The sequence below is a fragment of the Paracoccus acridae genome, from assembly GCF_014642735.1.
Lineage (GTDB): Bacteria > Pseudomonadota > Alphaproteobacteria > Rhodobacterales > Rhodobacteraceae > Paracoccus > Paracoccus acridae.
In genome coordinates, this window is sequence record NZ_BMIV01000008.1 from 1 (window position 1) to 55,879 (window position 55,879).

Annotated in this window: 55 protein-coding genes and 1 tRNA gene (1 of these 56 cut by a window edge); 24 read left to right on the plus strand and 32 right to left on the minus strand. The window is 63.8% G+C overall.

The window, feature by feature from the left end; genetic code table 11:
• Positions 1–132: 132 nt before the first annotated feature.
• From IEX25_RS12440 to IEX25_RS12455, 4 genes are read left to right on the plus strand one after another with little or no spacing between them, the layout of a single operon-like run.
• Positions 133–627 (plus strand): hypothetical protein, encoded by a 495-nt coding sequence (locus tag IEX25_RS12440; protein ID WP_188715319.1) that lies wholly within the window; start codon positions 133–135, stop codon positions 625–627.
• Positions 624–2,765, plus strand: a complete 2,142-nt coding sequence (locus IEX25_RS12445; RefSeq protein ID WP_103171144.1) for a TnsB C-terminal domain-containing protein — start codon at positions 624–626, stop codon at positions 2,763–2,765. The genes IEX25_RS12440 and IEX25_RS12445 overlap by 4 nt, the downstream gene beginning before the upstream one ends.
• 2 nt (positions 2,766–2,767) lie before the next feature.
• Positions 2,768–3,727 (plus strand): TniB family NTP-binding protein, encoded by a 960-nt coding sequence (locus IEX25_RS12450; protein ID WP_103171143.1) that lies wholly within the window; start codon positions 2,768–2,770, stop codon positions 3,725–3,727.
• Between the two features lie 2 nt (positions 3,728–3,729).
• Positions 3,730–5,241, plus strand: a complete 1,512-nt coding sequence (locus tag IEX25_RS12455; RefSeq protein WP_103171142.1) for a TniQ family protein — start codon at positions 3,730–3,732, stop codon at positions 5,239–5,241.
• A gap of 199 nt (positions 5,242–5,440) precedes the next feature.
• On the opposite strand, the gene IEX25_RS12460 is transcribed toward IEX25_RS12455, so the two are convergent.
• The 4 genes from IEX25_RS12460 to surE form a co-directional block, all read right to left on the minus strand.
• Positions 5,441–5,737: a PRC-barrel domain-containing protein gene (locus IEX25_RS12460; protein ID WP_103171141.1), complete on the minus strand. Its 297-nt coding sequence runs from the start codon at positions 5,735–5,737 to the stop codon at positions 5,441–5,443.
• Between the two features lie 64 nt (positions 5,738–5,801).
• Positions 5,802–6,938, minus strand: coding sequence for a LysM peptidoglycan-binding domain-containing protein (locus tag IEX25_RS12465; protein ID WP_188715321.1), 1,137 nt, complete (start codon positions 6,936–6,938; stop codon positions 5,802–5,804).
• 37 nt (positions 6,939–6,975) lie between these two features.
• Complete coding sequence (locus IEX25_RS12470) at positions 6,976–7,638, minus strand: protein-L-isoaspartate(D-aspartate) O-methyltransferase (protein ID WP_103171139.1); 663 nt, start codon at positions 7,636–7,638, stop codon at positions 6,976–6,978.
• Positions 7,635–8,447 carry a 5'/3'-nucleotidase SurE gene (surE, locus tag IEX25_RS12475; protein WP_103171138.1) on the minus strand — a complete coding sequence of 271 codons (813 nt, stop codon included), beginning with the start codon at positions 8,445–8,447 and terminating at the stop codon, positions 7,635–7,637. Before surE ends, IEX25_RS12470 begins: the two co-directional genes overlap by 4 nt.
• Positions 8,448–8,600: 153 nt before the next feature.
• Between surE and IEX25_RS12480 the strand changes: the two genes are divergently transcribed.
• On the plus strand, positions 8,601–9,515 hold the full coding sequence (locus IEX25_RS12480; protein ID WP_103171137.1) for a sulfite exporter TauE/SafE family protein: 915 nt from the start codon (positions 8,601–8,603) through the stop codon (positions 9,513–9,515).
• Positions 9,515–10,351: a TIGR02186 family protein gene (locus tag IEX25_RS12485; RefSeq protein WP_103171136.1), complete on the plus strand. Its 837-nt coding sequence runs from the start codon at positions 9,515–9,517 to the stop codon at positions 10,349–10,351. Before IEX25_RS12480 ends, IEX25_RS12485 begins: the two co-directional genes overlap by 1 nt.
• 18 nt (positions 10,352–10,369) lie before the next feature.
• Here the strand turns inward: IEX25_RS12485 and IEX25_RS12490 are convergent, their stop codons facing one another.
• Positions 10,370–11,326, minus strand: a complete 957-nt coding sequence (locus IEX25_RS12490; protein ID WP_103171315.1) for an L-malyl-CoA/beta-methylmalyl-CoA lyase — start codon at positions 11,324–11,326, stop codon at positions 10,370–10,372.
• A 143-nt stretch (positions 11,327–11,469) separates the two neighbouring features.
• On the opposite strand from IEX25_RS12490, the gene IEX25_RS12495 reads away from it, so the two are divergent.
• Positions 11,470–12,330: a D-amino-acid transaminase gene (locus IEX25_RS12495; RefSeq protein ID WP_103171314.1), complete on the plus strand. Its 861-nt coding sequence runs from the start codon at positions 11,470–11,472 to the stop codon at positions 12,328–12,330.
• Between the two features lie 105 nt (positions 12,331–12,435).
• On the opposite strand, the gene IEX25_RS12500 is transcribed toward IEX25_RS12495, so the two are convergent.
• Together IEX25_RS12500 and pepN are read right to left on the minus strand one after the other, a co-directional pair.
• Positions 12,436–13,344, minus strand: a complete 909-nt coding sequence (locus IEX25_RS12500) for a 1-acyl-sn-glycerol-3-phosphate acyltransferase (RefSeq protein WP_229665159.1) — start codon at positions 13,342–13,344, stop codon at positions 12,436–12,438.
• 42 nt (positions 13,345–13,386) lie between these two features.
• Positions 13,387–15,978 (minus strand): aminopeptidase N, encoded by a 2,592-nt coding sequence (gene pepN, locus IEX25_RS12505; protein ID WP_103171312.1) that lies wholly within the window; start codon positions 15,976–15,978, stop codon positions 13,387–13,389.
• 200 nt (positions 15,979–16,178) lie between these two features.
• Between pepN and IEX25_RS12510 the strand changes: the two genes are divergently transcribed.
• From IEX25_RS12510 to IEX25_RS12535, 6 genes are all read left to right on the plus strand, one after another.
• Positions 16,179–16,787 (plus strand): hypothetical protein, encoded by a 609-nt coding sequence (locus IEX25_RS12510; protein ID WP_103171135.1) that lies wholly within the window; start codon positions 16,179–16,181, stop codon positions 16,785–16,787.
• Positions 16,788–16,960: 173 nt separating this feature from the next.
• Entirely contained in the window at positions 16,961–18,532 is a 1,572-nt protein-coding gene (locus IEX25_RS12515) for a Re/Si-specific NAD(P)(+) transhydrogenase subunit alpha (protein WP_103171134.1), read from the plus strand.
• A 10-nt stretch (positions 18,533–18,542) separates the two neighbouring features.
• Positions 18,543–19,985, plus strand: a complete 1,443-nt coding sequence (locus IEX25_RS12520; RefSeq protein ID WP_103171133.1) for an NAD(P)(+) transhydrogenase (Re/Si-specific) subunit beta — start codon at positions 18,543–18,545, stop codon at positions 19,983–19,985.
• 201 nt (positions 19,986–20,186) lie between these two features.
• Complete coding sequence (locus tag IEX25_RS12525; protein ID WP_103171132.1) at positions 20,187–21,620, plus strand: NCS1 family nucleobase:cation symporter-1; 1,434 nt, start codon at positions 20,187–20,189, stop codon at positions 21,618–21,620.
• 13 nt (positions 21,621–21,633) lie between these two features.
• Positions 21,634–22,941 (plus strand): DUF3422 family protein, encoded by a 1,308-nt coding sequence (locus tag IEX25_RS12530; RefSeq protein ID WP_103171131.1) that lies wholly within the window; start codon positions 21,634–21,636, stop codon positions 22,939–22,941.
• Positions 22,942–23,089: 148 nt separating this feature from the next.
• Positions 23,090–23,431, plus strand: coding sequence for an arsenate reductase family protein (locus IEX25_RS12535; protein WP_103171130.1), 342 nt, complete (start codon positions 23,090–23,092; stop codon positions 23,429–23,431).
• A 3-nt stretch (positions 23,432–23,434) separates the two neighbouring features.
• On the opposite strand, the gene IEX25_RS12540 is transcribed toward IEX25_RS12535, so the two are convergent.
• The 3 genes from IEX25_RS12540 to IEX25_RS12550 form a co-directional block, all read right to left on the minus strand.
• Positions 23,435–23,860: a protein tyrosine phosphatase family protein gene (locus tag IEX25_RS12540; RefSeq protein ID WP_103171129.1), complete on the minus strand. Its 426-nt coding sequence runs from the start codon at positions 23,858–23,860 to the stop codon at positions 23,435–23,437.
• Between the two features lie 85 nt (positions 23,861–23,945).
• Positions 23,946–24,638, minus strand: a complete 693-nt coding sequence (gene gph, locus IEX25_RS12545; protein ID WP_188715323.1) for a phosphoglycolate phosphatase — start codon at positions 24,636–24,638, stop codon at positions 23,946–23,948.
• On the minus strand, positions 24,635–25,189 hold the full coding sequence (locus IEX25_RS12550; RefSeq protein WP_103171127.1) for a thioredoxin family protein: 555 nt from the start codon (positions 25,187–25,189) through the stop codon (positions 24,635–24,637). Before IEX25_RS12550 ends, gph begins: the two co-directional genes overlap by 4 nt.
• A 193-nt stretch (positions 25,190–25,382) precedes the next feature.
• On the opposite strand from IEX25_RS12550, the gene IEX25_RS12555 reads away from it, so the two are divergent.
• Positions 25,383–26,426, plus strand: a complete 1,044-nt coding sequence (locus tag IEX25_RS12555; protein WP_188715324.1) for an IS30 family transposase — start codon at positions 25,383–25,385, stop codon at positions 26,424–26,426.
• A 383-nt stretch (positions 26,427–26,809) separates the two neighbouring features.
• Here IEX25_RS12555 and IEX25_RS12560 read toward each other — a convergent pair whose 3' ends face one another.
• Positions 26,810–28,264 (minus strand): PAS domain-containing protein, encoded by a 1,455-nt coding sequence (locus IEX25_RS12560; RefSeq protein WP_188715326.1) that lies wholly within the window; start codon positions 28,262–28,264, stop codon positions 26,810–26,812.
• A 530-nt stretch (positions 28,265–28,794) separates the two neighbouring features.
• On the opposite strand from IEX25_RS12560, the gene IEX25_RS12565 reads away from it, so the two are divergent.
• The 3 genes from IEX25_RS12565 (at position 28,795) to IEX25_RS12575 (ending at position 32,184) form a co-directional block, all read left to right on the plus strand.
• Entirely contained in the window at positions 28,795–30,309 is a 1,515-nt protein-coding gene (locus tag IEX25_RS12565; RefSeq protein ID WP_188715328.1) for an ATPase domain-containing protein, read from the plus strand.
• On the plus strand, positions 30,297–31,787 hold the full coding sequence (locus tag IEX25_RS12570) for a sensor histidine kinase (protein ID WP_229665161.1): 1,491 nt from the start codon (positions 30,297–30,299) through the stop codon (positions 31,785–31,787). The genes IEX25_RS12565 and IEX25_RS12570 overlap by 13 nt, the downstream gene beginning before the upstream one ends.
• A gap of 61 nt (positions 31,788–31,848) precedes the next feature.
• Complete coding sequence (locus IEX25_RS12575; protein WP_229665163.1) at positions 31,849–32,184, plus strand: response regulator; 336 nt, start codon at positions 31,849–31,851, stop codon at positions 32,182–32,184.
• Positions 32,185–32,485: 301 nt separating this feature from the next.
• Here the strand turns inward: IEX25_RS12575 and IEX25_RS12580 are convergent, their stop codons facing one another.
• Positions 32,486–32,980 carry a hypothetical protein gene (locus tag IEX25_RS12580; RefSeq protein WP_188715330.1) on the minus strand — a complete coding sequence of 165 codons (495 nt, stop codon included), beginning with the start codon at positions 32,978–32,980 and terminating at the stop codon, positions 32,486–32,488.
• 403 nt (positions 32,981–33,383) lie between these two features.
• Between IEX25_RS12580 and IEX25_RS12585 the strand changes: the two genes are divergently transcribed.
• Positions 33,384–34,451, plus strand: coding sequence for a hypothetical protein (locus IEX25_RS12585; protein WP_188715332.1), 1,068 nt, complete (start codon positions 33,384–33,386; stop codon positions 34,449–34,451).
• 149 nt (positions 34,452–34,600) lie between these two features.
• Here IEX25_RS12585 and IEX25_RS12590 read toward each other — a convergent pair whose 3' ends face one another.
• The 9 genes from IEX25_RS12590 to IEX25_RS12625 all read right to left on the minus strand — a co-directional run bounded on the left by IEX25_RS12590 (position 34,601) and on the right by IEX25_RS12625 (position 42,964).
• The gene (locus tag IEX25_RS12590) at positions 34,601–35,320 is read right to left on the minus strand and encodes a cell wall hydrolase (protein WP_188715334.1); all 720 of its coding nucleotides are present in this window, start codon (positions 35,318–35,320) and stop codon (positions 34,601–34,603) included.
• 85 nt (positions 35,321–35,405) lie between these two features.
• On the minus strand, positions 35,406–36,365 hold the full coding sequence (locus IEX25_RS12595) for an aldo/keto reductase (RefSeq protein ID WP_229665164.1): 960 nt from the start codon (positions 36,363–36,365) through the stop codon (positions 35,406–35,408).
• A 338-nt stretch (positions 36,366–36,703) separates the two neighbouring features.
• Positions 36,704–36,832: a hypothetical protein gene (locus IEX25_RS20315; RefSeq protein ID WP_256388057.1), complete on the minus strand. Its 129-nt coding sequence runs from the start codon at positions 36,830–36,832 to the stop codon at positions 36,704–36,706.
• Positions 36,833–36,964: 132 nt separating this feature from the next.
• Positions 36,965–38,068: a zinc-binding dehydrogenase gene (locus IEX25_RS12600; protein WP_188715336.1), complete on the minus strand. Its 1,104-nt coding sequence runs from the start codon at positions 38,066–38,068 to the stop codon at positions 36,965–36,967.
• 87 nt (positions 38,069–38,155) lie between these two features.
• Entirely contained in the window at positions 38,156–39,199 is a 1,044-nt protein-coding gene (locus IEX25_RS12605) for an HlyD family secretion protein (RefSeq protein WP_188715338.1), read from the minus strand.
• Positions 39,196–40,830 (minus strand): efflux MFS transporter permease, encoded by a 1,635-nt coding sequence (locus IEX25_RS12610; RefSeq protein WP_188715341.1) that lies wholly within the window; start codon positions 40,828–40,830, stop codon positions 39,196–39,198. The genes IEX25_RS12605 and IEX25_RS12610 overlap by 4 nt, the downstream gene beginning before the upstream one ends.
• Positions 40,827–41,261, minus strand: coding sequence for a MarR family winged helix-turn-helix transcriptional regulator (locus IEX25_RS12615; protein WP_229665166.1), 435 nt, complete (start codon positions 41,259–41,261; stop codon positions 40,827–40,829). The genes IEX25_RS12610 and IEX25_RS12615 overlap by 4 nt, the downstream gene beginning before the upstream one ends.
• A 241-nt stretch (positions 41,262–41,502) precedes the next feature.
• Positions 41,503–42,288: a pyrroline-5-carboxylate reductase family protein gene (locus IEX25_RS12620; RefSeq protein WP_188715343.1), complete on the minus strand. Its 786-nt coding sequence runs from the start codon at positions 42,286–42,288 to the stop codon at positions 41,503–41,505.
• A gap of 43 nt (positions 42,289–42,331) precedes the next feature.
• Positions 42,332–42,964, minus strand: a complete 633-nt coding sequence (locus IEX25_RS12625; protein ID WP_188715345.1) for a TetR/AcrR family transcriptional regulator — start codon at positions 42,962–42,964, stop codon at positions 42,332–42,334.
• Between the two features lie 143 nt (positions 42,965–43,107).
• Between IEX25_RS12625 and hpbA the strand changes: the two genes are divergently transcribed.
• On the plus strand, positions 43,108–45,144 hold the full coding sequence (gene hpbA / locus IEX25_RS12630; RefSeq protein WP_188715346.1) for an N-methyl-L-proline N-demethylase HpbA: 2,037 nt from the start codon (positions 43,108–43,110) through the stop codon (positions 45,142–45,144).
• Positions 45,145–45,371: 227 nt separating this feature from the next.
• Complete coding sequence (locus IEX25_RS12635) at positions 45,372–46,214, plus strand: DUF1206 domain-containing protein (protein ID WP_188715349.1); 843 nt, start codon at positions 45,372–45,374, stop codon at positions 46,212–46,214.
• Between the two features lie 677 nt (positions 46,215–46,891).
• Here the strand turns inward: IEX25_RS12635 and IEX25_RS20095 are convergent.
• The gene (locus IEX25_RS20095; protein ID WP_229665168.1) at positions 46,892–47,134 is read right to left on the minus strand and encodes a hypothetical protein; all 243 of its coding nucleotides are present in this window, start codon (positions 47,132–47,134) and stop codon (positions 46,892–46,894) included.
• 12 nt (positions 47,135–47,146) lie between these two features.
• Between IEX25_RS20095 and IEX25_RS20100 the strand changes: the two genes are divergently transcribed.
• The gene (locus tag IEX25_RS20100; RefSeq protein ID WP_229665169.1) at positions 47,147–48,325 is read left to right on the plus strand and encodes an OmpA family protein; all 1,179 of its coding nucleotides are present in this window, start codon (positions 47,147–47,149) and stop codon (positions 48,323–48,325) included.
• A 108-nt stretch (positions 48,326–48,433) separates the two neighbouring features.
• On the opposite strand, the gene IEX25_RS12645 is transcribed toward IEX25_RS20100, so the two are convergent.
• From IEX25_RS12645 to IEX25_RS12655, 3 genes are read right to left on the minus strand one after another with little or no spacing between them, the layout of a single operon-like run.
• Positions 48,434–49,051, minus strand: a complete 618-nt coding sequence (locus IEX25_RS12645; protein WP_188715353.1) for a class I SAM-dependent methyltransferase — start codon at positions 49,049–49,051, stop codon at positions 48,434–48,436.
• Positions 49,052–49,804 (minus strand): CDP-alcohol phosphatidyltransferase family protein, encoded by a 753-nt coding sequence (locus IEX25_RS12650; RefSeq protein WP_188715355.1) that lies wholly within the window; start codon positions 49,802–49,804, stop codon positions 49,052–49,054.
• A 2-nt stretch (positions 49,805–49,806) separates the two neighbouring features.
• Positions 49,807–50,544, minus strand: coding sequence for a phosphatidylserine decarboxylase (locus IEX25_RS12655; protein WP_268236151.1), 738 nt, complete (start codon positions 50,542–50,544; stop codon positions 49,807–49,809).
• Between the two features lie 469 nt (positions 50,545–51,013).
• Between IEX25_RS12655 and IEX25_RS12660 the strand changes: the two genes are divergently transcribed.
• A complete protein-coding gene (locus IEX25_RS12660) occupies positions 51,014–51,256 on the plus strand; it encodes a BolA/IbaG family iron-sulfur metabolism protein (protein ID WP_103171110.1) in 243 nt (80 codons plus the stop codon).
• Between the two features lie 43 nt (positions 51,257–51,299).
• Complete coding sequence (gene grxD, locus IEX25_RS12665) at positions 51,300–51,662, plus strand: Grx4 family monothiol glutaredoxin (RefSeq protein WP_188715358.1); 363 nt, start codon at positions 51,300–51,302, stop codon at positions 51,660–51,662.
• A 45-nt stretch (positions 51,663–51,707) separates the two neighbouring features.
• Here grxD and IEX25_RS12670 read toward each other — a convergent pair whose 3' ends face one another.
• The 3 genes from IEX25_RS12670 to IEX25_RS12680 form a co-directional block, all read right to left on the minus strand.
• Positions 51,708–52,361, minus strand: a complete 654-nt coding sequence (locus IEX25_RS12670; protein WP_188715360.1) for a phage holin family protein — start codon at positions 52,359–52,361, stop codon at positions 51,708–51,710.
• A 10-nt stretch (positions 52,362–52,371) separates the two neighbouring features.
• The gene (locus IEX25_RS12675) at positions 52,372–52,776 is read right to left on the minus strand and encodes an ElaB/YgaM/YqjD family protein (protein ID WP_229665171.1); all 405 of its coding nucleotides are present in this window, start codon (positions 52,774–52,776) and stop codon (positions 52,372–52,374) included.
• A 134-nt stretch (positions 52,777–52,910) separates the two neighbouring features.
• Positions 52,911–52,987 (minus strand) — tRNA-His (locus IEX25_RS12680).
• Positions 52,988–53,087: 100 nt separating this feature from the next.
• Between IEX25_RS12680 and IEX25_RS12685 the strand changes: the two genes are divergently transcribed.
• Positions 53,088–53,306, plus strand: a complete 219-nt coding sequence (locus tag IEX25_RS12685; RefSeq protein ID WP_103171308.1) for a DUF6324 family protein — start codon at positions 53,088–53,090, stop codon at positions 53,304–53,306.
• On the opposite strand, the gene IEX25_RS12690 is transcribed toward IEX25_RS12685, so the two are convergent.
• The 4 genes from IEX25_RS12690 to nusB all read right to left on the minus strand — a co-directional run.
• On the minus strand, positions 53,287–53,742 hold the full coding sequence (locus IEX25_RS12690; RefSeq protein ID WP_158247935.1) for an MmcB family DNA repair protein: 456 nt from the start codon (positions 53,740–53,742) through the stop codon (positions 53,287–53,289). The two genes, IEX25_RS12685 and IEX25_RS12690, sit on opposite strands and share 20 nt — an antisense overlap.
• 344 nt (positions 53,743–54,086) lie before the next feature.
• Positions 54,087–55,058, minus strand: a complete 972-nt coding sequence (locus IEX25_RS12695) for a DUF481 domain-containing protein (protein WP_188715363.1) — start codon at positions 55,056–55,058, stop codon at positions 54,087–54,089.
• Positions 55,059–55,467: 409 nt separating this feature from the next.
• Positions 55,468–55,773: a hypothetical protein gene (locus tag IEX25_RS12700; RefSeq protein WP_229665173.1), complete on the minus strand. Its 306-nt coding sequence runs from the start codon at positions 55,771–55,773 to the stop codon at positions 55,468–55,470.
• A gap of 76 nt (positions 55,774–55,849) precedes the next feature.
• On the minus strand, positions 55,850–55,879 hold the 3' end of the coding sequence (gene nusB / locus IEX25_RS12705; protein WP_188715367.1) for a transcription antitermination factor NusB. It continues 459 nt past the right edge of the window; 30 of the gene's 489 nt are visible here — the last part of the coding sequence; its start codon lies beyond the right edge, outside the window; the stop codon is at positions 55,850–55,852.

Below are 55,879 nucleotides of genomic sequence, written 5' to 3' on the forward strand. Positions count from 1 at the left end.
ACGCCGAACGAAGCAGAGGAGGCCTTCTACGCAAGCTTGAACGCAGCCGAAAAAGCAGCCTAATCATTGAACCACAAACTCTCCGGTAAACCCGGGGCGGTTCACTGGGCCCACTGCCTTGATGTCCATCCCATGACGAAGGTCCTCCGCGAACAGGTCGCTTTCGAGTGGCAGGCAGCACCGCGCAAGTCCCGGACGCACTATTTCGACCTTCTGGTGGAGCAGGTCGATGGCCGACGGATCGCCTATCCCGTCAAGCCTGAGGTGCGCCTTACGCCGAAGTTCATGGCTGAAATCGCCCAGGTTGCCCAACAGGCCAAGATGTCCGGGTTTGTCGATGATGTGCGGCTGCTGACGGATGTCGATCTGGACCCGATTGAGCTGTCAAATGCCCGGCTGACTTACGGCATGCGCAAGCCGGACGCGGAAGCCGACGCGGCAGCCGCCGATGTTCTCGCTGGAAGCGCAGGTGTCGCTTCGCTCGGCGAACTGACGGCCCGCATTGGCCTCGGGGCAAGGGGGTATCGAGCCTTGATCCGGTTGGTTCGGAAAGGCCGCCTTCGTTCCGTTCGTCATGAACGACTGACCCACGACACCGAAGTCTTCCATGTAGGAGAACCGGCATGAACATCCAGTTCGACCCGAAGCGTCACCACTATGCGTTTGGCTTCTATGACCGTGTCATGATCGACAATCAGGCCTGGCGCCCCGTCAGCAGCAACGAGGTCGGCTGGGTCATGAGGCGTCCGGAGGAGGGTGGCATCGCTGTTCAGTTCACCCACGCCGAGCTGAGCCAGCTAGGCGCATCCGGTCGGATCCAGACCGAGCGCAACTACTTCACAGCCAAGTCAGCGCAGCGTCGCTCAGACGAGACGGACACGTTGATCTCTCTGCTGACCGACAAGCAGCAAGATGACGTCTTTGCTCGCGAGATCTGGGTGAAGTCATTTTTTGAATTGGAACGGAAGAGAAAAATCTGTCGAACGGATCTTTCGATCGAAACCAACATGGGTGAACTCAGAGGTATTGCTCTTGATCATGCAGAACATCTGAAAGGACCGAGTGCCTCCCATGCATCTGCCGGGTTCCAGTTCAGAAAGCGCCCGAGCTCAAGAACGCTGCGGAAATGGCTGAAGGCCTATGAGGCCGACGGCTTGGCAGGGCTTGTTGATCGCGCGCGATTTCGTGGAAACCGCAGTTCCTCATTATGTCCCAGCGCTATCGGGCTTATGATGTCCGAAGCGCGAGGATACATGCACCCCGATAGGCCTACAATCCAAGTGATCGTCGAGCGTGTTCAGGGCGCTTTCGAGAAGAAGAATGCCGAACTTGCTGCCCAAGGCTTACCTGTTCTCGTCACTCCAAGTCGCGAAACCGTGCGCCGAGCCATTCGTGGGCTCGATCCGTATCATGTCGAACTCCGCCGGATGGGGGCAGCCGCCGCCCGCAAGAAGTTTGCGCCGGTTGGCAAGGGGCTGTCGCTGAGCCGGCCCTTGCAACGTGTCGAGATGGACGAATGGAACATCGATATCATCGTAAAGCTGGCCGAAGCCGGGTTGCTTGACTGGTTCACGTCAGATGAGCGTATGGCACTTGGGTTGGATCGTGAGTCTTTCCGGTGGACGGTGACTGGGGCGATGTGTGCAACAACCAGGTGTATTCTCGCCTTGGTCATGACACCCTCTGCGAAGGCCAGCGCAGCCATCCAGGCGGTCAAGATGGTGCTGTCTGACAAGGGGGCACTGTCCACCGCAGTCAAGGCTCATGGCCAGTGGTATATGCATGGGTTGCCGGAAGAGGTCGTCACCGATTGCGGGCCGGCGTTTCGGTCTCAGGAGTTTCAGACAGTCTGTGCGGATCTGGGTGTCTCCGCTACGCGGGCCGTCGCCGGGGTGCCGGAACTGCGCGGCCGGGTCGAGCGCCTGTTCCGGACGATGTCCATCAATCTCCTTCCTGAACTCGCTGGCCGCACCTTCTCCGGCATCGCCGAGAAAGGCGACAGCAACCCGTCGGATCGGGCTTGTCTGACAGTGAACGATCTGGCCTTCGTGCTGGTCCGCTGGGTTGTCGATATCTATCACAACACCGAACATGAGGGGCTTGGCGGCGAAACGCCTGCGCAATGCTGGGAGCGCCTGACGGCTCAGTTCGGCGTGACGCCACCACCCGACACCCGCACCAGCCGCCTCATCTTTGGCCAGAAAATCCGCCGGACCTTGGACAAGAGCGGCATCAGGGTTCTCGGTGCCCAGTATCACTCTCCCGGGTTGGCGGCCCACTTCATGAGCCGGCGCAATCGCGAACTCGAGATCCGCTGGCTGCCCAGCGACATCGGCGCCATCGAGGTTCGTATCGATCACGACTGGATCACCGTGCCTGCTGTCCTGGAGGACCTGCACGGTCTCAGTGCGCAGCTCTGGATGTCGGCCGTGCGCGAGGTCAGGGCTACAAACCCCGACCGGAAACGCCATGACGACGCGGTCATCCGTGCAGCGTTGCGCGACATTCGGGGCCGCTCCGAAGACGCGCAAGCGGCCATCGGTCTGATTGTGGATGACTGGTCTGATGATCGTCTGCGCCGCGAAGAGCAGAAGCTGATGATCGGCTTCGATGTCGGCCCAAATAAGCCTTCCGCACCCCGTAATGGCGGCATCGGCCGGTCCATCGACACCGCTGCCGTTTCCGATGAAAGCATCCCGGTGCAGAAACCTAGTGCGCCGACGGCCAAGCCCGCGCGCAGCGGCAAGTTCAAGCTGGAGGACTGAGCATGATCGATCACGCCAAGAACGCGCGCATCATGCTGTCGCTGCGCACCCGCCATGTCACGGGGCCTCGGGACGCCGAATTCCGATCCCACCTCGAACGCCTTCTGCGTCGCGATGACGCCGGAAACCTGGCCGCTGAGGCGGTCAGGTATTCGGCCACCGGTGAAACCCGTGGTATTCTCGTGGTGGACGGCCCGGGCGGCGGGAAGTCCACAACTGTCGCCCATCAGCTTGCGACCCTTCCGGCTTTGCAGGTCGGGTCTCAAGGGACTCCAGCCTGGCTGGGGGTAAGCGTGCCCAGCCCGGCAACGCTCAAGAGCATGGGCTGCGAGATCCTTCGGCACAGTGGCTATCCGAACCTTTCGGACAGGCGCGAGGTATGGAGCATCTGGGATCAGATCAGGTCGCGCCTGAAGATGCTCGGGGTATGCGTGCTCTGGATCGACGAGGCCCACGACCTGTTCTGCAAAGACAGGGCCATGATCCTGCGGGCCCTCAAGTCGCTGATGCAAGGCGATGAGGCGGTGATCGTGATCTTGTCCGGCACTGAGCAGCTGCACGAGATCATCCGAAGCGATCCGCAGGTCCAACGGCGGTTTTCCACCATGCAGTTGCGGCCGGTCTGCGCCGCAACCGACGGGGAAGACTTTCACGATCTAATCGAGGCCTATTGTGCACAGGCGGACCTGAGGTCGCACCTGTCTGCTGATCTCGTCGCGAGGCTGTTCCATGCGTCGCGCTATCGGTTTGGGCGCAGCATCGAAACTGCCCTGAACGCCATCGAGGCGGCGCTCGGCAGCGGCGACGATGGTCTGACCAACGACCATTTCGCCCAAGCTTGGGCCATGCTGGAAGGCTGCGCCCCGGGACGAAATGTCTTCCTGGTCGATGATTGGAGCAGCATCGACCCCGACCGTGATGACAGTGAGCCCATGGTTCGGCAGCGCGGACGGAGGCACTGATCATGCTGCAGTTGTTTCCGCACCTGCGGTTCGAGACTGATGAGACTCCGGCATCCTGGGCCGCTCGTCTGTCGGTGCTTCATGGCTGTTCCACCCTCAGGACGTTCCTGTCTGATCAGGGCATCGCTTCTTCGGATTTTCTGCACGGGCGCCGCAGCGTCATCGATCGCCTCTGCGAGGCTGCAGGGCAGGACGCTGCGCCAGTCTGGCACAACACTGCTGCATCCGTGGGCAATCAGAACTTCACCCTTCGCGCCGAACCTCTTCCGGCCTCCATGATGGTGAGGGAGGAAACGCGGTTCTGCCCCCTCTGCCTGCATCAAGACGACCTTCTTGGTGGCGACCCGGGGATCTGCCGACGTGACCGGTGGGCTTGGAGCCTTCGTGTCGTGACGACTTGCCCGGAGCACGGCATCGCCCTGATCTATCGGGGTCGGGATCACCGGGACAAGATGCAGCGCAAGCTGATTGAACATATTCCGGAGCGGGGCGGCGCCCTTGTTGCCTTGGCGGAAAAAGCGACGCGCCGGGAGCCATCACCCCTGCAGACCTACGTGCTGGGCCGCCTCGAAGGCCAGTCAGGCCCTCAGTGGCTGGATGGACAAACCCTCGAACAGTCGGTCAGGACAACACAGATGCTCGGTGTCGTCATGGCCTTTGGCACCACGATCAACCTGGGGTCTGTCGACCGAGACGGCTGGGACCTGGCGGGCCGTATGGGGTGGAGATGGGTGGCAGCAGGTGAACCCGGCCTGCACTCCGCCTTTGCAGAGCTCCAGGCCGCGGCCTTCGAGCGAGGGCAGGGAGGGCAGAACTATTTCACCGTGTTCGGCCATCTTTATCGCTGGCTGCTCGAGCCAGGAAATCGCCCGGATCATGGCCCCATCAAGCAGTTGTTGCGCGACTACATTCTGCAGAACATGGATGTCTGCGTCGGGCGCGACCTGCTGGGTGAACGCATCGAACGCCGAAGGAAATACTCGGTGCAATCGCTTGCCCTGCAGTCCGGTCTGCATCCGCAGACCCTCGGCAAAGTCTTGGTCGAGCGCGGATTGATCGGGGCGGAGAATGCGGACAAGCCTGCCTCCATCCTGCTGGTTGATGCAGAAGAAGGTCGCCAAGCGGCGGCTTCGCTGAGCCGTTCGGTTCCGTTCGTGCAGCTGCCTGCGCTGTTGGGAGCAACTCGACCGATCGCCAGCTGCCTGATCGACCTCGGCGTCCTCACGCCGCTGACCCGCAGCCAGGGAGAGAACACCCGAGACAAGTGCGGTTTCGACGCCCTGGAAGTAGAGCAAGCTTTGGAGCAGATCCATGTCATGGTGCCGGAGATGTCGGATGTGCCAGCGGAATGGGTATCGCTGAACCAGTGTTCGAAGCGTGCGCGCATCCCGATGCGCGATCTGCTGCAGATGATCCTTTCGGGTAAACTTCGGCAGATCGGACGCGCGCAGGGAGAACTCGGGTTCAACTCGTTGCGAATCAGCATCGAGAACATTCGCCTCGTGGCCTCATAATTGGCCAAGGATCCAAATAAATTCGGGAATGGCCGCCTCAGGCGGCCATTTTTCTTGAACTTTCGATGGCAGTTTTATGCGTGTCGAATGGCAACTTCGTCCGCCGTCTGAAGAGAGGCAGCCGCGTATACGCTGAACACGATGGTAGTTTTACGTGTGTCTGCACATGAGGGCGGCTGGAACGCCGCCCCCGCTCAACCTAGTCCCGGTGTTCGGGCAGGGCTTTCAGATCTTCCTTGCTCCAACGCGACACGGCATGGACGACGCCATCGCCGTCGCGCATCACGTCCAGGTCCGATACCGGCACCAGGACGGGCTTGGATCCGATGCCCAGAAACCCGCCAACGTCGATCACCACCTGCGCATTGCTGCCAGAGCCATGCACATGCGACACGCTGCCGATCGTCTGGTCTCCGGGGCCATAGACGGATGCGCCCGTCAGCACCGCATCGGTCAGTTCATCCGGCAGAAGCCGGGGATGTTGGGAATGGTCCATGCCTTTCCTCCATTGGCTTGTCGATAACGGGCCAACGCGGCTGGCAGGCGGTCGTTCCTTGTCTTCAGTTGAGGTACTTTTCCGGATCGACGCTGTCGAAGCCCTGGCGGACCTCGAAATGGACGAAGCCTCCCCGGCCCGCCTTGCCAAGGGACTGGCCGGCGGAAACGGTGTCCCCCTTGGCCACGTCCAGACCGTCGAGGCCCGTATAGACGGTCATCAGGTTGCCATCGTGGCGGACCACCACGATGGGCGTGCCGGTCGTGTCCTGGGTGACAGCAGCCACCGTGCCGCGACCGGCAGCCTTGACCGCCGTCCCTGCAGTGGCGGAAATGTCGATGCCGTCGTTCTTGCCCTTTTCATAGACACGGATGATCGACCCCGACACCGGCATCTGGAACCGGCCCCCGGCGGAAGCGGCGGTCCGCGTGGCACCCAGATCGGTCGTCGGCGCGGCGGGGCCGGGATCGGCAGCGGGTATGGTGGTTTCGGAAGGCAGCGGACGTTCGGCGGACGGCGGACGCGGGGTCGGGCTGCCGCTGCCCGGTGCGGTTGTGACGATGGCCGGATCTGGCGCCTTCTGCCCGGCCACGGGGACGATCAACCGCTGCCCGACGCGCAGCGTCATGGACGAGGGCAGGCCGTTCCAGGCCGCCAGATCCTGCACGCTGACATTGTATTTGCGGGCGACCGACCAAGCGGTCTCGCCTGCGACGACCACATGCTGCGTGGGATTGGCAGGACCGGACGCGGGTTGCGGGGTCGTCGCGGCCGGCGATGGTGTGCTTCGCGCCGACTGTCGCGCAAAGGGATCGGACACGACAGCCCGCCCACCCGGGGCGGCTGCCGCCCCGCTTGCGCCGACGCGCTGAGGCAGGACCAGAACCTGTCCCGCGCCCAAGGGGGCATTCGCGGGCAAGGCATTGTGCTGGGCCAGCCGCGCGGCATCGACGCCCAGCCGAGCCGCGACGGACCCGATCGTATCCCCGCTGCGTGCCACCGCCACCTGATAGGTCGGAAAGGTGATGACGCCGCGATCATCCGGTTGCGGACGCGGCGCGGCACTGGCGGCGGCATCGGCCGTGCTCAGGGCACCGGGCATCCAGCCGCGCAGGTCGGCATCAAAGCCCGTGGCGCCGCATGAAGCCAAAAGAAAGGCAGCCGCCCCGACGCTGGCGGCCCGTCGAAAAGTCCTGCTCATGTCCGTCGTCCTCAACCTGCCGTGCCGCAGATCCGGGTCATGTCGGTCCCAACCCTTCGACCAGCGGCACAAATCGCACCTGCCGCAATTCGTCATAGTCATAGCCGGTTTCCGTCCGGGTGACGCGGATCAACGTCTGGACCGCATCGGACTGCCCCACCGGCACGACCATGATACCGCCGATCTTCAACTGTGCCAACAGCGGGCCCGGCGGATCCTCGGCCGCGGCGGTGACAAGGATGCGATCAAAGGGCGCCTGATCGTGCAGGCCGCGCGAACCATCGGCCACCTGGGCGGTGATGTTGTGCAGGCCCAGGTGACGGAAGATCGCCTCGGCCTCGGTCACCAGGCGGCGATGACGGTCAACGGTATAGACGCGACGGCACAGACCCGACAGCACCGCCGCCTGGTATCCAGACCCCGTCCCGATCTCCAGCACGGTGTCGCGCGGGCCGGGGTTCAGCGATTGCGTCATCAGGCCCACGACGGATGGCTGGCTGATCGTCTGCCCGCAGGGGATGGGCAGGGGCGTGTCCTCGTATGCGCGGTCGGCGAACTGGCCGCGAACGAACAGGCCGCGGTCGATCCGTTCCATGGCCGCCAGCACCCGCGGATCGGTGACGCCCCGCGACCGCAACTGGAACAGAAAGCGCATCTTGCGCTCGGCGGGGTCGTCTTCGTCGTCGTGACCTTCGTTCATCGGCTCTCCGCCCTGGGGCTGTCGTCGAACAGGTTTTCCATCTCGCGCAGCGACACATGGCAGGTCAGGTCGGCCCGCATGGGCGTGACCGAGATGAAGCCGTCCATGTTGACCGCCACATCGGTGCCGGGTCGGGCGGGGGCGTTCTGCGCGCCGCCCGCGGCCCACATGAAGCGGCGGCCATTGGGCGCGGTATGGGGCACGACGCGGAAATTCGTGCCCTGCCGGCGCCCCTGCGGCACCACCCGCGTCCCACGCACCGCCGATGCCGGGACCGGGGGGAAGTTGATGTTGTAGAACAGCCGGAAATCGGCATCCGAGGTCCAGTCGCCATGATCCAGCAGCCGCCGGATCACCGCCGCGCCATGCTCGCGCGCGCATTCGAACGGATCGGCCAGGCTGGCCGTCTTCGGCCCCAGGTATTGCGACAGGGCGATGGCGGGAAGGCCCTGCAACGCGGCCTCCATGGCCCCGCCGATGGTGCCGGAATACATCGCGTTCTCGCCGGAATTGTTGCCCCGGTTCACGCCCGACAGCACCAGGTCGGGCGGCGCGTCCGCCATGATGTCGCACAGGGCGGCCAGAACGCAGTCGGCCGGGCTTCCCTCGGTCGCATAGCGGCGTTCGTCCAGCCGCGCCACCATGGTCGGGTGGGAATAGCTGATGCAGTGGGCCACGCCCGATTGTTCAAAGGCGGGGGCAACGGTCCAGACCTGGCCCGAAGGGCCGGCAAGCGTGGCGGCGATCTCGGCCAGAACCTCGAGCCCCGGTGCGTTGATGCCGTCGTCGTTGGTGATCAAGATGCGCATTGTCCGGCCGGTCCTGGGGCGCGGAAAAGCGCCAGTTCACGTCTTCGTTCCTGCTTAGCGGTGCGGTCCACGCGCTTCAAGCGCCCGAAAGCGGTTTGACGGCATTGCCGGGCCGTTGCATCCTTTTCCACAACGCAAACGGCGCGCGGGTTCATGCAGATCTACCTTCCCATCGCAGAAGTGTCCGTCAATGCCTTCACGCTGATCGGACTTGGCGGGCTTGTCGGCGTGATGAGCGGGCTGTTCGGCGTGGGCGGCGGCTTTCTGATCACGCCGCTGTTGTTCTTTATCGGCATCCCGCCCCCCATCGCGGTGGCGACGGGCGCGAACCAGGTCGTCGCCTCGTCGGTTTCCGGCGTGCTGGCCCATGTCAAACGCAAGAGCGTGGATTTCCGCATGGGGGGCGTTCTGCTGGCGGGGGGCCTTGTCGGATCCTGGATGGGGGTCTGGGTCTTCACGCTGCTGCAGGAACTGGGCCAGGTCGATCTGGTCGTGCAGCTTTGCTATGTCGTGTTCCTGGGCCTGATCGGCGCGATGATGCTGCAGGAAAGCATCCGCGCGCTGCGCCGGTCGTCCAAACCCGGCCATCGCAAGCGGCTGCACCAGCACAACTGGGTCCATCGCTGGCCGGTGAAGGTCAAGTTCCGCGCCTCGGGCCTGTATATCAGCGTCTTCCCCCCGCTTCTGGTGGGGCTTGCGGTCGGCGTCCTGGCCGCGATCATGGGGGTGGGCGGCGGCTTCATCATGGTGCCCGCGATGATCTATCTGCTGGGGATGCCGACCAAGGTCGTCGTCGGCACCTCGCTGTTCCAGATCACCTTCGTCACCGCCTTCACGACGCTGATGCACGCCGTCAGCTATAACACCGTGGACATCATGCTGGCGGTGCTGCTGATCCTAGGCGGGGTGGTGGGCGCGCAGTTCGGCACCACGCTTGGCGCCAAGCTGCGGGCCGAACAGCTGCGGATCCTGCTGGCGCTGCTGGTGCTGGCGGTCTGCGGCAAGCTGGCGCTGGATCTGTTCCTGACGCCGGACAACCTGTATGTCGTCCAGCCGGGTATCGGCTGATGCGGGGACGGATCGCCGCCTTGATGCTGCTGGTCTTGTCCTGCACGGCAAGCGCGCAATCGACCGTCCCGCCGGGCGGCGCCGACGCCCTGCCGATCGAGGCCGGGCCGCCCGATGCGCCCCCTGCGGAAACCGTGGTGGCGGGGCTGTCCAGCGACAGCGTGGCGATCACCGCCAGCTTCGACGGATCGGACATCCTGATCTATGGCGCGATCAAGCGCGAAAGCCCCATCCCCGAAGGTCCGCCCCTGCAGGTGATCGTCACGGTCGAGGCGCCGTCCAGCGGCGTCACGGTCTGGCGCAAGGAACGCAAGGCAGGGATCTGGGTCAATTCGCAATCCGTGCGGATCGGCGCGGCGCCGGGCTTCTATGCCGTTGCCACCTCGGCCGCGCTTGATGACATCCTGCTGCCCGAGGCCGACAATCGCTATCGAATTTCGCTTCCCTTGGCGATGCGGGCCTTTGCGGGCCAGGTCGCCGTCGAAAGCGCCGTTCCCTTCACCGAGGCCCTGATCCGCATCCGCGAGGACGAGGGCCTGTATCGCCTGGACGAAGGCAGCGTGTCGCTGATCGACCAGACCCTGTTCCGCGCCGATGTCAGCCTGCCCGCGAACCTGGTCGAAGGGGCCTACAAGACACGGATCTTCCTGCTGCGTGACGGGCATGTGATCGACGTTTTCGTGGCGCCGATCAACGTGCGCAAGGTCGGCCTGGAACGCTGGCTGTACCGGCTGGCCTTCGACCAGCCGTTTCTTTACGGCTTGATGTCGCTGCTTGTGGCGGTGGCCGCAGGCTGGGGGGCATCGGCGGCCTTCCAGAAGCTGCGGCGGCCCTAGACCGCCGCAGCGGGAAGGTCATCCCGCGATCAGTTCCGCCTGCCGCACGATCACCTCGGCCTGCTTGATCGAGGCGATATCGACCAGCCGCCCCTTGTAGACCGTCGCGCCCGCGCCCTCGGCCTTGGCCTTTTCCATCGCGGCCAGGATCTCTCGCGCCTCGGTGACGGCGGCTTCGCTGGGGGAAAAGACTTCGTTCGCAAGGGCGACCTGGCTGGGATGGATCGCCCATTTGCCGACCATGCCCAGGGTGGCGGACCGGCGGGCTTGGGCGATGAAGCCGTCCTGGTCGCTGAAATCGCCGAAAGGCCCGTCCACCGGCAGCAGCCCATGGGTGCGGCAGGCGGCGACGATGGCCGTCTGCGCCCAGTGCCAAGGGTCGGGCCAGTATTTCTGCCCTTCGCGGATCATGTAATAGTTTTCCTGCGTCCCGCCGATGCCCGTGGTCGCCATGCCCATCGAGGCCGCGAAATCCGCGGCCCCAAGGCTAATCGCCTGCATCCGGGGGGATGAGGCGGCGATCTCCTCGACATGGCAGATGCCTGCCGCGCTTTCGATGATCACCTCGAAATTGATGCGCTTGGTGCGACCCTTGGCGCGTTCGATGGCGGTCACCAGGGCGTCCACCGCATAGATGTCGCTGGCGTTCCCGGCCTTGGGGATCATGATCTGGTCCAGCCTGTCGCCCGCCTGTTCCAGCAGATCCACCACGTCGCGATACCAGAAGGGCGTATCCAAGCCGTTGATCCTGACCGAAAGCGTCTTGTCGCCCCAGTCGATGTCGCCGATGGCCTGGATGATGTTGGCCCGTGCCCGATCCTTGTCGGCGGGGGCAACCGAATCCTCCAGATCCAGGTTGATCACGTCGGCGGCGGACTTTGCCATCTTCTCGAACAGGCTCTCGCGCGAGCCGGGGCCGAACAGCTGGCAGCGGTTGAGACGGGCAGGGGGCAGAGGCTGGGTGCGAAAGCTCATGGACATGTTCCGAAAAGATTTGCGTCGATGCCAGCAATATTCTTTCGCACCTGCAGCATCAAGCCCGGACCTTGGTTTGTCTTGACGACGCGGCGCTTTGGGCGCAGGACCGCTGCCACAACCGCGGAACCGAAGGGGACACCATGACGCGCACGGTCTATGTAAACGGCGAGTACCTGCCCGAGGATCAGGCCACGATCTCGATCTTCGACCGGGGGTTCCTGATGGCCGACGGCGTCTATGAGGTTGTCAGCGTTCTGGATGGCAAGCTGCTGGATTTCGAAGGTCATATGGTCCGGCTGAAGCGGTCGCTGGGCGAACTGGCGATGGACAACCCGCTGTCGGACGACGAATACCTTCGGGCCTTCCGCGCCCTGGTGGAAAAGAACGCGATCACCGACGGGCTTGTCTATCTGCAGGTCACGCGGGGCAATCCGGGCGACCGCGACTTTGCCTATCCCCCGGCGGGCACCGGGCCCACGGTGGTGATGTTCACGCAATCCAAGCCCGGCCTTGCGGATGCACCTGCGGCAAAAACGGGCTGGAAGGTCATCAGCATCGAGGATGCGCGTTGGGCGCGCCGCGACATCAAGACGGTGCAGTTGCTTTATCCGTCCATGGCCAAGATGGAGGCCAAGGCCCGCGGTGTGGACGACGCCTGGATGGTCGAGGACGGCCTGGTCACCGAGGGCACCAGCAACAACGCCTATATCGTCAAGAACGGCACCATCGTCACCCGCGCGCTGTCGAACGACATCCTGCACGGCATCACCCGCGCCGCTGTGCTTCGCTTTGCCGCCGAGGCGCAGATGCAGGTCGAGGAACGCAGCTTCACGATCGCGGAAGCGCAAGACGCAGACGAGGCCTTCATCACCTCGGCTTCGGCTTTCGTGATGCCGGTGGTGGAAATCGACGGGGCGGCCGTGGGGACGGGGCAGGTGGGCCCGGTGGCGACCCGCCTGCGCGAGATCTATCTGGAGGAAAGCCGCAAGGCCGCGGTCTGAGCCGGATTTCCTGCCCTTGCGGGCAGGCGAAGGCCGGGGGCTGACTGCCCCCGGACCCCCGTGGATATTTCCACACAGAAGATGAAGCGGGGGTGGGACTGCCGCCTAGGCCAGGCCTTCGGACCCGCGCACCAGCCGAGCCCCGCCGCGATCCTGCATCAGGCGCGCGGCATCGGGGCCGGGCGAGGGCAGGGCCAGCACCGCGTCGCGCAGCACGTTGATCGCATCCTCGCCCCTGGGCAGGGTCGCGGGGTCGATGGGGGCACCCACGGTGATGCGGTAAGGCTGGCTGCGCTTGTTCAGGACCTCGTTGAACAGGGTCACGTCCCGTAGTGTGGGATGGACCGCGTCCAGCAGGTAGAACAGCGCCGAGTTGCGCGCCCGGATGTTCATCGGGATGACCGGCACGCCGAACTTGCGCGCGATCATCGCGGCGCTTGCCATCCAGGGCCGTTCGTGCAGCGTCAGCCCCTGCCGCTTGGCCAGACGGCCTGACGGAAAGATCAGCCCGATCCGGCCCGCCGCCAAGGCCTCGCGCGTGTAATCCATCGTGGCCTTGGTCTTGGCATGGCTGCGCTTTTCCATGCGCCATTCCACGCCTGCGATCAAATCCGCCGTCTGCGGCAGCACGCGGATCATGTCGTGGTTGGCATAGATGAACAGGTCGTCGCGCAGATGCGACATCAACGCATGGACGACGATCCCGTCCGCGATGCCCGTGGGGTGGTTCGACACGATCAACGCGGGGCCGGTCGCGGGGATATGCTCCATCCCCTCGACCCGGACATCGCGGACGATCAGGTCGGTCATGCGGCGCATGATCTCGGGGGTGGGCAGATCCCGGAACTCGGCACCCAGCCGGATCGTGGTCGGATAGCGCAGCAGGCCCATCATCGCCCATTTGGCGATGCGGTGATGCGGCTTGCCGGAATAAAGCCAAGGCGCCCGTTCTGCGATCAGCGGGTCCAGGCGGGCCTGCATCTCGGCCCTGGCATCGGCGTAACGGTCAGTCATCCCGGCCTTTCTGCCCCGCTGCCGGGGCGCCCGCAACCGCGATCATCGACCGGCGGCGATCATCCGCGACACCATCTCGCGGGTGTTCTTGCTCAAACCCTGGACTGCGGCGATTCGTTCCAATGCCGCCAAGGCCTTGGCGCGACGACCCGCGTCGTATCGGGTCCAGGTTTCGAAGGCAGTGGACATGCGGGCGGCAATCTGCGGGTTCACGGGATCCATGCGCATCAGCCAATCGGCCACGAAGTCGTAACCCGATCCGTCGGCGGCGTGGAAACCGGCATGGTTGGCCGAAAGCCCGCCGATCAGCGCGCGGAACCGATTGGGGTTCTTCCAGTCGAAATCCTTCCGCTGCGACAGGCTGCGGGCGACCTGTGCGGCCTGCGCGGGCGGCGCTGCCATCGGCTGGACGGAAAACCACTTGTCCATCACCAAACGGTTGTCCGCAAACAGGTCATGCAGCGCAGTCAGTTCCGCCTGCCCGCGTCCGCGCCGCAGCAGAGCCGTCAAGGCGGCGATGCGTTCGGTCATGTTGCCTGTGACACCGAACAGGACCTCGGCCCGTTCGCCGCCGTCGATGCGGGTCAGCAGTGCCAACACCGCGTTGCGCAACGACCGGCGCGCAGCGTCGGCAGCATCGGGACGATAGGGGCCTTCGACCGTCATGGCGGTATAAAGGCGCGACAGCAGGTCCAGATGCGTCTCGGCTAGGTCGCGGGCCAGGGATTCGCGTGCCGCATGGATCGCGTCGGGATCGGGGGTGATGCCCTGGTTGAACAAGCGGGTGGCGATCTCCTCCTCTCCGGGCAGGCTCAGGCACAAGGCGCGGAAGGCGGGGTCTGCGCTGTCATCGGCGATCAGGCGGCCGATCGCCTCGACATAGTCGCGGGTCACCGGCTGCCCCTGCGAGGCCGCAATCAGGGCCGACAGCGCCAGGTCGCGGCCAGCCTCCCACCGGGCAAAGGGATCGGTGTCATGGGCCAGCAGGAAGGCGCGTGTGGCGTCGTCCAACCGGCGGGACAAGATGACAGGCGCGGAAAAGCCGCGCAGGACCGATACGACCGGGCGCGCACCCAAGCCATCGAAGGTGAAGGACTGCTTCGCCTCGGTCATTTCCAGCACCTGGGTGGGCGCGACTTCATCCCCGTTGGGACCTATCAGGCCCAGGGCGATGGGGATCACGCGCGGCAGTTTTTCGGTCTGTCTGGGCGTGGCGGGTGTTTCCTGGGTGAAGGTCAGCGCCAGGGTGCCGCCTGCTTCGGCGGGTTGCCAATCCTCGGCCATCGTCAGGCGGGGCGTTCCGGCATCGGTATACCACCGCTTGAACTGGGTCAGGTCGCGTCCGGTCGCGTCCTCGAAGACCTTCAACCAGTCCTCGATGGTGGCCGCGTCTCCGTCATGGCGGTTGAAGTAAAGATCGAGCGCCCGGCGATAACCATCGTCCCCGACAAGGCGCTTCAGCATCCCGATCACCTCGGCGCCCTTTTCATAGACGGTCGCGGTGTAGAAATTGTTGATCTCCTCGTATCGGTCGGGACGCGGGGGATGGGCAAGCGGTCCCTGATCCTCGCGGAACTGGCGGGCGCGCAGGGCCTGGACATCCTCGATGCGCTTGACTGCCGCCGACCGCATGTCGGACGTGAACTGCTGGTCGCGGAAGACCGTCAACCCTTCCTTGAGGCAAAGCTGGAACCAGTCGCGGCAGGTGATGCGGTTGCCGGTCCAGTTGTGGAAATATTCATGGGCGATCACAGCCTCGATCCGTTCGTAATCGCCGTCCGTCGCGGTTTCCGGGCTGGCCAGCACCAGTTTCGAGTTGAAGATGTTCAACCCCTTGTTTTCCATGGCCCCCATGTTGAAGTCATCGACCGCAACGATGTTGAACACGTCCAGGTCGTATTCGCGGCCATAGACATCCTCGTCCCATTTCATCGACTTGATGAGGGATTCCATCGCAAAGCCGGCGCGATCCTGATCGCCGGGCCGCACCCAGACGTTCAGCGCGACCTTGCGGCCCGACCGGGTGGTGAAGCTGTCGCTGACCGCGACCAGATCGCCCGCGACAAGCGCGAACAGATAGGACGGTTTGGGCCAGGGGTCGTGCCATTCGGCGCGGCCCTGCGACTGGCCGACCGGGTTGCCGTTCGACAGCAGCACCGGCAGGTCGCTGTCGATGGTGACGTGGAATGTCGCCATCACATCGGGACGGTCGGGATAGAAGGTGATGTGGCGGAACCCCTCGGCCTCGCATTGGGTGCAGAACATCTCGTTCGAGATATACAGCCCCTCGAAGGCCGTGTTCGCGGACGGATCGATGCCCACCTCGGTTTCCAGAAGGAAGGAATGGCGGGGCAGGGCGGCTGCGGTGATCGTCAAGGTTTCACCCTCGCGCCGGACATGCGCGGGGTCGGGCACCGCGCCGTCGATCGTCAGGGACAGCAGCCGGACCCCCTTGCCGCCATCCAGAACAAGGTCCTCGGGCCGGTCTGGATGGCGCGGCGCCAGCGACAAGGCGGTCAGCACGCGGGTATCCGTGGCCGAAAGGCGGAACGTCATGCGGGTTGACGACAAAACAAAGGGATAAGGGCGATAGTCGGCAAGAAATTGCACATTCTGCCCGGTTGTCGTGGTCATGGCATCCCCGCCTTGAAAAAGCTGCCCCGCCGCGCGGAACTTCATCTTGTCCAACGTGTTAGTCGCCTGAAGGCCGGGTCGCAAGTCGGCTGGTTCAACCTCTGGGTCCGTTCGGTATGATTGACACGGGACCACCGGCAGAACACATCTGCGGCGACGCTTAAACCGGTGTCTCATCATAGAACTTTTGGAGGCCAGCAATGACCTATGACCCGAACGATCCGAACCGCACTCGCCCGGCGGATCCCGCGCGTCCTGCCGACCCGCTTGTCCGAAACGAAACCTATGTCGAGCCGGTCGAGCGTCGCTCCTCGCCGCTGCCGTTGATCATCGGCGTTCTTCTGGCGCTTGCGCTGGCCTACTTCGTGCTGCAGCGCTTCACCGGCGACGATACCGTCGCGGTTGACGGAGACACGACCACGGTGACGACCACCGACGCGCCCGCAACCGGCGCCGGCAGCGATGCGGCCGCCGATGCCGAAGCCGCCGCGGAGGACGCCGAGGCTGCCGCGGACAATGCGGCCGCCGCGACGGAAGAGGCTGCGGATGATGCAGCGGCAGCCGCCGAGAATGCCGCCGAAAACGCCGCGTCTGCCGCCGACAGCGCCGCCGATGCGGCCGGCACCGCCGCCGAGAATGCAGCCGACGCCGCCAGCGATGCGGCCGACGATGCAGCCGCCGCCGCTGCGGATACGGCCAGCGATGTGGGTGAGGCCGTGGACGACGCGGTTTCGGTCGAGGAACCGGCCACCACCACGCCTCCTGCCACGACGACTCCCGCGCCGGCAACCACGGCGCCGGCGAACTGATCGTTCGGCATAAGCAGGACATGCGCCCGAGGCCGGCCGGCCTCGGGCGTTTTCTTTGTGCGTCACGGCGGCATTCGACATTTGTCCTGCATGGGCCACGCACGGACTTGTGAAAGAATATTTCGCGATGCTATCTGTCACCCGGAACAAAGCGAGCGGGGGGCAACACAGCCATGAAGATTGGCGCGTTGAAGGAAGGTTTCGAGGGTGAGGCGCGGGTTGCCGTCACGCCATCCTCTGCCGGACATCTGATGAAGCTGGGCCACGAGGTCTTTGTCGAAAGCGGGGCAGGGGCGCGGGCCGGCTTTTCGGACGACAGCTATCGCGCGGCGGGGGTTACGGTTCTGCCTTCCGCAGCCGAACTGATCCGGTCGGTCGATGTGGTGGCCAAGGTGCGCCAGCCGTCCGAGGCCGAGATCGGGCAGATGCAGCCGGGACAGACGCTGATCAGCTTCTTCTATCCCGCCCAGAACAGCGAATTGCTGGCCCAGGCCAAGGAACAGGGCATCACCGCCATCGCCATGGACATGGTGCCACGCATCAGCCGGGCGCAGAAGATGGACGCGCTGTCGTCCATGGCCAATATCGCCGGCTATCGCGCGGTGATCGAGGCCGCGAACAATTTTGGCCGCTTCTTCACGGGCCAGGTGACGGCGGCTGGCAAGGTGCCTCCGGCCAAGGTTCTGGTCGTCGGGGCAGGGGTCGCGGGCCTGGCATCGATCGGCACGGCCGTTTCGCTGGGCGCGCAGGTCTATGCCTTCGACGTCCGCCCCGAAGTGGCCGAGCAGATCGAGTCGATGGGCGCCGAGTTCGTCTACCTCGATTTCGAGGAAGCGCAGGACGGTGCCGCCACAGGCGGATATGCCGCGCCCTCGTCGCCCGAATTCCGCGAAAAGCAGCTTGCGAAGTTCCGAGAGCTTGCGCCGCAGATGGACGTGGTGATCACCACCGCGCTGATCCCCGGCCGCGATGCGCCGAAGCTGTGGACCCGCGACATGGTCGAGGCGATGAAGCCCGGCAGCGTGATCGTGGACCTTGCGGCCGAGCGTGGCGGTAACTGCGAACTGACCATCCCCGACGAACGCCATGTGACGGAAAACGGCGTGACGATCATCGGCTATACCGATTTTCCGTCGCGCATGGGCGCGCAGGCGTCCGAGCTGTATGGCAACAACGTGCGTCACTTCATGGCCGACCTGACGCCCAAGAAGGACGGCGTGATCCAGCACAACATGGAGGATGACGTGATCCGGGGGGCGACCGTCACCCGCGACCATGACGTGACCTGGCCGCCGCCGCCGCCCAAGATCGCGGCCATCGCGGCACAGAAGCCCAAGGAGAAGAAGCGCGAACTGACGGTCGAGGAACGCCGCGCCGCCGAGGTTGCCGCCTTCAAGGCGGAAACCAGGTCGCAGGTCACGCTGCTGGTGGCAGGTGCGCTTGTGCTGCTGGTGATCGGGGCCGTCGCGCCCGCCAGCTTCATGGCGCATTTCATCGTCTTCGTGCTGGCCTGCTTTATCGGCTTCCGCGTGATCTGGAACGTCGCCCATTCGCTGCACACGCCGCTGATGGCGATCACCAACGCGATCAGTTCCATCATCATCCTGGGCGCGCTGATGCAGATCGGGTCCGGGTCCTGGTGGGTCGTCCTGCTGGGCGCGCTTGCCGTGCTGATGGCGGGCGTCAACATCTTCGGCGGCTTCCTGGTCACGCGCCGGATGCTTGCCATGTTCCAGAAGTCGTAAGGGGACAGCAATGGAATACGGATTCACCACCGCGGCCTATGTGGTCGCAGCCGTGCTGTTCATCCTGTCGCTGGGCGGCCTGTCGGGGCAGGAAAGCGCCAAGCGCGCGATCTGGTACGGCATCGCGGGGATGGCGCTTGCCGTTCTGGCGACGCTGATCGGGCCGGGCGCGGGCAACTGGCTGTTGTCGATCATCATGATTGCCATCGGCGGCGCCATCGGCTGGGTCGTCGCCAAGCGCGTGCAGATGACCGAGATGCCCCAGCTTGTCGCCGCCATGCATTCGCTGGTGGGTCTGGCGGCGGTCTTCGTTGGCTTCAACGCCCAGATCGAACTGGCCCGCGTCCTGCGCGCCAAGGCCGAACCGGGCGTTCACGTCTTCCAGGGCTTCGCGGCGGTCCTTGCCAACAAGACCCCGGCCGAGATCGCGATGCTGAAGATCGAGGTCTTCCTGGGCATCTTCATCGGCGCCGTGACCTTCACCGGATCGGTGGTGGCCTTCGGCAAGCTGGCGGGCCGTGTCGATGGCAAGCCCAGGAAGCTGCCGGGCGGACACATGCTGAACGCGGGCGCACTGGGCCTGTCGATCCTGCTGGGCATCCTTTATTGCGCGGGCGTCGGGCCGGCGATCCTGTGGCTGATCCTGATCACGCTGCTGGCCTTCTTCATCGGCTATCACCTGATCATGGGCATCGGCGGGGCCGACATGCCGGTCGTGGTGTCGATGCTGAACAGCTATTCCGGCTGGGCGGCGGCGGCCATCGGCTTCACGCTGGGCAATGACCTGCTGATCGTGGTGGGCGCGCTTGTCGGCTCGAGCGGTGCGATCCTGTCCTACATCATGTGCAAGGCGATGAACCGCAACTTCGTCAGCGTGATCCTGGGCGGCTTTGGCGGCGAGGCGGGACCGGCTGCCGAGATCACGGGCGAACAGATCGCCATCGACGCCGAAGGCGTGGCCGCAGCCCTGAACGACGCCGACAGCGTGATCATCGTGCCGGGCTACGGCATGGCGGTGGCGCAGGCGCAGGGCGCGGTCAGCGAACTGACCCGCAAGCTGCGCGCAGCGGGCAAGACGGTGCGCTTTGCCATCCACCCCGTCGCGGGCCGCCTGCCGGGCCATATGAACGTGCTGCTGGCCGAGGCCAAGGTGCCCTATGACATTGTGCTGGAGATGGACGAGATCAACGAGGACTTCCCCTCGACCGACGTGGTGATCGTCATCGGCTCGAACGACATCGTGAACCCTGCGGCGCAGGACGACCCGAACAGCCCCATCGCCGGCATGCCGGTGCTGGAGGTCTGGAAGGCCAAGCAGGTCTTCGTCAGCAAGCGCGGGCAGGGCACCGGCTATTCGGGGATCGAGAACCCGCTGTTCTTCAAGGAGAACACGCGCATGTTCTATGGCGACGCCAAGGACAGCCTGAACAAGCTGCTGCCAATGATCGACTAAGAACGAACAGGGGGACGGGCGACCGTCCCCCTGTTGATTCGTGCGCGAACCGCCCACGGCGCGGGCAATCTGTAAATGCATTTTCCCGCAATACAGATTTCACGCCGCCGGACCTTGTCCCTGCATCGTCACGCTTGGCGTTAGGTCAACTTTCGGCTGTGATGCAGTTGAAAGAAACACCACAAGGGCAGGGACAGACCAGTGAACCATCCGGACTATATCCATATCGCCAGCGGTGATCCATCGCTCTACAACGAGGACCTTGCGCCCGTCCCCCACGAACGGCGGCACTGGGGCGCGTTCGAGATCTTCAACGTCTGGAACAACGACATCCAGAGCCTGTTCGGCTATACCCTGGCCGCGTCGCTGTTCCTGTCCTATGGCCTGAACGGCTGGCTGACCTTCACGGCGATCGTCGTATCGGGGCTGATCGTCATGTGGCTGGTGAACCTGTCGGGCCGTCCCTCGGTCCGCTACGGCATTCCCTATGCGGTGATGGCGCGATCCTCGATGGGCGTGAGGGGCGCGCGGTTTCCGGCGCTGATCCGGGGGATCGTCGCGATCTTCTGGTATGGGGTGCAGACCTATTTCGCCTCGACCGCCGTGGCGCTGGCGATCCACGCGCTGTTCGGCATCGAGGACACGGGCGGCGGGTTCCTGGGCCTGAACGGCGTGGACTGGATCGCCTATATCATCGTGGCGGGATTCCAGATCGGGCTGTTCATGATGGGGATCGCCTGGGTGGGGCGGTTCCTGAACTGGGCCGGTCCCTTCGTCTATGTGGTGATGATCGTGCTGGCGCTGATGATCTGGTATCAGGCGGGCAACGGCATCTGGTCAGAGATCGGCGTCATCTTCCAGGGCGGCGACAGCGAATACAGCACGGTGTCGGGTTTCATTGCCGTGGTGGGAACCATGGTGGCATATTTCGCGGCCGTGGTGATCAATTTCGGCGACTTCTCGCGCTTCGTTCAGACCGAACGGCAGATGCGCGTGGGCAATTTCTGGGGCCTGCCCGTGTCCATGGCGTTCTTTTCCTTCATAGCGCTGTTCATCACCGCCGGTGCCGTGGTGCTGTTCGGAGAACGGCTGACCGATCCAACCGCCATCGTCGAACGCGTGGACAGCCTTGCCCTGACGCTGATCGCGGCGGTGACGTTCTTTGCGGCCACGGTCGGCATCAACCTGGTCGCCAACTTCGTGCCCGCCGCCTATGACATCGCCAACCTGTCGCCATCGCTGATCAGCGCTCGCACGGGCGGGATCATCACCGCAGCGGTGGCCTTCGTCATCGGGGCCTTGTGGGTATCGGTGATTTCCACCATCGGCATCGCGGGCTTCGTGGACACGCTGGGCGCGATCCTTGCACCGTTGTACGGGATCCTGATCGCCGATTACTATGTGGTCAAGCAAAGGCGCCTGGATGTCGATCAGATGTTCAGCGCGGATCCGTCGGGTCGCTACTACTATGATGGCGGTTGGAACCGGCGCGCCATCATGGCAGTGGGGATCGCGGCGGTCTTTTCCATCGGAACGGTCTGGCTGCCCGCCTTGCAGGCGCTGTCCGGCTTTGGCTGGCTGATCGGCGCGGTGCTGGGCGGCGTGCTGTATATCCTGTTCAGCCGCAGGAACTGAAAGGGAGAATGGCGTGGGGCCGGATATCGAACACCCGTTGCGATACGATCTTGTCAACGAACTGCATGCCCGCCCCTCGCCCCGCCTGACAGCCCCCGCGACCTGCACGTTCGTGGCCTTCAAGGAACCCCGGGACGCGGCCAATCGCGACCGGGACCGGGACATGGCGCATCTGACGGCGCTGACCTCGCGCCATGGCGGGCCACGTCCCGATCCCGACGACAGCCATTACCAGGGGCGGTTGGGCAGGCATGACCTCAAGTGGGAAAGCCATACGGAATTCGTGACCTACATGGCCACGACTCCCGGCCTGCCGATCCGGCCCTTCGATCCAAGCGCGGGGGCGATCTTCTCGGCGGATTGGCAAGCCGCCGCGCCCGGACGTCGGGTTGCCGCCGTGATGGTCCAGGTCGACATCCTGCCGGAAGATCCTGCCGACGCGCTTGAACGGATAGGCACATGGTTCGCCCGCGACAGCCTGACGGCGGTTTGGGTGCTGGAAGAAGCCGCGATGATCGCAGGCGATTTCCGCATCGACCCCGATGGTTGGATGCGGTTCGCGGTCTTCGTGCGCCCGGATGTGGGGCCTGGCCGGATCGGCCGCATCGTGCATCGGCTGGTGGAACTGGAAACCTATCGCGCGATGTCGATGCTGGGCCTCGGCCGGTCGCGCAGCCTGTCGCGCCGTCTCAACGAACTGGAACCGCGCCTGTCGGCCATCGTGGACGGCATGCACGACGATGCGCGCCCGGCCGAGACGGTGCTGCACGAACTGCTGGAGGTGTCGGCCGAACTGGAAGCCCAGGCGGTCCAGCATTTCTTCCGGTTCGGGGCAACCAAGGCTTATGAAGCGATCGTCATGGACCGGGTTTCCGCCTTGCGCGAGACACGGTTCCTGGAACGGCAGATGCTGAACGAATTCATGCGCCGCCGCTACCGGCCTGCCATGCGCACCGTCGCCTCGGCCGAGGATCGGCTGCGCGCGATGATCGAACGGACGCGGCGCGCCGCCGATCTGCTGCGCACGCGGGTGGATGTCGAACGGTCCGCCCAGAACCAGGCGCTGCTGGAACGCATGGATCGCCGCGCCGACCTGCAACTGCGCCTGCAACATACGGTTGAAGGATTGTCTGTCGTCGCGATCAGCTATTACACGGTGGGATTGCTGTCCTACGCACTCTATCCGGTGGCATCGGCCCTGGGCGTGGACAAGGCTTATCTGATTGCAGGATTGACCCCAGTCGCGGTGCTGATCGTCTGGTGGGCGATGCGTCAGGTTCGCCGCAGCCTGCACAAGCACGGTCCGGCAGGCGATTTGTGACTTGCCGCACACGCGCAGGACGGAAATAAGCCATTCGGCATAACCCTATCGGAGCTGACCGTGAAACTGTTCCTGGCCCTTGCCGCGCTTCTTACCCTGTCTGCCTGCGGTGTGCCGCTGGTTCCCTTTGTCTGACCTGGATCCTGCCATGAAATCCCTGACGCTTTATGGATTGTCACATTGTTCCACCTGCCAGAAGGCACAGGCGGACTTGCAGGAGAACGGCTGGACCGTGGATTTCCGCGACGTCCAGAAGCAACCGCTGACTGAGGACGAACGCAGCCGCCTGGTCGCCGATTTCGGCGACAAGATCGTGAACCGCGCAAGCCTGACCTGGCGGGGCATGTCCGACGACGAACGGGCAGGGGATCCGGTGGCGATGATGGGCGCAAAGCCCAGCGTGATGAAGCGCCCGGCCATCGTCGCTGACGACCTGCGCCTGTTGGGATGGACCGCCAATGTCAAGCGCGCCTTGGGCGTTCCCGCGTAAGGATCAGCGGCTGGCGCCCGCCAGGGACCGCATCAAGGGCACCACGCCCGACAGGTCATAGCCTGCCTGGGCAGCGGTGTTCAGAACCTCAGCCTCGGACAGCTTGCCCGACTGGGCAAGCGCCCAGAGAACCGTGGACCGGTTGCCCGACCGGCAATAGGCGATTGCCGGTTTGGCCCCGTCAAGCGCAGCCGCGAAGCCCTGGATCAGATCCGGGCTGATCTGCCCGGGTCGGAAGGGCAGATAGTGATATTCCATCCCGGCATCAGCGGCGGCCTTTGCCATGACCTCGTGATCCACCGCACCGCTTTCGTCATCGGGACGGTTGTTGATCAGTGTCTTGAAGCCCGATCCGGCCAGCAGGGCGACGTCTTCAAGGTCGATCTGCGGAGAAACCGCAAGATTCGGTGTAAGCTGGCGAAGATCCATGACAAGCCTTTCCGTGGCACAGCCTTGGATTGGCGCATCTGCGTCCGCAATGTCAAGCGTGTGCAGGTTCCTTCGTGCCGGCTGATCAATGCGCGGATAATGCCAACGCTTGCGTCTCGATCATGGCGGGCAGTGCCGCGAAGTCGTCGAAAGATGCCAGGTGAGGCAACTCCTCGATGGGGGTCTGGCGATAGCCTTTGGTATAGATCAGGAAGGGCACCGATGCCGCCAATGCACATGCTGCGTCGAATTCGCTGTCGCCCACATAGATCGCCTTGGGATTCCTTGGGTCGGCGCCAAGGGCCTGGATGGCGGCACGCAAGGGGGCGGGATGGGGTTTTCGTTCGGGAACCGAGTCGCCGCCGATGACACTGCCAAACAGATGCGCGATGCCGAAGTGGGACAGGACAGCCTGCGTGACCGCCAAGGGCTTGTTCGTGCAGATGCCCAGGGGGTGTCCACGATCCGCAAGCGTTTCCAGCGTCGGGATCACATCGGGGAAAAGCGCGGTCAACTGTGTCGCATCGTGATAGCAGGCCATGAAGGCCGCCATGTATTCCGGCTTCCTGTCATCCTGAAGCTCTTGTGCGGCAATGATCTTTTGCCACAGCACATCGACACCGCCGCCGATGAAGGCGCGCACCTGCTCCAGCGTCAGATGCGGCGTGCCATGTTCTTCAAGAACGTAATTGACGCAGGCATGGATATCCGGCGCGCTGTCGATCAGGGTGCCGTCAAGGTCGAATACAATCGGGCAGGGGGCAAGGCAGACGTTCATGCAGCCTTCCACTTGATCGAGCAACCCATTGACGGAATTTGTTTTTCCGGTCCCTTGCCGGTTTCGGCGATTTGCAGCATCGCTTCCAGAAGCTCCCGTCGGGCCTCGGCCGGACCGGGTGTTCTGGCCGAGGCGTCAAAACGCCCGCGATATTGCAGCTTTCCCTCTGCATTATAGCCGAAGAAGTCGGGGGTGCATTCGGCACCATAGGCGCGCGCGACATCCTGGGTTTCGTCGTAAAGATAAGGAAAGGTAAAGCCGCGGCGTTCAGCTTCGGCCTTCATATGGTCAGGCCCATCCTGGGGATATTCGACGACATCATTGGCCGAGATGGCGACGACCCCGATGCCCGCAGCCTGCATCTCTCGCGCGTCGTGCACGATCCGGTCGATGATGGACTGGACATAAGGACAGTGATTGCAGATGAACATCACCAAGGTGCCACGCGGCCCTGCAACGTCCGTCAGCCGGTAAGTCCGACCATCTGTTCCTGGCAGTTCAAAATGGTGCCACGGAGCGCCAAAGTCACAAACAGGTGGCGATACGGCCATGACATCCTCCGAGCGGGTTTTCAGGTGCGACTTTGTAAAAAGACACAGGGAAGAACAAGCCCGGCCATAGTCGCAGAGCATTGTTGTTGCATAATACAGATTATTTATTTGGTATGACATCCGTGGGGACGCGCTATCCTGAAATGCGACTTTCTGTGCTCAACAATGGGTTGAGCCATGAAAGGATCATAGAATGAAGGTTCGGTTCTCTCACCTTTCCCTTTCCGAGCGGCGCAAGATCGAGCGCTGGCGGCAGATGAAGCTGAGCCCTGACGAGATGGCGCGCAGGCTTGGCCGGCATCGTTCGACGATCTTCCGCGAGCTGCGCCGCAATCATTTCCACGACAGCGAGATCCCGAAGCTCAGCGGTTACTGGTGCGTTGTGGCGCAAAGCTACTCGGATAGACGCCGGACACGGCAGCGCAAGCTGGTGCGGGATCCCGGGCTGCGTGACCAGGTCGAGCGCTGTCTCCGCTCTGGCTGGACCCCCGAGCAGATCGCCGGCCGGATGCGTTACGAAGGTGCCTCGCGCCGGGTATGCCAGGAGACGATCTATCAACACATCTATTCAGAGGATGGTCGTCGAGGTGAGCTGTGGCGCCACCTGCCCTCCGGCCGCCGACGCCGCCGGGGATATCGGTTGCGCAAGCGCCCGCCGCCCAAGTTTGCGCCGGAACTCAGCATCTTGTTCCGCCCCGACGTTATCGCGCATCGCCGCCAGTTTGGGCACTGGGAAGCGGATCTGGTGCTGTTCCGGCAGAAATATGGTCCTGCCAATGTCACCACCATGATCGAACGCACAAGCCGTTTCCTGGTGGCGTTGAAGAACGAGGAGAAACGCACCAAGCCGATCATGGCGCAGATCGCCCAGGCTCTGACGCCCCTGCCCCGGCATGCCTGCCGATCGATCACCTTTAACCGCGGATCCGAGTTCGTCGACTGGCCGCATCTGCAGGCCGAGGTGGGCACGCAAACGTGGTTCTGCGAGGCGCAGTCGCCCTGGCAGAAAGGTGCTGTGGAGAACGCCAACAAACGGCTGCGACGCTGGCTTTGTCGCGACACCGATCCGAACTCGCTCTCACAGGAGGGACTTCGTCAGCTCTGCGCGGGCCTGAACGCCACGCCGCGCAAGTGCCTCGGCTTCCGAACGCCTGCGGAGGTCTTCAAGGCCAATCTGCTCGGACGCGGCTACAGAAAGGCGAAACTTTCCCAGCAACCGAGGTCGCATTTGGGCTAGCGCGTCCGCGTGGAGGCCCTGTCTTGCAGTGCGACCTTCCGTGTTCGACACCAATGAAGTTGTGAAAGCAACACGGATGCAAGTTCGGCAAGTATCCTCGTCTCCTTTAGAGCGCCGGACTGAGAACTGGCGGCAGATATGACCAAGGCCCTAGCCGGATAGCGCGTCGGCTTGGACGGCATCTTGATAGACCTTGCTGCCGGCTGGAAGCTGGGCGAAATCGTTTTTCCAAGGCCGGTTCGGCATGTCTGTGCCACAAAGGCATGGGCGGCGCCTTCGCTGGATCGTTTCAGCAGGACGCCGGGAAATCGGTGCCTGGCCTTGGACCACGTCATCACCTTGGACAGTTCGGGCGCAAGATCGTGGCCGCTGGATGACACATTCTATCTGTTCTTCGTTGCAGAACCCGTCAGGGCCATCATGGATGCACGAAGTTCGAAATGTATCCCCTGCGGCCGATACTCCACACCCGCGCTGCCCTCGACAGTGGCTGACAGGACCTTCTCGATCATGCGGCTGCCAAAGCCGGTTCGGGTCGGCGGCGTCACCTCGGGGCCGCCGATCTCGTCCCAGGTCAACACGAACTCGCTCTCGTTGACGCTCCATTCGATACGCACCCGGCCGCTGTCGCCCGAAAGGGCCCCATACTTGAGCGCGTTTGTGGCAAGCTCGTGCAGCGCCAGCGTCAGCGCGCTGCTGACGGCATGCCTGATCTCCAGATCGGAGCCAAAGTAATGGATGCGGCCGTCGGCATTGAACGGGCGCAAGGCACGCTCCACCGTCTGCCGCAGACCGGCTACATCCCAATCATTCTCCGCAAGAATGTCATGGGCGCCGCTGAGTGCCTCGATCCGCTCGGCGACGATCTTTCGCATCTCGTTCGAGGGCAGTTCTGCGCGAAGCGACTGGCTGACGATGGACTGAACGGTCGCCAGCGTGTTCTTGATGCGATGGTTCATCTCTTGCGTCACCAATGCCCTATAGGCCTCCGCCTCCTTGCGCTCTGTGATGTCGAGAGAGATGCCACTGAGGGTGACAGGTCGATGGGCGTCGTCAAAGCGTGTCTTTGCCCGGATTTCGATCCAGCGCAGGCCCCCCTGAGGCAGGTTGATCCGGTACTCGATATGAAAGTTCCCGTCCGACTCGAACGCAGCGTGGAGAGTTCGCTGCCAGCGTTCATAGTCTTCGGGGTGGATGGAGGACTGCAGGTCCTGATATCCGAACTCGTCGCTTGGGCCGCGTCCAAAGTTTGCCTTGCACAAAGCAGACACGACAAGCCGTTGGTTCTGTATGTCCAAGGTCCAGGTGCCAAGACCACCCGCCTTCAAGGTGAAATGCAGCCGGTCCTCGGCAGCGATCAGATCGGCAATCCGACGTTGCGCATCCTCCTCGGAAGACCCGTCAGCCGCCAGTCCGGCGATCTTGTCCTTCGTGACATCAAGTTGCGAGGCGAAGAAATAGGTCAGGTCATCGCCATCGAAGACCGGCGACACAAGGACCCGGTTCCAGAAGATGCCGCCGTCCTTCTTGTAGTTCAGCAGTTCCACCTCGACCGGAACGCGCCTTGCGATGGCCTGACGCAAGCGATCAACGTCATCGACATTGGTGCCGGGACCCTGAAGAAAACGGCAGTTGCGGCCCAGGGTCTCCTCTCGCGTATATCCCGTCAGCCTGCCGAAGGCGTCATTGACGAAGACGATCGGATTGTCGGGCTGCCGCGGATCGGTGATGAGCATGGGCATCCGCGTGGCGCGCATCGCCGCCGCAAAAGGGTCGGAGCTTGCCTTGGTGCGGTGAATTTCAAGATCAATACGGCGTTCTTCGGAAGGATTGCTCATTTATACCGCGGATCAGGGTTCCAGTCGTTCCCCGAGTGCTACGCGTAATGCACATCGGTGTCACGCCCGCAGGTCTTGCAGCGCAGATTGCCGGGTGAATTTGCCTGAATCCAGGTCTTAGGCTTTTCGGATCCCCTGCCCTGCCCGCATCCAAGGAAGGGATATCGGGCGTGCGCGCCCAGGGCATTCAAGGGATCGCGCGTCCGGTATCGCCAATCCCCTCCCCCTGGAACAGAAAGCGGTTCTCTGCCAGAGACATGCGGTAATCTGCCGGTTATGGCAGCCAACCCCCCTGCCCGGCAGGCTAAACGCATCATTCAGCATCGTCGGGGCGTCGCCCGCCCGGCATGCGGGCATGTTCCTTGATCCACCGACACTTATCAGGTGGAGCAAGTGCTGCTAACGCGATAGGTGGCTTGCATCCAAGGCGCGTCTGGGGAACGTGCTGAAAGAAGATGAGTTCATCATGGAAGCAGTCTGGGCCTTCTTTATCCAGACCGGCCGCTTTTTCAGGACAGGGCATCGCCAACATGCGCGAGACGAGCGGGGTCGATCCCCAGAAAAGACTGCTGACCGGAACATCCGGCCTTGATGCTGTCTTGCGCGGGGGATTGACCCCGTCGCGACTTTATCTTGTCGAGGGAACCCCCGGCTCTGGCAAGACGACCTTGGCGCTTGCGTTCCTGCTGGAAGGGCGCAGCAACGGTGAACGAGGCCTTTACATCACCCTGTCCGAAACCGAGAACGAACTGCACGCGGTCGCGCAGTCGCATGGCTTTACCCTGGAGGGGATCGACGTCTTCGAGATCCTCACCGAAGACGAATTCGGGGCGGATTACGAACAGTCTCTCTTGCATCCCAGCGAGGTCGAGCTGGGCGAAACGGTCCGCGGCATCTTCGAACTGGTCGAGAAGACCGATCCGGCGCGGGTGGTGCTGGACAGCTTGTCCGAACTGCGGCTTCTGGCGCAAAATCCGCTTCGCTATCGTCGGCAGATCCTGGCGCTGAAGCATTTCTTCGCCCGCAGGAACTGCACCGTTCTCATGCTGGATGACCGGACGGCCGAACCCGGGGATCTGCAGCTTCATTCGATCGCTCATGGGGTGATCTCGCTGGAACAGATGGCCAATGATTTCGGATCCGAGCGGCGCAGGCTGCGTGTGATCAAGATGCGTGGGCTTCAGTATCACGGAGGCTATCACGACCTGACGATCGAACGGGGCGGAGTCTGCGTCTATCCCCGTCTGATCGCGGCCGATCATCACCGCAGCTTTTCCAGCGAACCCGTCACGACCGGCATTGATGAACTGGATGCGCTTCTGGGCCAGGGGCTGTTTCCGGGAACGAATACCTTGCTGGCCGGACCGGCCGGCGCGGGCAAGACCACGACAGCCGTACGCTGCATGATCGCCGCGATGAGGCGCGGCCAGAAGGCCGCCTATTTCCTGTTCGACGAACGGCTTGCAACATTGCTGATCCGGTCCAAGGCCTTGAACATGGATCTGCAACCCTTCATCGACAACGGGCTTCTCGAGATCAGGCAGATCGATCCGGCCGAACTGTCGCCGGGCGAATTTGCCGGCGCCGTCCGCGACGCGGTGGAAAGGGATAATGCCCGCCTTGTGGTGATCGACAGCCTCAATGCCTATCTGCACGCAATGCCCAGCGACAACTTCCTTGTCCTGCAGATGCACGAATTGCTGAGCTATCTGGCGCAGCAGGGTGTGGTGTCGTTGATGATCCTGGGGCAGCATGGCGTCATGGGCGACCTGCGTGCCGATCTCGACATCAGCTACCTGGCCGATACGGTGGTGATGCTGCGCTTCTTCGAGGCAGAGGGCGAGGTGCGCAAGTCCATCGCGGTGATCAAGACGCGCACGTCCGATCACGAACGGACGGTCCGTGAATTGAAGATCGATGGGAACGGTCTTGCGATCGGGAAGCCGATCCGGAACTTCATGGGCCTCCTTTCCGGGACACCGATCCTGGTTCCGACGGCTGGCGGTCCCGCACCTCTGGATCAAGACGAGACGTGCCCATCGTGATCGGCCGCCCGACAGACCCGCGGCAAGACCCGGATGCGGCAACCGACGGACGATTGTCGGTCGTGGTCCTGGCGCCGCGGGGGCGGGATGCCGCCGTGGCCGTCGATCTGTTGGGCAAGGTCGGGATCCCTTCGATCGTCGTGCGCGACATCGGCGGACTGGCCTCGTTGATCGGGGACTGCATCGGGGTCGCGCTTGTCACGGAGGAGGCCTTGGCCGCGGGAACGGGCGACCGGCGGTTGATCGAGGCATTGTCCGGTCAACCGTCTTGGTCGGATGTCCCGTTCATCGTCCTGGCAAACGGCACCGTACACCACCGCCCTGCCCGCGCAGGAATGGCCATCGACGCCTTGCAGAACGCCGTCCTGCTGTCGCGTCCCCTTCACGCCGAGGAGCTGGTGCGATCTGTCCGTTCGGCGCTCAAGGCACGGGCCCGGCAGTACGAGGCCCGGGACCGGATGCAGGAATTGCAGATGCGAGAGGCCCAGCTTTACGAAAGCGAGGCCAAGTTCCACGCGATCGCCGACTCGGTCGACCAGATCATCTGGTCCACGCAGCCGGACGGATACCATGACTATTACAACAGCCGCTGGTATGAATTCACGGGCATGCCGCAGGGTTCGACCGATGGTGAAAGATGGGCGGACCTGTTCCATCCCGATGATCTTTCAAGAACCTGGGAACGCTGGCGTCACAGCCTGGAAAGCGGGCAGCCGTACGAGATCGAGTATCGCCTGAAGCATCATTCGGGCGAATACCGTTGGGTTCTTGGCCGCGCTCAGCCCGTCCGCGATGCGGAAGGACGGATCATCCGATGGTACGGCAGTTGCACCGACATCAACCGGATCAAGCTTGAAGAAGAACAACGTCGGCTGATGCTGGGCGAGATGAACCACCGGGTCAAGAATTCGATGGCCATGGTCCATGCGATCGTGTCCCAGACCCTGCGGCAGGCCGAAAGCCTTGACGACGCCCGGACCTCGATCCAGTCTCGGGTCGGCATGATGGCCCAGGCGCATGATCGCCTTGTGAAAGCGACCTGGACCGAAACGTCGATCACCGAGGTGATCGAGGCTGCGCTGACCCCCCACCGCATGAAGGACGGCCGCATCATCCTTGAAGGCCCCGACTTGCCGATCGGGTCGAAACAGGCCCTGGCCCTGACAATGGCGCTGCACGAACTGGCCACGAACGCCGCGAAATATGGCGCCCTGTCGAATGACGGAGGCCATGTCCGCGTCCAGTGGTGCGAGACGCCCTGCGGCAATGAGCGTGAGTTCCACTTGAACTGGACCGAGGCGGATGGTCCGCCGGTCGCACCGCCGTCCCGAAAAGGCTTCGGAAGCCGCATGATCGAACAGGCACTGGCCGGATACTTCAACGGATCGGCGGAACTGATCTACAAACAGGATGGTTTGGTTTTCGAACTGAGAGCTCCGTCAGAGGGCCTGTCTCAGCAAGACAACGGCTTCGTATAAACAGACCGAGCACAGAGCAGTCATGGAACGGACACAGCAGCCCTGCCCAGCGGTCCTTGTGGTGGAAGACGAAGTCCTGATCCGCATGGAGGCGGTGGACATGCTGCAGGATGCGGGCTTTCGCACCTTCGAGGCAAGGTCGGCCGATGCAGCGTTGGTTGTCCTGGAAAGGGAAACCGGCATCGCGTTCCTGTTCACCGATGTCGATATGCCTGGTTCCATGAACGGTCTGGATCTGGCCGCTCGTGTCAGCAAGACCTGGCCTCATATCCATATCATCATCGCGTCGGGGATGCTGGATGCAGCGCAAGAGGACCTTCCGCAAGGCGCCTGCTTTTTCCCGAAACCATACCCGACAAGCGAGATCGTTCAGAAGATGTGCGAACTGGGCCGGTAATCAGCGTAGCTGGTCCGGCCGATATTTCACAGCCTGTGTTTCGGGCCGGCAAGCGTCATCAAAGGGCTGTCGCCTGGACGATCATGAACGTCCTGCACCATACGACGTCCGGCGAAGGCAGCGCGACCACCTGTCACCTGCAATGAATCCCACGGGGCACGCGGAAGCCGTCGGTGTCGGTTGTTGCTGCAGGTGCTTGGCTGTTCCGAAAAGCCTGCTGAAGCAGCGCATGAAAACGCGCGTCAGCCTTGCCTGACGATGCAAGATAAAGCGGGCGCGGGGTAGCCTGTGCCATGATCCATCAATGGGGCCGAACCTTGGTGGTTCTGATCGCATGGCTTGCATGTTCAGTCCCGACCCCCTTTTCCGCCACCGTTCCCATTACCGCCGCCGTTCCCATTGCCGCCGCCGTTTCCGTGACCACCACCGTTCCCATTACCGCCGCCGTTCCCATGTCCGCCGCCGTTCCCATGTCCACCACCGTTCCCGTGTCCACCACCGTTGCCGTGGCCGCCGCCGCCGTTCCCGTGTCCACCGCCATTTCCATTGCCGCCGCCGTTCCCCTTACCCCCATCGTTTCCTTTTCCGCCGCCATTCCCATGGCCACCACCGTTTCCTCTGCCGCCGTCGCCTCCCTTGTCGCCGCCACTGTCCCTTCCATCACCATGGCCCCCGGCGCTACTGCCTCCATTTCCGCGGCCGCCGCCATCGCTGCCGGCACGACCGCCACCGTTCCCACCGCTGTTCCCACCGCCACTGGCATGGCCGCCGCCTGCACCGGTTCCCTTGCCGCCACCGTCTCTGCCTTCCCCGGCTCTACCCTCGTTCCCCCGGCCGGTGGTGTGTCCGGTTCTCGCGGCATCGCCTGCCGTGCTGTTCCTGGCGCCGGCCAGATTGCGGCTGTTCGTGGTCCGCGGCCATTCATTGTCTCCCCTGCCAAAAAGGGACCGGCGACGGCCTTCCGCTGCTTGGGGTGCCTCAGCGCCATTCCTGTCAATGTTGGTTCGGCTTGACTGTGGATCGCTTCTGCGCGCGACGACCGGCTTGGGTTTCGGGGGCGCTCCCTGACCGCCTAGCCACAGTTCCAGATATCCCTCCTCGGGGGAGGGTGTGAAGCTGACGAAGTCCCGTGCCGTTGTATCCAACGAGGCTGCAAGTTCCTCGGCCGCCTTCCGATCCTGGGGATGGAAATACCGGACATGGGTTTCGCCGATCGTGAAGGGCGTGGACGCCTCTTGGGCCGACCATCCCGCTTGGGCAAGCCGCGCCATGGTTTCGTTCCGCCCTTCGGCCGCCAGGCGCTCGGGGACGTAAACGGCCAGACGCAAGGCTGGCGTTTCCGGCAAGATCGGCAGTTGCCGAGGCCCGGCATCCATGGCCGAGGCATCGGGCCGGGCAAGCTGCGACGGCGACAGAAACAGAGTCTGCTCTGCCTCTCCGACGACCGCGCCGGGTGCCAGTGCCGCAACCTCCTGGCTTGCCTCAAGGTCGGGCTGTTCGAAAGCGGAAGCAGGGGTGGACATTGCCGACATGCTGGGCGCAGAACCCGCCGTCGCCACGACGGGCAACTCCAGCCCAAGCGCGGATGGAGCAGACAGGGTTTCGATGGGCGCGAAAGCCGTCGCCGGCGGATCAGCCGGGGGAACAATCTCTGGCTCCTGAAACTCCGCTGCCGAGGGTGCCGACATGACCGGCATGACATGGGAAAGTGCCGTGTCCACGGAAAGGCCAGCCAAGGAGACCGGCGGTTCACCCAACCCCCGAAGATCACCCCCGTCGGGGCGAGTTGCGCCAAGACTGACGAGAGAGGCACCCGCAAGACCGCCAATGACAAGCCCGAACAGCATCGGATGCACTCTGCCGACAAAGGCAAGCCTGCCCATCGCCTGGGTGCAGGTGGCAAAGGCCAAGGGCAGACCGAAAGGACGCGGCGCGACGCTTGCGGCCTTTGGCTGCCCGTCCTTTGCAATGCGCATCAGCGCCGCCCCCTTGGCGGGCGGCCAGGCGGCAGGCAGGTCAGCGCGCCCGGAAGATCTGGCGGACCCGCCTTCGACCGTCCGGCGCTGATCTTCCGCACGCTGCCGCAAGACTTTTTCCCGCTTGGCGCGGGCAGCCGCTACCCGTTGCTTCCATTCTTCTGGATCATAGGGAAGAAATCTGGCAGCCGGAGCATCAGCGGCAGGCTGGTGCTGCGGTTCTGGCGCATGCTGAACCATGACTGTACCACCAAAATCCGCGCCATCCTGACGCGTCCATTGGCAGGATAGCATTTTTCGCCTTCACGCGCAAAGCTGTGGGGACGTGGCGCGCGATCGACGGCGGTTATCCGCAGGGCAGGCGCGCGGTCAGCACCTGCCCGGTCCAGCGGGCTTGAACCCGGGAACACGGAAGCCGCCGCGCGGCATCATGCGAAGCATCACAGCGACTGGGACGAGCGGGGATCGACGTAGAACACATGGTCGTCGATCAGCCGCACCCGGGTCATCGACGGAACCCACCCTGGGGACACTGAGGTCGTGTGATAATGGTCAGCGCCTTTCAGTTCGGGCATCGGGCCTTCCAGCAATGCCTGGGCTGCGAACCGGACCGCCCTTTCCCAAGCTTTCCTGTCGTTTATGGGCGGGTAATCGTACCGCGACGTAAGGAAGCTGAACTGAGAGGGCACGATATTCTCGCAAGCGGTGTCACCCCATCGGCCCGGGATCGCGGCGCGTTGAACGATCACCGATGCGACGGCACGCTGCCCGAAGTCCTCCTGGTCGCGGGCTTCATGGTAAATCGCCACGGCGATGCAGGACAGATCGCTTGCATTGCGCAACGAGTCAGGCGGCGAGGGAATGGCAGCGCCTTGCAGGATTTGCCGGGGCGTGGCCGGACGCGGCACCGGCCGAACTGTGTCAACCTTCGCAGGACGAGGCGCAGGAGCACGGGCGACCTTGAGCGACAGATCAGAAGGCGGGCTTGCCGAAGGCGGATGGGCAGGTTGCCGAGCCATGTGCTGAACTGCGGGCAACCCGACGGCAACGTCCCGCCTAACGGCCTGTTCGCCACCGTCATCGACGCGCGACAGAACAAGGGCCCCGGCATACCAGGTACCGACGAGCGTGATGGCCGTGGCGAGAACCGCTCGGATCATCGGAAAACTCCTTCGATCCATGGCAACGGTCCAGGCCGTCAAACCGTTCCGCCCCCTTGCGACGAAGCCGGTTCAGCCGCCGTTCTCAGCAGTATCGCTCGACGAAGGCCATCTGGTGATCACCATACCGGTCGCCATGCGCAAATCCGGCCGGAAGAATGTCGCCGATCTCCTCGAGGTCGGATGCCTTCAGGGCCGGAGGGTTCCAGTCGCCAAGATGCGCCGCCAACCGGGTGCCCGGAATGGGAATGATGTGTTCCCCCTGCCCCAGGACCCAGCGAAGCGCCGCGCCGGGGACCGTCCACCCCCGTTCGGCGCAAAGGGCGCGGAATGGCGCAATGGCAGCCAGATTGGCCGAGAAGTTCGGCTCGACGAACCGGGGATTGGTGTCCCGGAAGTCGATCCCGGCGCGGAAGTCGCGCTTCAAGGGATCGCGGCCGAACATTCCCCGTCCCAGCGGGGAAAAGGCGACAAAGGCGACACCCAGGTCCCTGCAGGTCTGGATCAGGCCAAGCTGAGGCAGGCGCGTCCAAAGCGAGAATTCATTCTGGACAGCAGTCAGGGGATGTTCGGCATGGGCCCGGCGAACGGTCGAGGGCGCGACCTCGGAAAGGCCATACCCGCCGATCTTTCCTTCCTGGACAAGCCTTCCCATCGTTCCTGCCAGATCCTCGATGGGGATCTCGGGCTGGCGGCGGTGGATGTAGTAAAGATCGACATGCTCGCGACGCAATCGTCGAAGGGACTCCTCCAGACACTCGCGGATATAGGCCTCGTCATTGCGCACCGCCCGAGGCGGCCCGTTGATGATGCCGCACTTGGTGCCAAGGTGCACATCCCGGCATCCCCACTTGCCGATGATCTCCTCGGACAGGCCCATGCCATAGATGTTGGCGGTGTCGATATGGCTGATGCCCGTGTCAACCGCTGCGTCAAGGCATCTCAGGGATGTCGCTTCGTCCGTGGGGCCGAACATTCCTCCAAAGCTCATCGCGCCGAAGCCGATGGCACCGACCTTGCGGTTGCCAAGCCACCTTTGCTCCACCTGTATCCCTCGCCTTCACCTGTTCCGCGGTGCGGCAGGTAAGCCCGCAAAACCTGGCCCGTCAACAATTCAATCGGCCTTTGCGGCGGGCAAGGTTCACGCCTGCGCACGACCAGATATCTGAAAGCCTGCCGGTTCATCCTGACTGGCAAGGTCGCATCCGCGCCCCCGATGGTCAGGTTGGTCATCAGCCCGACAGGGCGCCGAGACCGACCACGACCAGCAGGTCTGTCAGCCTTGATGCGCGGCGACACGATGCCGGCAAGATCAGGCATCCTCGGCACAGGCCATCCGTCGCGCAAGGCGGGCCTCAGCGGCAATTCGGAAAGTCGCAAGCCTTAGTGCCAAGTGACGACATAAGGACCGAAACAGCAGCGGCGGGCCGTGACGTTTCCTCTTTCGTCGGCCACGGAAAAGACGCCGATGGTCCAGTCGAAGGGGTTTGGGGAAAAGCTGACGATAGGCATGGGATGTTCCCGGGTTCAGGTTTCACAAACCCAACAGCCCTGCCCCGCCCCCAGGTTCCGGCACTTGCGAAATGATATCCCGCATCGCCCCGGTGTTGCCCATGCACCACGACCCCAAGCCACTTCCCGTTCTCACGGGGTGATCAGATACTTTTCCCCCGTGGCCTTGCGCAGATAAGCCGCCACGGTTTCGGGTTGCAGCGCCTGTTCCAGCGTAACGCGCGCGGTATAATGGCTGGCGAAGGTCGTCGTCATCTCGGCCAGGATCCGCTGGTGCATCCGCCCGATAACCGCCGGATCCAGCTTTTGCAGGGCCCGGAACAGCAGCCAGCCCCCCACGCTCCAACTGAAGCCGAAGCCGCGCCGCAGGATCGTGGGCCCGGTGTCCAGGACGCCATAGATATAGCCCTGTTTCAGCACCGCCGAACCATAGCGGTCATAGCTTTCCATCTTGCCCTGCGCGACGGTTTCCATGGCGGTCAGGACGATGCTGGTCATCTCGCCCCCGCCGATGGCGTCAAAGGACAGTGTGGCGCCGGTGGCGGTGATGGCCTGGGTCAGGTCGTCGCGAAAGCTGTCGCTGCTGCTGTCCACCACATGCTCGGCGCCCAGGTCGCGCAGCAGGGCGACCTGCCGGGGGCTGCGGACGATGTTGACCAGGCCGATGCCGCCGGCCTTGCAGATCCGCACCAGCATCTGGCCCAGGTTCGATGCGGCAGGCGCGTGGACGATGGCGCTGTGCCCCTCGGCCCGCATGGTCTCGACAAAGCCAAGCGCGGTCATCGGGTTGACGAACAGCGCGGCGCCTTCCTCGGCCCCGGCGCCTTCGGGCAGGACCAGGCAGTCGCCGGCGGCGATCAGGCGCAGTTTCGCATACATCGACCCGCCCAGCATGGCGACCCGCTTGCCCAGCAGGTGCTGCTGGTCCGGCCCTGCCGCGATTACCGTGCCCGCGCCTTCGTTGCCGGGCACAAGCGGCTGGTCGATCCGGGCGCGCATGGACGCCATGACGGCCGGAGGGATGCGGGCAGTCAGGGCCTGGCCGTCCCAGGCCAGCGTTTCCATATCGGCCGGACCGAACATCAGTCCCAAGTCCGAAGGATTGATCGGCGCAGCCTCGACGCGGACCAGAAGCTGGCCCGGGCCGGGTTCGGGCAAGGTCACAGGCTGCAGTTCCAGCCGCAGCGTGCCATCGGCGGTGACGGTCGTTCTCAGTTCCAGGCTGTCGCGGTCCATCGGTCACTCCGTCTGAAATTTGCGGGCATCTTTCCGCAGGCGCAGGCGGGGTTCAACCGCCTTGTGGCGTTGCGTCTGGCCAAAGGCTCAATCCGCGGCGCCGCCTGTATCCACATGGACCACCACCGACATGCCGGGGCGCAGGTGTTCCGCCATGGGCTGTCCCTTGTCGATGGCGATGCGGACCGGCAGGCGCTGCGCGATCTTGGTGAAGTTGCCGGTGGCGTTCGTGCCCGCCAGAAGGCTGTATTCCGACGCCGTCGCCGGAGAGAAGGATTCGACCCGGCCCGTGAAGTCCCGGTGTTCCATCGCGTCCACGGTGAAATGCACGACCTCTCCGGTCCGCAGGCCGGTCAGGCTGGTTTCCTTGAAGTTCGCGATCACCCAGGTATCGCTGCCGACATGGGATACAAGCGCCGTGCCGGGCGTCACATATTGGCCGGCCCGCACGCCGACCTGGCCCAGGCGACCATCGGCGGGCGCGCGGATCACGGTGTTGTCCAGTTCGATCCGGGCCAGTTCGACCGCGGCCTCGGCGCTGGCGATGTCGGCCTGCCGCGATTGCAGGGCGACGCGCGCCGATTTCACCGCCTCGCGCTGCACGTCGAGTTGCGCCTGGGCCTGGGTGACGGCGGCCTGGGCCTGTTGCAGCGACAGTTCGGACTGTTCGGCCGTCGATTGCGAGGCGACGCCGCGGGCCTGAAGCTCCTGGGCGCGGTTCCAGCCGGTCCGTGCGGTTGCAAGCGCCGATCGGGCGGCATCCACCCCCGCCTGGTCGGCCCTGACCACTGCCTCGGCCGAGGCGACGTTCTGGGTCGCCACCTCCATCATGGCGTGGGCGGCGGCCAGTTGCGCCTCGGCCTGGGCCAGCTTCTGGCGGGCGATGCGGTCGTCGATGCGCGCGATCACGTCGCCTGCCTTGACGGTCTGGAAATCGGTGACCTCGACGGCGGCGACATAGCCGGTGACCTGCGGGGCGATGGTCGTGACCTTGCCGCGGATATAGGCGTTCTCGGTCGTCGGTTCCGACGGCTGGAAGGGCGGCAGGTGCCAAGCATAGAGCAGAAGCAGGACGCCCGCGATGCCGATGACCAGGGCGATGACGGTGGGAAGCAGGTTTTCTTTTTTCATGGGGTCGCATCCGGTTGGGTCTTGTCCGCCTGGACCCGGGCCGTCAGGCGAAGGACCATCCGGTCCCGCAGCAGGTGCAGGACCAGAACAAAGGCCGCGCCAAGCGCGATCAGGGCGGTCAGAAGATAAGCATCGTTATAGGCCATGACATAGGCTTGCGCGGCTGCGTCCTGGGCGATCTGGGCAGCCGCCTGGGCGCCGCGCGCGGCGGCATCGGGCATCTGGGCGGCAAGGGCGGCGGCGCGGGCTGCGATGGCTTGGGCGGTCGGCGCATCGGCCGTGGCAAGCTGTTCGGTCAGGGTCGCGTAATGGGCCGCCTGGCGGTGGTTGATCAGGGTCGTGAACAGCCCCGACCCAAGAACCCCGCCCAGCGACTGGGTCGAGATGAAGACGATCACGAAGGACAGAAGATATTGCGGCCCCCGCGCCAGGGCCTGGATCAGCCCCGCCATCATGGCCGGTGGCAGGAACAGCATCCCCGCGAAGCCGATCAAGGCCTGGCTGGCGATCATCTGGGCGGGGCGGGTGTCGATGGTCGCCTGCGCGTCCATGAAGGCCCCCGCGGCGATCAGCAGCAGCGCCACCAGGTGCAGGGCACCCACGCGGTTCGGCCGCATCCAGGCCACACAGGCCAGGCCGCCCAGCAGGCTTGCCCCGACGATCACCGCAAACAGCCCGGTCATCTGCGCGGGCGCGACGCCCAGCGTCTGGAACATGCGCGGGGCGCCCGCGCTTTGTTCCGACAGGATCAGCCGGAACAGGAACAGCGTGGCCGTCAGGTGCAGCATGGCGGGGCTTGCCAGCCAGCGGATGTCCAGAAGCGGCGCGGCCCGGTTCAACTCCACCGCGACGGCCATGGCCAGGGACGCGACAGAAGCCGCCAGCAGCAGCCCGACCCATGGAGCGTCGGTCCAGTAATGGATCGGCCCCATCACGAAGCCGATGGTCAGCCCCGCAAAGCCGAAGCCGATCAACAGGAAGCTGACGAAATCCAGCGGCTGGATCACCTTCATATGCGGCACGGGCCGCAGGGGCAGACGAAAGACCAGCATCAGCGACACCATCGCCAGGCCAAGCGCGGTCAGGTGGATCCCCGTCAATCCGCCGTCTCCGATCAGCGCGGGCGACACGACGCGGGCCAGTGTGGGCCCCGCCATCATCACGGCCATCGCGGCGGGCAGGCCCAGGCGCATCTTCCATTCGGGGGCCAGGGGTTCCAGCATGTACATGAAGGCAAGGGTTGAAAGGGGCGCGGCCGCCGCCCCCGACAGCGCCTGCACCACGACGGCGGACCGGAAGTCCGTGATCCAGACCGATGCAAAGGCCACCGCCACATAGGCGATGATGCCCAGTTCGGCAAAGCGGCGCAGGCCGTACTGGGTGCGGATCTTGATCAGCAGCAGCGGCAGCGAGGCGCGCGGGATCATATAGGCCGCCATCAGCCAGCTTGCCTGGGTGGTGGTGATGCCCAGATCGCCCGCGATCGGGGGGATGTTCGCGGCGACAAACCCCTGCCCCAGCCCCTGCGCCAAGGCCAGCACGACCGCCGCGCCCATATAGGCCACGGCCTGGGACAGCGGCAGCGGCGGATGGACCACGGGGGTCGGCGCCTGGGCAGGTGCTTCGGTCATTCCCGGTCCAGCCTTGCGATATTGGCGGCGATGCGGTCCAGAACCGACTGCGCCACCGCCAGATCCTCGGCCGGGATGCCCGCCACCAGTTCTGCCCGCATCCGGCGGGTGAAATCGACAACCGCGCTGTCGCGCCCCCGGTCGGTCAGGAACAGCGCGTTCTTGCGCCCGTCATCCGCCGCCGGGCGGCGTTCGACAAAGCCCGCATGTTCCAGGGCGTCGATCTGGCGCTTGAGTGTGGGCGCCTCGATTTCCAGGGCGGCGGCAAGATCGGCCTGCGTCGCGCCATCCATCCGCGACAGCATCGTCAAGGCGCGGGCACGCGACAGGGTCAGGCCAACGGCGCTTGCCCGCGCATCATAGCTGCGGCGCAGGTCGCGCATCAGGTGCAAGAGCGTATCGAGAAAGGTCGAGGATGTAGGCATGATCATCGGACGGCTGCAAATTCGTTAGCTAGCTAATGATCGGACTGGTCATCGTCAAGTCTTGCCTCCTGGCGATATCCGCCCAAACGCCGCAGCAGCATGACTTGTCCACAAATTCTGTGGATCGTTTGGGGGATGGATAGAGGATGACAAGGCTGTGGCATCCTCGAAGGGCCGCGATCACTGGCATGGCGGTCGCGCGGGATCGCCAACATGGATCGTCGGCAGACGGCTCGTCCGGCCAAGGCTACTCGGGTCGGACGGCCAGGGCGCGCGCCTTTTCGGTCGCGGCGAGCAATGCGTCCTTGATCGCTTTCGAAAAACCTGCCGCCTCGGCCGCCTCGATGCCCGCCGCCGTGGTGCCGCGATAGTCGCGGTATGCGGCGACAAGGGCCGGGGCATCCGCGATCCGGCCCGCCAGCATGGCGGCCCCGCCGCATACCGCAGCCTCAGTCGCGCGCCAGGCGATCCGTTCGGGTACGCCCTGCCCGGTCATGAACTCTGCCATTGCCATGGCCATGAGCGCCGGATAGGCCGCGCCGGACCCCGGCAAGGCCGTCATCAGGTCCATCTGCGCTTCATCACCAATCTCGTCCGAGGTGCCGATGGCGGACAGGATGGTCGTGACAGCTTGCCGATCTTCGGCCGTGACGCCGTCATCGGCCCACCACGGCGTCCAGGACCCGCCGATCTCGGCGGCGGCATTGGGCATGGCCCGGACGATGCGACCACCACAGGCGGCCAGCCGATCGGCCCCGACCCCCGCCATGAAGGACAGGACAAGCTTGTCGGTCGCGTGCAGCTGCAGCGCGGGCCAGTCGTCCGGCCGGACCGAAACGACAACCACGTCCGACAGCCCGACCAGTTCAGCGCAGTCCTGCGCCCATCTCACGGAATGGCCGTGATAGGTCGCGCGGGCGCCGCTGCGGTTGGCGACCACCAACTGATCCGGCCTCACGATCCCCTGGGCCAGCAGCCGACCGCCAAGAGCCGATCCCAGCCAACCCGTGGCGCCGATGATCCCTATGCGCATGATGCCTCCGTCCTGCGGGCTGCCCTTCGGATTGCCAGCCTTATCACCCCTGCCCCTGGCGAATCCCGGCATTGAAGCGGGCGATTTCGCGTGGTTCGGGATCCTGGCCCGTATAGATCCTGACGTACATGGGGATGCGGGCAAGACGGGTTTCGATATCTTCCCTGGCCTGCATCGAGATATAGCCGATCTGGACCAGATAGACGGTGCGGGCACGGATATCGGCCTCGTCGGGATGGTTGCCCCACTTGACCAGCATGGCGGCTATGGCCTGAAGGCGCGCCTCGTCCGCGGCCTTCACACGGTCGGCCACGCCCTCGTCCTGCAAGGCCCAGCTTCGCACCGCAAATTCCAGACGGGAATCAAAGGTGTTTGCCGCCAGGAAGCAGGTCAGCACATTCAGCATCGCCTCGGATACCGTTTCGGCATAGCGCGAGGTCGCATCGACCAGCGGCTTCGTGGTGCGCTGTTCCCAGCCGTCGATCAGGGCCGCCAGCAGCGCTTCGCGATCTTCGAAGAACCAATAGAAGCTGGTGCGTGCCAGGTTCAGCCGCTTGGCAAGAGGCAGGATCTTCACGGCATCAACGCCGCCGTCGATCAGCGCCTGATAGCCGACCTCGAGCCAGCCCTCGCGAGAGCCGCGCCATCCCTTTTCCGCTGCATCGTCACGCTTCATGGCTGATGGGTACGCGGTCACACCCTGTCGAACAAGCGAATTGTTCATCATGATCTGTGGCAAGTTCATTTATGTTTCCCTTGTTGACATAGGTGTACATTTTGAACATGATTCATCCTGCACGTTGATGCTCAGGCAGACCCATGGCGACCGACCCCCTTCTCCAGCCCTTCCAGCTGAAGCACCTGACGCTTCGCAACCGGATCATGATCACCAGCCATGAACCGGCCTACCCCGAGGACGGGATGCCCAAGGGGCGTTACCGCGCCTATCATGTGGAACGTGCGAAGGCCGGGGTGGCGCTGACGATGACGGCGGGTTCGGCCTCGGTGTCACGGGACAGCCCGCCGGTCTTCAACAACATCCTGGCCTGGAAGGACGAGGTCGTGGGCTGGATGCGGCAGCTTGCCGACGAATGCCACGACCACGGCTGCGCGGTGATGATCCAGTTGACGCATCTGGGCCGGCGCACCCGCTGGGACAAGGCCGACTGGCTGCCGGTGGTATCGCCCGGTCATCAGCGCGAGGCCGCGCACCGGTCCTTTCCGAAGAAGATGGAGGACTGGGACATCGCCCGCATCATCGGCGATTATGTCGATGCTGCGGAACGGATGAAGGCTGCGGGCCTGGACGGGATCGAACTGCAGGCCTATGGCCATCTGATAGACCAGTTCTGGTCGCCGCTGACCAATGACCTGGACGGCCCTTATGGCGGCGATCTGGATAACCGGCTGCGCTTTACCTTCGACATCCTGCGCGGCATCCGCGAACGCTGCGGGCCGGACTTCATCGTGGGCGTGCGCTATACCGGGGACGAATGCCTGCCGGGGGGCCTGGATGCGGGCGACGGCATCGCCATCTCGCGCAAGCTGAAGGAAAGCGGCCTGGTCGATTTCCTGAACGTGGTGCGCGGCCATATCGACACGGATGCGGGACTGACCGACGTGATCCCCGTCCAGGGAATGCGCAACGCACCGCATCTGGAATTCGCGGGACAGATCCGCCAGGCGACGGACTTTCCCACCTTCCATGCCGCCAAGATCCCCGACGTGCCGACCGCGCGCCATGCCATCGCCTCGGGCCTGGTGGATATGGTCGGCATGACCCGCGCCCATATCGCCGATCCGCATCTGGTCCGTAAGATCGTCGAGGGACGCGAGGACGAGATCCGCCCCTGCGTCGGCGCGAACTATTGTCTGGACCGCATCTATCAGGGGGGCTTCGCCTTCTGCCTGCACAACGCCGCCACGGGCCGAGAGGAGACGATGCCCCATACCATCCCGTCCGCGCCTGTTCGTAAGCGCGTCACGGTGGTGGGGGCCGGTCCCGCCGGCATGGAGGCCGCCCGCGTCGCCGCCGAACGCGGCCATGCCGTGACCGTCTTCGAGGCTGCGGACCAACCCGGCGGCCAGATCCGCCTGACCGCGCTGCAGGAACGCCGCCGAGAGATGATGGCGATCATCGCCTGGCGCCAGGCCATGTGCGAGCGTCACGGCGTGTCCTTCCGCTTCAACATCGTGGCCGAAGCGGGCGACGTCCTGGCCACCAACCCCGACGAGGTCATCATCGCCACCGGCGGGCTGCCCCATACCGAGGTTCTGGCAAAGGGCAACGACCTTGTCGTGTCGGCCTGGGACATCCTGTCGGGCGACGTGAAGCCGGGCCAGAACGTCCTGATCTTCGACGACGCGGGCGACCACGCCGCGCTGCAGGCCGCCGATCTGATCGCCGGGACCGGCGCGCGGGTCGAGATCGTCACCCCCGACCGCGCTTTCGCCCCCGAGGTGATGGCGATGAACCTGGTCCCCTATATGCGCAGCCTGCAGGCCCGCGACACCACCTTCACCGTCACCTGGCGGCTGATCTCGGTCGAACGAGAGGGCAACCAGCTGCGGGCCACTCTGGGCAGCGACTATGGCAAGGTCACGCGTGACCGGATCGTGGACCAGGTGGTCGTCAATCACGGCACCCGCCCGCTGGACGATCTGTATTTCGACCTGAAGCCCTTGTCGTCGAACGGCGGAGAGGTGGATTACGAGGCCCTGACCACAGGCGGGCTTCAGGACGTCCGCACGAACCTCAGCGGCAGTTTCCGCCTGTTCCGCATCGGCGATGCCATCGCCGCCCGCAACACCCATGCCGCGATCCATGATGCCCTTCGACTGGTGAAGGATCTTTAGGATCATCAGACGCGGCGCCGTCGGGTCGGACGATGCGCCTGCCAGTCAGTTGCCGCGTGGTGAAAGGCAAACCGGGGGCCGGTTCCAAACGGCGGGACAGCCACCCCCATGCCACCGGACCGGAGGGATCCACAGGTCCGCCTTGAGAGTTGCAGCAAAGCCAGCGAAGCGCCGCAGGCAGGCGCCATGCGCCTGTTGGTAAAGAACCAGGGGAGACAGGAAAAGCCATGACCGGACAAGACATGGGATGGGCGATAACGCTCATGCGGGTCGGCTATCTGGGCCGGAGATTGGTTTATCTGGCGGTTGCGGGCATATCGCTTTATTCGATCTGGCGAGGAGGCCAGGCGCAGGACACGTCCTCCGCGCTTGGATGGCTTGAAAATACCTGGGGAGGAGGAGCGGTCCTGTTCCTCATCCTGGTGGGGATGCTGGCCTATGCCATCTGGCGCGTGGTCGATGCCGCCTACGATCTTGAAGACTATGGCAAGGATGCCAAGGGCGTGGTCGCCAGGGTCGGGATGGTGGTGACCGGCGGCATCCATCTGGGGATCGGCATCCTGGCTTTTTCCCTGCTGTTCGGCCGTGGCGGGACCGGGCAAGGCTCCGGCATTCCGGGTTATGTCGGAGCCGTGATGCAATGGCCCGGGGGCCGCTGGATCATCGGCCTTGTCGCCCTTCTCATCCTGGGGGCAGGTGCTTATTACCTGCGACAGGGCTGGTGCAACGAATATCGCAAGCACCTGCGGGCGAATGATTTCACGACCCGCTGGAATTCGATCCTAAAGGCGGGCGTGATGGCTCATAGCCTGGTCATCGGCGTGATCGGGTTGCTGTTCCTGTTTGCGGCATGGCGTTCCAATCCCCAGGAAGCAGGAGGCGTCGGGGAAGCCTTCTCGTGGCTTTCGAGCCAGGCCTATGGACGGTTTCTTGTCATCGCCGTCTGTGTCGGCCTTGTGGGGTTTTCGATCTTCTGTTTCGTCAACGCCGCCTATCGGATCGTTCCGAAAGCCTCGGGGCCGGACATCCAAAGCCTGGCCGATGCGCTGAAGCGCAGGCTTCCGGTGTGAGGTTTGCGGGCTTCCCATGACATCGACGAAGGCTGCAAAGCAGCAAAAAGGAACCGCCTTCCTTGCTTCACGGTTGTCCTTGCTAAGAGGATGAACCCCATTCAGGGAAGGATGGCGCCATGCGTCGGATCATTCGCAACTCAACGGCCATCGCAGCCTGCCTGTCGCTTTTGCTGCCGCAACTTTCGCAAGCCTGGGCGGACACCCCTGTTCCAGAAGGCCAAGCGGCGGATCGAAGCACGATGCCATTGCTTCTTGCCCAGGCCGAACGGGACGGGCCGCCTGTCCGCCGGGGTCAGTCCCAGCCGCCTGAACGCCAGGCGGATCGGCAGGGGCAGCCCCAAGCTGAACGAAAACCGCAGCGGGCAGGAAAGCAGGCGCAAGCAGAAAAGCCTGGGCAGGGACGTGAACAGTCGAACGACAACGCCGCCAAAGGATCGGGCGAACGACCAGAGCAAGCCCGTCAGCCTGCTGCCCAGCGGGCCGCTGCGCAGCCGCAAGACGAACAGCAGCAGCGCGGGAATGCGAAGGAAAAGCAAGAGCGCCCTGCCCGGCAACCCGCCCAGCAGGAACGGCGTCCCGTGCCGCCTCAGGAACGGGCCGATCAGAAGCAGCAGAACAAGACCCCCGGCCGTGCTGAAGAACGTGCAAGGCCCCAGCCCAACAGGGAAGCACGTTCAGGGCGTGAGCAGGCCGAGCGCCGTGAGCAGGCGCCGCGCGAGGGAGGCGGGCAGCGTGCCGGGGCCGGCAACCAGCAAGCGAACGCCCCGGCGCAGCGTCAGCAGCGCCCGTCCGAGGGGCGGGCACCACGACAACAGGCTGATGACGCCGGCGGCCGGCAGCAGGCACGCCAGCCTGCGGCCCGTCCTGCGGGAAATGCCCGCAATCAGCAACCGCTGCCAGAGGTGCGGCAGGATCAACAGCAGACCAACATGACCACCCGACGCGAAGGCGCAGCCCAAAGGGCGGGCCAGCAGGTGCCCCGGCAGAACCGGCAACCCCAGGCAGTCACCCCCCAAGGCGAAGCCGCCCGTCGCGCCGCGCGTGAAACCCGCGCCGCCCGTGCCGCCGCGCTGAATGAAGACCGGCGGGGCCGCATCGTGGAGCAGCGGATCACCCGCGAGAACAGTCGATCGTCGGACGAGGATTTCCAGACGAACCTTCGTGACGTCCTGCGGGCCCGGGATCAGCAGCGCGCCGAGGCCCGCGCGGACAACGATGACGACCGCAACGATCTTGTCAAAGCGCTGCTGCTGGGATTGGGCACGGTGGCGGTCGGCTCTTATCTCAACAACAACAGGCAGGTGGCCCTGGCCACGCCCGACCGGGTCGTGGTGACAGAGGCGGATGGCAGCCAGCAGGTCATCAAGGACGAGGTCGCGCTTTTGCGCCAGCCGGGATCGACCGTGACGACCGAAAACTTCGATGACGGATCGTCGCGAACCGTCGTGACCCGCGCCGACGGCAGCCGGGTGGTGACCATCCGCGATGCCGACCTGCGCGTCCTGCGGCGCACGCTGATCTCGCCCGACGGCTCTCAGACGCGCCTCATCGACGATACCGCCGAAGTGGAACCGGTGGATATCGCCACGCTTCCTGCCCCGGCGCCGGTTTATGGCAGCGTCACCCAAGACGACGAGGCCGCCTTGCGAGAGGCCCTCAGAAGCGAGGTGGACATCGACCGCCGCTTTACCCTGGAACAGGTCCGCAGCATTTCCGAGGTCCGTTCCCTGGTCGCCCCCGTCAACATTGATGCCATCACCTTCGACAGCGGTTCGGCTGCGATCTCACCGGATCAGGCGCGGCAACTGTCAACGCTGGGCAATGCCATTCAGGATGCCATCGCCGAAAACCGGCAAGAGATATTTCTGATCGAAGGTCATACCGACCTGGTGGGTTCGGATGCGGCAAACCTGGCGCTGTCCGACCGCCGGGCCGAGTCCGTGGCCCTGGCACTGTCTGAATATTTCCAGGTCCCGCCCGAGAACCTGGTGGTCCAGGGATACGGCGAGCAGTACCCGCAGATCCGTCGGGAAGGCGACATCCGAGAGAACCGACGCGCGACCGTTCGCCGGATCACGGATCTGCTGCAAACCGCAGATGCGCAGTGACGGCCTTGTTCAGCGGGACGTCACCTGCCCCTCGGGTCGCGTCTCGGACCATCGTTGCAGGCGCAAGGGCAGCCTGCTTACCACTGTCACGCAGGCCTGACACCAGCGTCAGCCGTTCTTGACCAGCCGCATCAGGGTCATCATGCCCAGTGGCGGCAAGGTGCGTTCCTCCATCAATGTCAGGCTCGCTTCGCCGAGCACCCGGGAACGGTCGAAATCGGAATGCCAGCCCAGGAGGTCCGCAAGGGGCGCGGCAATCCGTTCGGCCAAGGCGATGGCGCCGCTTGTCCGGGCGAAATGGTTGACGATGACGACGCTTCCCCCAGGGCGAACCACCCGGGCGATTTCGGACATGACCTTTTCGGGATCGGGCACCACCGAGATCACATGCATGGCTGCAACGTGATCGAAGCTGTTGTCCGGGAAGGCCAGTTCGCGTGCGTCCATCCGGTAGAGTGCAGCCACATTCGCAAGGTTTTCGGCGTCCACCTTTGCCCGTGCCTTTTCCAGCATCTCGGCGCTGTAATCGACGCCCGTCACTTTCACCTTCGGGCCATAGTGGCGCAGGGCAAGGCCGGTGCCCACGCCGATCTCCAGGACCGAACCGCCCATCTCGCTCAGAAGCGCGGTGGCCCTGTGGCGTCCGGCATTCGTCACCGCGCCGAAGGTCCGGTCATAGATCGGCGCCCAGCGGGCATAGGATCTCTCGACAGCCTGCAACTCCATTCATGCGTCCTTTTGTGACTGACGCCGCCGAAGCCGGATCCATCCGGCCAAGAGCAGCAGCAGATAAGCAAGGTCCAACAGCACCAGTGTCAACCAGGGATAGGTCAGCAGTGCCGCCCCCACTGCCACCGCCCCGATCAGAAGAAGGCGTGCCTGGTCGGGGCGGACCCGGACGGGGCGGATGGCCGGCGTGGGCAGACGGCTGACCATCAGGGCCGCGACAACGACGATCCAGAAAGCGGAAGCAGGACCGGGCAGGACCGCGCCGGGAATCAGATTGGCAACGAAGATCGGCAGCAGGGCCAGCATCGCCCCAGCGGGCGACGGAACCCCTGTAAAGGACGTCTTGGGCATGGCCGATGCAAGCGCATCCCGACTGCTGATGTTGAAGCGCGCCAGCCGCAGGGCGCAGGCCGTCGCATAGACCAGGGCGGCGATCCATCCCAATCCTCCGGCACCCCCATAGGCCCAGAAGTGAAGCACAAGAACCGGGGCCACGCCGAAATTGACGAAATCGCAAAGCGAGTCGAGTTCGGCCCCCATGGCGCTTTCGCTTCTCAGCCGACGCGCCAGGCGTCCGTCCAGGCCGTCAAGCACCGCGGCAAGGATGATCAAGGCCGCTGCCCGGTCGAATTCTTCCACGCCGGCAAGGCGGATTGCCGTCAGACCTGCGCAAAGCGCCGCAAGCGTCAGGATATTCGGCAGCAACTGCACCACGGACAATCGAGGGCGGCGATCCGGGTGCTGGCTCATCGTCAGTCCATCCGTGCAGGACGCGCAGGCCCGGCAAGGCCAAGTTCGGCGATGACGGTTTCGCCCGCGACCATCGTCTGACCGATGGCGACCAAGGGGGTCACCTCCGGCGGCAGATAGACATCAAGCCGCGACCCGAAGCGGATCAGCCCGAAACGCTCGCCCGTCCTCAGGTCCTGGTCCTTCTTGGTCCAGCACAGAATTCGACGCGCCACAAGGCCGGCGATCTGCACGACAGCCAATTGTCGGCCGTCAGCCAGTTCCAGGCAAAGCCCGTTGCGTTCGTTCAGGTCGCTGGCCTTGTCCAGCGAGGCATTGAAGAACCGCCCGGGGCGATAGGCCACCGCCAGCACGCGACCTGCGATGGGTGCGCGGTTCACATGGCAATTGAACACCGACATGAAGACGCTGACGCGTGTCAGCGCAACGGGCTCCATCCCCAGTTCGGCCGGTGGCACCGCTTCCTCGATCAGCGAGACAACACCGTCGGCGGGGCTGACGATCAGGCCCTCGGCCTGCGGCACCGCCCGTCGCGGATCGCGAAAGAAGTAATAGCACCAGACCGTCAGCCCCACCCCGATCCAACCCAGCGGCTCCCACAAGAAAAAGAACCCCAAGGTCACAAGCGCGAAGATCGGCAGGAACCGGAATCCCTCCGGGTGCATCGGCTTGAGGAAAGTGCCCCACATGGTCATGCGTCGGTTGTCCTGCTGCCGTTGACGGTCCGGCGCGCATAGCAGCCCGGCAAAATGGGGTCAAACGAAGACGACGCTTTTCTGCCCGGTTGCGACATTGCCCACCAGGCACCGTCCCGCCAGCTAGCGCCGCATCGGAGAAAAGGTGTGCAGGTTCCAGCCGCTGCGGAACTTTTGCGTCACCTGACGCTTTCTCGAACAGGAGCGCAACAAGGCGCCTGGAAAAGGATGATCTGATGCGAGTTTTGACGGCAAGCTTGTGCGGCGGCATGCTTTTTGTTCTTGCGGCCTGTGGTGACAACGCTACCGAAAGAGCCGCGACCGGCGGCCTGGGGGGGGCGGTCATTGCCGGTCCCGCCGGAGCGGTCGTCGGTGGAACCGTCGGTGCCGCCACCGCCAATTGATCGACCCCTGCATCTGAAACGGCCGCGTCCCACGCGGCCGTTTTTTGTTGGCCTTGCGGGACCTTTCCCCTTCCCCTACATCTGGGAAGCAAAGGCAGAAGGACATCCCCATGGCCATGGAAGCCCATGACATCGAAGCCCTCATACGGGCGGCATTTCCCAACGCGCAAATCACGATCACCGATCTTGCAGGCGACGGAAACCATTACGCGGCCGAGGTGATCGACGAAAGCTTCCGGGGTCAGAACCGTGTCCAGCAGCAGCGCGCCGTCTATGCCGCCCTTCAGGACAAGATGGCGGGGAAATCGGGTGAGCTGCACGCCCTGGCATTGACCACCAAAGCGCCTGACTGAGGACCTGCCCCTTGGCCAGACCATCAGACACAGGATGAAAGAGATGACAGAAGTAACTGACAAGATTCAAGGAATCGTGGACAATGCCGATGTGGTCTTGTTCATGAAGGGGACCAAGGAAATGCCCCAGTGCGGATTCTCCAGCCGTGTGGCAGGGGTTCTGAACTACATGGGCGTCGATTACCGCGACGTGAACGTGCTGGCTGACGACGACATCCGCCAGGGTATCAAGGATTTCTCGGACTGGCCGACGATCCCGCAACTGTATGTCAAAGGCGAATTCGTCGGCGGCTGCGACATCGTGACCGAGATGACCCTTTCGGGCGAACTGGATCAGCTTTTCGATCAGAAAGGCGTGGGTTACGACAAGGCCGCAGCGGACAAGATCCGCGAAGCGAACGCCTGACGATCTAGACATGACATCAAAAGGGCCGCCCAAGGCGGCCCTTTTTCACAGGATGTCGTCTTCGTAATCGTCGTCATCCTGCTGTTCCCGCAACTTCGAGGCAAGCGTGACGCCGATTGCAAAGGCTCCGATCAGCTTTGCCATGCTGGCAGCATTGCTGCTGTTCGCGCGTGACAGGGTGTCCCTTGCGTCTTCCACCTTGTGGCGCACTGTCTGGATGTTGCCCGGGGTGAAGCCGACGGCCTGTGCCGCGTTCCTGGCCGCGCCGAAGACCCGGCGCTCGGTATCGTCCGCCAGCTTGTTGGCGCGATAGCTGGCCTCGTCCATGAGGGAACTGACCTTGTTGCCGGCCTTGTCCAGCATCCGGTCGGCCTCCGCCCGCGCCCGTTCGACGGCAGCGTCGGTGGCAAGGGTGACGCGTGCCTCGACCTCCTTGCGCAGGTCCTCCTTGGTCGGCATTTCGTGCTGGGTCCGCTTGGACATGACGAACAGCACGACGCCGATCAGGATGAACAGCACGGCCACGCCCAGGGATGCCAAGGCCGGACCCCAGTCCAGATCATGCGCAAGAAACGACCAAAGGGCGGCGATGAGAAAGCCTGCGGCAATGGCCAGGACAAGCCCGGCCACCACCTTCATCGCAGACCGACGCGCCGTGTCCTTGAGAGCCAGTTGAAGACGCTGCGCATAGTCGAACATGGAAACGTCCTCAGCGACGGGCCAGGATCAGGCCGACAAGGAAGCCGATGCCGGCGGCGATGCCCAGGGCTTGCGCAGGATTGCGCCGCACCATTACGGACACCTCGTCATAACGCTCCTCGGCGTAATGGGCGACTTCCGACGCTCTCTGCTGGCTGGTCTGGTAAAGACGCTCGGCCTCGGCCCTGGCGCGGCCTGCATATTCTCCGCCAGCCTCACGGGCGCGCTCGACATAGTCCTGCGCCGTATCGCGAGCGGTCTGGGCCATTTCCGCGCCGCGGTCCTTCAGGCTGCCTGCGGCAGAGTTCTGCGACATCTTGTCGGCAGTATCGCGGATGTCGTCGCCGACCTTCTTGGCGCCTTCGTTCAGATCCTTCTTCGCCTGCTGCCCGGCAGCCGTGGCGTCTTTCTTCATGTCATTTGAGGTGGGATTGTATTCAGCCATGTCAATGTCCTCCGGTGTGTTGTCACCATCGGAACCTAAACACGCCGAACATGGCCATTGTTCCGAGAACGGAAAGAATAACTGAACGCAAGGGCTTGGAAGGATGGTACCGCCTCCCCGGCTCGAACGGGGGACCTCTAGATCCACAATCTAGCGCTCTAACCAACTGAGCTAAGGCGGCACGGATGCGTTCTCTAACGCCGGTTTGACCCCGTTGCAAGCCCGTCTTGCCGTGAAATCGCACGCGGGATACAGAAAGCCATCACAGAAGGATAATGGTCATGGGCATCAACAGCCAGAGCGACATCGCAGCCAATCTCCAGATCGGCCCCACCGACCAAGGGATGGTGCGGATCTATGTCGAGGCAGAAGGGGTTGACCTGCCCCTGGACTTCGATCCCGAGGAAGCGACCGAGATCGCCGAGGAATTGCTGGCGGCCGCCGAAGCGGCGCGCGACATGGGCAAGACCGGGGGAAAGCCTAAAAAGCCCCGGCGCTGAACGCGTCGGGATCCGTCAGGCCCTGCAGCCGCAGGGCCGAGGCGCGGGCGAAATCGCGCATGATCCTGCTGCGGCGTGCCCCCGCCAGCCGCGTTTCCGGCGCCATGCGCTGGATCTCAGCCCCATAGGCATCGGCGCAGATCAGGCCTGTATCGGGTGGCAACAGTTCGGACGGGAAGTCGCAATCGACGGCCCAGAAATAGCGGTCGCACCATTCGACATACCCCTGCCACTTGCGGTCGCCCATGAAGTCGGCGCGGCAGCTCTTGCATTCGATGATCCAGAATTCGCCTTTTGGCCCCATGCTGATGACATCGACCCGCAAGCCGCGGACCGGCGTGAATTCAGTCAGGACCGCATGATCCATGCTGCGCAGCAGCCGCCCGACGCCGCGCGCAAGACGTTGGCCCGGCATCGCCGGAAGGGTCGGATCCATCTGTGTCATGACGGTTCTTATAGAACGAAGAGGAAACATCCTTCAACCCGCTTGAACCGCCCCTGGCCCGTGCCTATCTTCCGGGATGGCGGGTTTCTGCTCTTCTCGCGTGTGGCCATTTTTCCACTGGCCTATAATCTTTCCGAGGGGGCTGGCTCTGGCGTGACCCTGGTCTCGTTATCCGGCGCCCACCTGGTAATCCAGGCTTTCGGGAAATCTCGTGCTGCCGCGGTTGCTGCGGTTCCCGCCACCAGTTGAAACCGCCCTGCCCCGCAGCGGCGGTTTTTCCATGCGAAAAGGGCGGCCTTGCGGGCCGCCCTTCGTTCGCTTGTCCGTCGCTTGACTTAGAAGCCGTAAACGACCGAAACGCCCAAGGTGTTGTCCGTGCGGATCGGACGGTTTTCCTGGTATTCGGTGGTATAGCTGACGCGCGTCGCCAGCTGATCCGACATCTGGAAGTTCACGCCGAACTGGTTGGTGATCACGTCATCCGAATCTTCCGACGACAGATAGTCGGTGTCGTTGGTGATGAAGACCATGTCGTTGAAGCGGTGGTACAGGCGCGACGACACGATGTAGCCGACGCCGCTGTCGGACGAATCCGTGACTTCTTCGCGGACAAAGACGCCGTCGCCATCCGGATCCACCAGATCGAAGCCCGACTTCTGCGCGCCGGTCTGGGTATAGCGGTAACCGATACCGGCCTGAACGCGCCATGCGGTCTGTTCGGTGTTGATCACGCGATAGCCCGGACCCACGCCGATGAAGCCGTCACGGGCGAAGTCGCCCAGGTCATCTGCGACGTCGGCATCGCCGGCGGGGTTTGTAGGATCGTATTCGTCCCCGTTTGCCAGACCGTCGATGCTGAAACGGCCCAGGACGAAGGCATAGAAGCGGTCGTTGAAGTAGTAGGCGCCATCATAGATGACCGACACTTCTTCCTTGTCCTTGTCGCCGTCTTCGTCTTCGCCGAATTCAAGCAACATGCCGACCGACTGCTGCCAGGGACCGGCGTTGTTCGACACGCGGCCCGCCAGCGAGAAGTCCTGGCTTTCGTCGTTGCCGGTGCTGCCCGCATAGGTCAGAGCAAGCGAGCCGAACAGCCCTTCGCGACGATCCGGGTTGCCGAAGCGCGCGTCATCGTTGTCGCGGTCGAAGTCGTCCTGGACGGCGTCCTCGACATCGATGATGCGGTCGTTGATGCCGGAAATGCCGGTGGCGTCCGCGCCAGCGGCAATCTCGGTCTGGGCGAAGGCCGGGGCGGAAAGGGCGGCCATCAGCGCGGCGGAGCCGGTCAGCAGCGTAATTTTCTTCATCTCATCCTCACGAGCTGAGTTTGGTTGTTCTGAACGCCGTTCGGACGCCAGAGCATCTCTGCGAAAGATGAAGTAATACCACCTGTCCTTGGTTCACAGACCCCCGAGAATCATGACAGCTTCCCGAAAACGTGAGGGTCAGCGGCGCGGCAGGTAGTAGGCAAAATCATGCTGAAACATGGTGTTGATGACTTCACAGGGAACCGAATACCTATTCCCTGAAGTAGTTAACGCATCTAAATAAAAGTATCCTGCTACGCAAAAGAAGATAATCCCGGGCTGACCCGACCTCTGCAATAAAGCCGTGACTGCCTATTCGGAGGGCAGTTTTTCAAGATGGGTCATTTATGCAATCTGTTGCATAATCGACACGATAATCAACCTTTCGTGTCAGACCTGCACGTTGCCGCTATTTTCGACCTGCGCGTGCGACGGATCTTTGCGGAACGGCGACCATCCTGGGACGTAAGATCCAGGCGCGCCTGCCTGTAGAAGGGGGCGTTTCCGCCTGCATCATCACGACAATCGCAAACTGGACGCCTGCGAAGACGATGGCGTTGAAGAACACCAGCATGCACAGGGCCAGCCAGCCCGACGGGCTGTTGAGGATCAGGTGGCGCAGATGCCCCACATCCAGGGCCAACAGGGCGGCAACGAAGCAACAGGCCAGTGCAGCGCCGATCAGGACACTGCGAATATAGACGCGAACCATCATCGGCATGGCGGACCCCATAAGGCAGAAGCCTAACATATAGGGCATCCGCGCCAGAAATGCAGGAAAAATCGCTGGGTCAGAAAGCCTCGGGACGCAGTTCGCGGGC

Bases quoted from the DNA above. Each gene is read 5' to 3' on its own strand.
- IEX25_RS12675 (WP_229665171.1), bottom strand. From the start codon at position 52,776: ATGAAGAAAGACGCCACGGCTGCCGGGCAGCAGGCGAAGAAGGATCTG.
- IEX25_RS12600 (WP_188715336.1), bottom strand. From the start codon at position 38,068: ATGGACCGCGACAGCCTGGAACTGAGAACGACCGTCACCGCCGATGGC.
- IEX25_RS12590 (WP_188715334.1), bottom strand. From the start codon at position 35,320: ATGATCCGAGCGGTTCTCGCCACGGCCATCACGCTCGTCGGTACCTGG.
- grxD (WP_188715358.1), top strand. From the start codon at position 51,300: ATGACAGAAGTAACTGACAAGATTCAAGGAATCGTGGACAATGCCGAT.
- IEX25_RS12685 (WP_103171308.1), top strand. From the start codon at position 53,088: ATGGGCATCAACAGCCAGAGCGACATCGCAGCCAATCTCCAGATCGGC.
- IEX25_RS12465 (WP_188715321.1), bottom strand. From the start codon at position 6,938: ATGAGCAGGACTTTTCGACGGGCCGCCAGCGTCGGGGCGGCTGCCTTT.
- gph (WP_188715323.1), bottom strand. From the start codon at position 24,638: ATGAACGTCTGCCTTGCCCCCTGCCCGATTGTATTCGACCTTGACGGC.
- pepN (WP_103171312.1), bottom strand. From the start codon at position 15,978: ATGACCACGACAACCGGGCAGAATGTGCAATTTCTTGCCGACTATCGC.
- IEX25_RS12635 (WP_188715349.1), top strand. From the start codon at position 45,372: ATGACCGGACAAGACATGGGATGGGCGATAACGCTCATGCGGGTCGGC.
- IEX25_RS12510 (WP_103171135.1), top strand. From the start codon at position 16,179: ATGACCTATGACCCGAACGATCCGAACCGCACTCGCCCGGCGGATCCC.
- IEX25_RS12500 (WP_229665159.1), bottom strand. From the start codon at position 13,344: ATGACTGACCGTTACGCCGATGCCAGGGCCGAGATGCAGGCCCGCCTG.
- IEX25_RS12555 (WP_188715324.1), top strand. From the start codon at position 25,383: ATGAAGGTTCGGTTCTCTCACCTTTCCCTTTCCGAGCGGCGCAAGATC.
- IEX25_RS12460 (WP_103171141.1), bottom strand. From the start codon at position 5,737: ATGGACCATTCCCAACATCCCCGGCTTCTGCCGGATGAACTGACCGAT.
- IEX25_RS20100 (WP_229665169.1), top strand. From the start codon at position 47,147: ATGACCACCCGACGCGAAGGCGCAGCCCAAAGGGCGGGCCAGCAGGTG.
- IEX25_RS12485 (WP_103171136.1), top strand. From the start codon at position 9,515: ATGCGGGGACGGATCGCCGCCTTGATGCTGCTGGTCTTGTCCTGCACG.
- IEX25_RS20315 (WP_256388057.1), bottom strand. From the start codon at position 36,832: ATGCCTATCGTCAGCTTTTCCCCAAACCCCTTCGACTGGACCATCGGC.
- IEX25_RS12495 (WP_103171314.1), top strand. From the start codon at position 11,470: ATGACGCGCACGGTCTATGTAAACGGCGAGTACCTGCCCGAGGATCAG.
- IEX25_RS12540 (WP_103171129.1), bottom strand. From the start codon at position 23,860: ATGGATCTTCGCCAGCTTACACCGAATCTTGCGGTTTCTCCGCAGATC.
- IEX25_RS12455 (WP_103171142.1), top strand. From the start codon at position 3,730: ATGCTGCAGTTGTTTCCGCACCTGCGGTTCGAGACTGATGAGACTCCG.
- IEX25_RS12645 (WP_188715353.1), bottom strand. From the start codon at position 49,051: ATGGAGTTGCAGGCTGTCGAGAGATCCTATGCCCGCTGGGCGCCGATC.
- IEX25_RS12550 (WP_103171127.1), bottom strand. From the start codon at position 25,189: ATGGCCGTATCGCCACCTGTTTGTGACTTTGGCGCTCCGTGGCACCAT.
- IEX25_RS12440 (WP_188715319.1), top strand. From the start codon at position 133: ATGACGAAGGTCCTCCGCGAACAGGTCGCTTTCGAGTGGCAGGCAGCA.
- IEX25_RS12660 (WP_103171110.1), top strand. From the start codon at position 51,014: ATGGCCATGGAAGCCCATGACATCGAAGCCCTCATACGGGCGGCATTT.
- IEX25_RS12695 (WP_188715363.1), bottom strand. From the start codon at position 55,058: ATGAAGAAAATTACGCTGCTGACCGGCTCCGCCGCGCTGATGGCCGCC.
- IEX25_RS12450 (WP_103171143.1), top strand. From the start codon at position 2,768: ATGATCGATCACGCCAAGAACGCGCGCATCATGCTGTCGCTGCGCACC.
- IEX25_RS12560 (WP_188715326.1), bottom strand. From the start codon at position 28,264: ATGAGCAATCCTTCCGAAGAACGCCGTATTGATCTTGAAATTCACCGC.
- IEX25_RS12515 (WP_103171134.1), top strand. From the start codon at position 16,961: ATGAAGATTGGCGCGTTGAAGGAAGGTTTCGAGGGTGAGGCGCGGGTT.
- IEX25_RS12535 (WP_103171130.1), top strand. From the start codon at position 23,090: ATGAAATCCCTGACGCTTTATGGATTGTCACATTGTTCCACCTGCCAG.
- IEX25_RS12445 (WP_103171144.1), top strand. From the start codon at position 624: ATGAACATCCAGTTCGACCCGAAGCGTCACCACTATGCGTTTGGCTTC.
- IEX25_RS12700 (WP_229665173.1), bottom strand. From the start codon at position 55,773: ATGATGGTTCGCGTCTATATTCGCAGTGTCCTGATCGGCGCTGCACTG.
- IEX25_RS12480 (WP_103171137.1), top strand. From the start codon at position 8,601: ATGCAGATCTACCTTCCCATCGCAGAAGTGTCCGTCAATGCCTTCACG.
- IEX25_RS12620 (WP_188715343.1), bottom strand. From the start codon at position 42,288: ATGCGCATAGGGATCATCGGCGCCACGGGTTGGCTGGGATCGGCTCTT.
- IEX25_RS12520 (WP_103171133.1), top strand. From the start codon at position 18,543: ATGGAATACGGATTCACCACCGCGGCCTATGTGGTCGCAGCCGTGCTG.
- IEX25_RS12690 (WP_158247935.1), bottom strand. From the start codon at position 53,742: ATGGATCCGACCCTTCCGGCGATGCCGGGCCAACGTCTTGCGCGCGGC.
- IEX25_RS12650 (WP_188715355.1), bottom strand. From the start codon at position 49,804: ATGAGCCAGCACCCGGATCGCCGCCCTCGATTGTCCGTGGTGCAGTTG.
- IEX25_RS12625 (WP_188715345.1), bottom strand. From the start codon at position 42,964: ATGAAGCGTGACGATGCAGCGGAAAAGGGATGGCGCGGCTCTCGCGAG.
- IEX25_RS12610 (WP_188715341.1), bottom strand. From the start codon at position 40,830: ATGACCGAAGCACCTGCCCAGGCGCCGACCCCCGTGGTCCATCCGCCG.
- IEX25_RS12670 (WP_188715360.1), bottom strand. From the start codon at position 52,361: ATGTTCGACTATGCGCAGCGTCTTCAACTGGCTCTCAAGGACACGGCG.
- IEX25_RS12470 (WP_103171139.1), bottom strand. From the start codon at position 7,638: ATGAACGAAGGTCACGACGACGAAGACGACCCCGCCGAGCGCAAGATG.
- IEX25_RS12615 (WP_229665166.1), bottom strand. From the start codon at position 41,261: ATGATCATGCCTACATCCTCGACCTTTCTCGATACGCTCTTGCACCTG.
- IEX25_RS12565 (WP_188715328.1), top strand. From the start codon at position 28,795: ATGCGCGAGACGAGCGGGGTCGATCCCCAGAAAAGACTGCTGACCGGA.
- IEX25_RS12490 (WP_103171315.1), bottom strand. From the start codon at position 11,326: ATGAGCTTTCGCACCCAGCCTCTGCCCCCTGCCCGTCTCAACCGCTGC.
- IEX25_RS12585 (WP_188715332.1), top strand. From the start codon at position 33,384: ATGGGTTTCGCCGATCGTGAAGGGCGTGGACGCCTCTTGGGCCGACCA.
- IEX25_RS12605 (WP_188715338.1), bottom strand. From the start codon at position 39,199: ATGAAAAAAGAAAACCTGCTTCCCACCGTCATCGCCCTGGTCATCGGC.
- surE (WP_103171138.1), bottom strand. From the start codon at position 8,447: ATGCGCATCTTGATCACCAACGACGACGGCATCAACGCACCGGGGCTC.
- hpbA (WP_188715346.1), top strand. From the start codon at position 43,108: ATGGCGACCGACCCCCTTCTCCAGCCCTTCCAGCTGAAGCACCTGACG.